The organism is Nocardioides okcheonensis (assembly GCF_020991065.1).
Classification (GTDB): Bacteria; Actinomycetota; Actinomycetes; order Propionibacteriales; family Nocardioidaceae; genus Nocardioides; species Nocardioides okcheonensis.
This window is the reverse complement of the sequence record NZ_CP087710.1, coordinates 857,740-914,121: the sequence shown is the minus strand read 5'-3', so window position 1 is coordinate 914,121 and position 56,382 is coordinate 857,740. Positions and strand designations below refer to the sequence as shown.

At 72.0% G+C, this 56,382-nt stretch carries 59 protein-coding genes (1 of these 59 only partly in view); 36 read left to right on the top strand and 23 right to left on the bottom strand.

Going from position 1 to position 56,382, the window contains the following annotated elements:
- Positions 1-113: 113 nt before the first annotated feature.
- On the bottom strand, positions 114-665 hold the full coding sequence (locus tag LN652_RS04200) for a DUF1707 SHOCT-like domain-containing protein (RefSeq protein ID WP_230443438.1): 552 nt from the start codon (positions 663-665) through the stop codon (positions 114-116).
- A 76-nt stretch (positions 666-741) separates the two neighbouring features.
- Positions 742-1,716, bottom strand: coding sequence for a choice-of-anchor J domain-containing protein (locus LN652_RS04195; protein WP_230443437.1), 975 nt, complete (start codon positions 1,714-1,716; stop codon positions 742-744).
- Between the two features lie 157 nt (positions 1,717-1,873).
- Here LN652_RS04195 and LN652_RS04190 point away from each other — a divergent pair, with 157 nt between their 5' ends.
- Both LN652_RS04190 and LN652_RS04185 read left to right on the top strand, forming a co-directional pair.
- On the top strand, positions 1,874-2,440 hold the full coding sequence (locus LN652_RS04190) for a hemerythrin domain-containing protein (RefSeq protein WP_230443436.1): 567 nt from the start codon (positions 1,874-1,876) through the stop codon (positions 2,438-2,440).
- 27 nt (positions 2,441-2,467) lie between these two features.
- Positions 2,468-2,857, top strand: a complete 390-nt coding sequence (locus LN652_RS04185; protein ID WP_230443435.1) for an MmcQ/YjbR family DNA-binding protein — start codon at positions 2,468-2,470, stop codon at positions 2,855-2,857.
- On the opposite strand, the gene LN652_RS04180 is transcribed toward LN652_RS04185, so the two are convergent.
- Positions 2,835-3,491 (bottom strand): ion channel, encoded by a 657-nt coding sequence (locus tag LN652_RS04180; protein ID WP_230443434.1) that lies wholly within the window; start codon positions 3,489-3,491, stop codon positions 2,835-2,837. The genes LN652_RS04185 and LN652_RS04180 overlap by 23 nt on opposite strands.
- A 64-nt stretch (positions 3,492-3,555) precedes the next feature.
- Here LN652_RS04180 and LN652_RS04175 point away from each other — a divergent pair, with 64 nt between their 5' ends.
- The 6 genes from LN652_RS04175 (at position 3,556) to LN652_RS04150 (ending at position 8,797) form a co-directional block, all read left to right on the top strand.
- Positions 3,556-4,047 (top strand): hypothetical protein, encoded by a 492-nt coding sequence (locus LN652_RS04175; protein WP_230443433.1) that lies wholly within the window; start codon positions 3,556-3,558, stop codon positions 4,045-4,047.
- A complete protein-coding gene (locus tag LN652_RS04170; protein ID WP_230443432.1) occupies positions 4,044-4,559 on the top strand; it encodes a hypothetical protein in 516 nt (171 codons plus the stop codon). Before LN652_RS04175 ends, LN652_RS04170 begins: the two co-directional genes overlap by 4 nt.
- 55 nt (positions 4,560-4,614) lie before the next feature.
- Positions 4,615-5,586, top strand: a complete 972-nt coding sequence (locus LN652_RS04165; RefSeq protein ID WP_230443431.1) for an NAD(P)/FAD-dependent oxidoreductase — start codon at positions 4,615-4,617, stop codon at positions 5,584-5,586.
- 67 nt (positions 5,587-5,653) lie between these two features.
- Positions 5,654-6,925, top strand: a complete 1,272-nt coding sequence (locus LN652_RS04160; RefSeq protein ID WP_230443430.1) for a glycosyltransferase family 4 protein — start codon at positions 5,654-5,656, stop codon at positions 6,923-6,925.
- On the top strand, positions 6,912-7,661 hold the full coding sequence (locus LN652_RS04155; protein WP_230443429.1) for a class I SAM-dependent methyltransferase: 750 nt from the start codon (positions 6,912-6,914) through the stop codon (positions 7,659-7,661). The genes LN652_RS04160 and LN652_RS04155 overlap by 14 nt, the downstream gene beginning before the upstream one ends.
- Complete coding sequence (locus LN652_RS04150) at positions 7,658-8,797, top strand: prenyltransferase/squalene oxidase repeat-containing protein (RefSeq protein WP_230443428.1); 1,140 nt, start codon at positions 7,658-7,660, stop codon at positions 8,795-8,797. The genes LN652_RS04155 and LN652_RS04150 overlap by 4 nt, the downstream gene beginning before the upstream one ends.
- On the opposite strand, the gene LN652_RS04145 is transcribed toward LN652_RS04150, so the two are convergent.
- Complete coding sequence (locus tag LN652_RS04145) at positions 8,753-9,403, bottom strand: class I SAM-dependent methyltransferase (RefSeq protein WP_230444683.1); 651 nt, start codon at positions 9,401-9,403, stop codon at positions 8,753-8,755. The two genes, LN652_RS04150 and LN652_RS04145, sit on opposite strands and share 45 nt — an antisense overlap.
- A 35-nt stretch (positions 9,404-9,438) precedes the next feature.
- On the bottom strand, positions 9,439-10,722 hold the full coding sequence (locus LN652_RS04140; protein WP_230443427.1) for an alpha/beta hydrolase: 1,284 nt from the start codon (positions 10,720-10,722) through the stop codon (positions 9,439-9,441).
- Positions 10,723-10,760: 38 nt separating this feature from the next.
- Here LN652_RS04140 and LN652_RS04135 point away from each other — a divergent pair, with 38 nt between their 5' ends.
- Positions 10,761-11,651 carry an aminoglycoside phosphotransferase family protein gene (locus LN652_RS04135; RefSeq protein ID WP_230443426.1) on the top strand — a complete coding sequence of 297 codons (891 nt, stop codon included), beginning with the start codon at positions 10,761-10,763 and terminating at the stop codon, positions 11,649-11,651.
- Positions 11,652-11,783: 132 nt separating this feature from the next.
- Here the strand turns inward: LN652_RS04135 and LN652_RS04130 are convergent, their stop codons facing one another.
- Positions 11,784-12,524 carry a dienelactone hydrolase family protein gene (locus LN652_RS04130; protein WP_230443425.1) on the bottom strand — a complete coding sequence of 247 codons (741 nt, stop codon included), beginning with the start codon at positions 12,522-12,524 and terminating at the stop codon, positions 11,784-11,786.
- 101 nt (positions 12,525-12,625) lie between these two features.
- Here LN652_RS04130 and LN652_RS04125 point away from each other — a divergent pair, with 101 nt between their 5' ends.
- Positions 12,626-13,567, top strand: coding sequence for a zinc metalloprotease (locus LN652_RS04125; RefSeq protein ID WP_230443424.1), 942 nt, complete (start codon positions 12,626-12,628; stop codon positions 13,565-13,567).
- 4 nt (positions 13,568-13,571) lie between these two features.
- On the opposite strand, the gene LN652_RS04120 is transcribed toward LN652_RS04125, so the two are convergent.
- Positions 13,572-14,213 (bottom strand): sulfotransferase family 2 domain-containing protein, encoded by a 642-nt coding sequence (locus LN652_RS04120; RefSeq protein WP_230443423.1) that lies wholly within the window; start codon positions 14,211-14,213, stop codon positions 13,572-13,574.
- A 70-nt stretch (positions 14,214-14,283) separates the two neighbouring features.
- Here LN652_RS04120 and LN652_RS04115 point away from each other — a divergent pair, with 70 nt between their 5' ends.
- Positions 14,284-14,928: a sulfotransferase family protein gene (locus LN652_RS04115; RefSeq protein ID WP_230443422.1), complete on the top strand. Its 645-nt coding sequence runs from the start codon at positions 14,284-14,286 to the stop codon at positions 14,926-14,928.
- A 38-nt stretch (positions 14,929-14,966) separates the two neighbouring features.
- Here the strand turns inward: LN652_RS04115 and LN652_RS04110 are convergent, their stop codons facing one another.
- The 4 genes from LN652_RS04110 to LN652_RS04090 are packed head-to-tail and all read right to left on the bottom strand — an operon-like array spanning position 14,967 to position 17,763.
- Positions 14,967-15,608 carry a sulfotransferase family 2 domain-containing protein gene (locus tag LN652_RS04110; protein WP_230443421.1) on the bottom strand — a complete coding sequence of 214 codons (642 nt, stop codon included), beginning with the start codon at positions 15,606-15,608 and terminating at the stop codon, positions 14,967-14,969.
- A 37-nt stretch (positions 15,609-15,645) separates the two neighbouring features.
- The gene (locus LN652_RS22000; protein ID WP_329958458.1) at positions 15,646-16,326 is read right to left on the bottom strand and encodes a thioredoxin domain-containing protein; all 681 of its coding nucleotides are present in this window, start codon (positions 16,324-16,326) and stop codon (positions 15,646-15,648) included.
- A gap of 46 nt (positions 16,327-16,372) precedes the next feature.
- Entirely contained in the window at positions 16,373-17,065 is a 693-nt protein-coding gene (locus LN652_RS04095; RefSeq protein WP_230443420.1) for an MBL fold metallo-hydrolase, read from the bottom strand.
- Positions 17,059-17,763, bottom strand: coding sequence for a maleylpyruvate isomerase family mycothiol-dependent enzyme (locus LN652_RS04090; RefSeq protein ID WP_230443419.1), 705 nt, complete (start codon positions 17,761-17,763; stop codon positions 17,059-17,061). Before LN652_RS04090 ends, LN652_RS04095 begins: the two co-directional genes overlap by 7 nt.
- 150 nt (positions 17,764-17,913) lie before the next feature.
- Between LN652_RS04090 and uvrA the strand changes: the two genes are divergently transcribed.
- The 12 genes from uvrA to LN652_RS04030 all read left to right on the top strand — a co-directional run bounded on the left by uvrA (position 17,914) and on the right by LN652_RS04030 (position 31,567).
- On the top strand, positions 17,914-20,934 hold the full coding sequence (uvrA, locus tag LN652_RS04085) for an excinuclease ABC subunit UvrA (protein ID WP_230443418.1): 3,021 nt from the start codon (positions 17,914-17,916) through the stop codon (positions 20,932-20,934).
- 51 nt (positions 20,935-20,985) lie between these two features.
- Positions 20,986-21,450: a QcrA and Rieske domain-containing protein gene (locus LN652_RS04080; RefSeq protein WP_230443417.1), complete on the top strand. Its 465-nt coding sequence runs from the start codon at positions 20,986-20,988 to the stop codon at positions 21,448-21,450.
- Positions 21,451-21,506: 56 nt separating this feature from the next.
- Complete coding sequence (uvrC, locus tag LN652_RS04075) at positions 21,507-23,501, top strand: excinuclease ABC subunit UvrC (protein WP_230443416.1); 1,995 nt, start codon at positions 21,507-21,509, stop codon at positions 23,499-23,501.
- A gap of 3 nt (positions 23,502-23,504) precedes the next feature.
- Positions 23,505-24,383 (top strand): RNase adapter RapZ, encoded by an 879-nt coding sequence (gene rapZ, locus LN652_RS04070; protein WP_230443415.1) that lies wholly within the window; start codon positions 23,505-23,507, stop codon positions 24,381-24,383.
- Position 24,384: 1 nt separating this feature from the next.
- A complete protein-coding gene (locus LN652_RS04065; RefSeq protein ID WP_230443414.1) occupies positions 24,385-25,353 on the top strand; it encodes a gluconeogenesis factor YvcK family protein in 969 nt (322 codons plus the stop codon).
- A gap of 69 nt (positions 25,354-25,422) precedes the next feature.
- On the top strand, positions 25,423-26,409 hold the full coding sequence (gene whiA / locus LN652_RS04060; RefSeq protein WP_230443413.1) for a DNA-binding protein WhiA: 987 nt from the start codon (positions 25,423-25,425) through the stop codon (positions 26,407-26,409).
- Positions 26,410-26,640: 231 nt separating this feature from the next.
- The gene (gene gap / locus LN652_RS04055) at positions 26,641-27,636 is read left to right on the top strand and encodes a type I glyceraldehyde-3-phosphate dehydrogenase (RefSeq protein ID WP_230443412.1); all 996 of its coding nucleotides are present in this window, start codon (positions 26,641-26,643) and stop codon (positions 27,634-27,636) included.
- Positions 27,637-27,640: 4 nt separating this feature from the next.
- Positions 27,641-28,855 (top strand): phosphoglycerate kinase, encoded by a 1,215-nt coding sequence (locus LN652_RS04050; protein WP_230443411.1) that lies wholly within the window; start codon positions 27,641-27,643, stop codon positions 28,853-28,855.
- A 36-nt stretch (positions 28,856-28,891) separates the two neighbouring features.
- A complete protein-coding gene (gene tpiA, locus LN652_RS04045; RefSeq protein ID WP_230444681.1) occupies positions 28,892-29,662 on the top strand; it encodes a triose-phosphate isomerase in 771 nt (256 codons plus the stop codon).
- A 44-nt stretch (positions 29,663-29,706) separates the two neighbouring features.
- Entirely contained in the window at positions 29,707-29,946 is a 240-nt protein-coding gene (secG, locus tag LN652_RS04040) for a preprotein translocase subunit SecG (protein ID WP_230443410.1), read from the top strand.
- Between the two features lie 92 nt (positions 29,947-30,038).
- Positions 30,039-30,347, top strand: coding sequence for an RNA polymerase-binding protein RbpA (locus tag LN652_RS04035; RefSeq protein WP_230443409.1), 309 nt, complete (start codon positions 30,039-30,041; stop codon positions 30,345-30,347).
- A gap of 230 nt (positions 30,348-30,577) precedes the next feature.
- Entirely contained in the window at positions 30,578-31,567 is a 990-nt protein-coding gene (locus LN652_RS04030; protein ID WP_230443408.1) for a hypothetical protein, read from the top strand.
- Between the two features lie 176 nt (positions 31,568-31,743).
- Here LN652_RS04030 and pgl read toward each other — a convergent pair whose 3' ends face one another.
- Genes pgl through tkt form a run of 6 tightly spaced genes read right to left on the bottom strand, consistent with a single transcriptional unit; the run spans position 31,744 to position 39,854 of the window.
- Positions 31,744-32,472, bottom strand: coding sequence for a 6-phosphogluconolactonase (gene pgl / locus LN652_RS04025; RefSeq protein ID WP_230443407.1), 729 nt, complete (start codon positions 32,470-32,472; stop codon positions 31,744-31,746).
- A complete protein-coding gene (locus LN652_RS04020) occupies positions 32,469-33,386 on the bottom strand; it encodes a glucose-6-phosphate dehydrogenase assembly protein OpcA (protein WP_230443406.1) in 918 nt (305 codons plus the stop codon). Before LN652_RS04020 ends, pgl begins: the two co-directional genes overlap by 4 nt.
- A 25-nt stretch (positions 33,387-33,411) precedes the next feature.
- Positions 33,412-34,938, bottom strand: a complete 1,527-nt coding sequence (gene zwf, locus LN652_RS04015) for a glucose-6-phosphate dehydrogenase (RefSeq protein WP_230443405.1) — start codon at positions 34,936-34,938, stop codon at positions 33,412-33,414.
- Positions 34,935-36,596 (bottom strand): glucose-6-phosphate isomerase, encoded by a 1,662-nt coding sequence (pgi, locus tag LN652_RS04010; RefSeq protein WP_230443404.1) that lies wholly within the window; start codon positions 36,594-36,596, stop codon positions 34,935-34,937. Before pgi ends, zwf begins: the two co-directional genes overlap by 4 nt.
- Positions 36,593-37,708: a transaldolase gene (gene tal / locus LN652_RS04005; RefSeq protein ID WP_230443403.1), complete on the bottom strand. Its 1,116-nt coding sequence runs from the start codon at positions 37,706-37,708 to the stop codon at positions 36,593-36,595. The genes pgi and tal overlap by 4 nt, the downstream gene beginning before the upstream one ends.
- Positions 37,709-37,757: 49 nt before the next feature.
- Positions 37,758-39,854 carry a transketolase gene (gene tkt / locus LN652_RS04000; protein WP_230444680.1) on the bottom strand — a complete coding sequence of 699 codons (2,097 nt, stop codon included), beginning with the start codon at positions 39,852-39,854 and terminating at the stop codon, positions 37,758-37,760.
- A gap of 295 nt (positions 39,855-40,149) precedes the next feature.
- Between tkt and LN652_RS03995 the strand changes: the two genes are divergently transcribed.
- The 3 genes from LN652_RS03995 to LN652_RS03985 all read left to right on the top strand — a co-directional run bounded on the left by LN652_RS03995 (position 40,150) and on the right by LN652_RS03985 (position 42,723).
- On the top strand, positions 40,150-41,055 hold the full coding sequence (locus LN652_RS03995; RefSeq protein WP_230444679.1) for a heme o synthase: 906 nt from the start codon (positions 40,150-40,152) through the stop codon (positions 41,053-41,055).
- Between the two features lie 157 nt (positions 41,056-41,212).
- Positions 41,213-42,205: a hypothetical protein gene (locus LN652_RS03990; RefSeq protein ID WP_230443402.1), complete on the top strand. Its 993-nt coding sequence runs from the start codon at positions 41,213-41,215 to the stop codon at positions 42,203-42,205.
- Positions 42,206-42,210: 5 nt separating this feature from the next.
- Positions 42,211-42,723: a class F sortase gene (locus LN652_RS03985; protein ID WP_230443401.1), complete on the top strand. Its 513-nt coding sequence runs from the start codon at positions 42,211-42,213 to the stop codon at positions 42,721-42,723.
- A gap of 5 nt (positions 42,724-42,728) precedes the next feature.
- Here the strand turns inward: LN652_RS03985 and LN652_RS03980 are convergent, their stop codons facing one another.
- Both LN652_RS03980 and LN652_RS03975 read right to left on the bottom strand, forming a co-directional pair.
- Positions 42,729-43,865, bottom strand: coding sequence for a low temperature requirement protein A (locus tag LN652_RS03980; RefSeq protein ID WP_230443400.1), 1,137 nt, complete (start codon positions 43,863-43,865; stop codon positions 42,729-42,731).
- A gap of 28 nt (positions 43,866-43,893) precedes the next feature.
- On the bottom strand, positions 43,894-44,664 hold the full coding sequence (locus tag LN652_RS03975; RefSeq protein WP_230443399.1) for a type 1 glutamine amidotransferase domain-containing protein: 771 nt from the start codon (positions 44,662-44,664) through the stop codon (positions 43,894-43,896).
- Between the two features lie 107 nt (positions 44,665-44,771).
- On the opposite strand from LN652_RS03975, the gene LN652_RS03970 reads away from it, so the two are divergent.
- The gene (locus LN652_RS03970; protein ID WP_230443398.1) at positions 44,772-45,665 is read left to right on the top strand and encodes a LysR family transcriptional regulator; all 894 of its coding nucleotides are present in this window, start codon (positions 44,772-44,774) and stop codon (positions 45,663-45,665) included.
- A gap of 21 nt (positions 45,666-45,686) precedes the next feature.
- On the opposite strand, the gene LN652_RS03965 is transcribed toward LN652_RS03970, so the two are convergent.
- The 4 genes from LN652_RS03965 to LN652_RS03950 are packed head-to-tail and all read right to left on the bottom strand — an operon-like array spanning position 45,687 to position 49,132.
- Positions 45,687-46,613 carry a COX15/CtaA family protein gene (locus LN652_RS03965; protein WP_230443397.1) on the bottom strand — a complete coding sequence of 309 codons (927 nt, stop codon included), beginning with the start codon at positions 46,611-46,613 and terminating at the stop codon, positions 45,687-45,689.
- Positions 46,613-47,392, bottom strand: a complete 780-nt coding sequence (locus LN652_RS03960; RefSeq protein ID WP_230443396.1) for an ABC transporter permease — start codon at positions 47,390-47,392, stop codon at positions 46,613-46,615. Before LN652_RS03960 ends, LN652_RS03965 begins: the two co-directional genes overlap by 1 nt.
- Complete coding sequence (locus tag LN652_RS03955; protein WP_230443395.1) at positions 47,389-48,327, bottom strand: ABC transporter ATP-binding protein; 939 nt, start codon at positions 48,325-48,327, stop codon at positions 47,389-47,391. Before LN652_RS03955 ends, LN652_RS03960 begins: the two co-directional genes overlap by 4 nt.
- Positions 48,328-48,382: 55 nt before the next feature.
- Entirely contained in the window at positions 48,383-49,132 is a 750-nt protein-coding gene (locus tag LN652_RS03950) for a laminin G domain-containing protein (protein ID WP_230443394.1), read from the bottom strand.
- A 185-nt stretch (positions 49,133-49,317) separates the two neighbouring features.
- Here LN652_RS03950 and LN652_RS03945 point away from each other — a divergent pair, with 185 nt between their 5' ends.
- The 9 genes from LN652_RS03945 to LN652_RS03905 all read left to right on the top strand — a co-directional run.
- Positions 49,318-50,016, top strand: coding sequence for a helix-turn-helix transcriptional regulator (locus LN652_RS03945; protein ID WP_230443393.1), 699 nt, complete (start codon positions 49,318-49,320; stop codon positions 50,014-50,016).
- Positions 50,013-51,431, top strand: coding sequence for a Fe-S cluster assembly protein SufB (sufB, locus tag LN652_RS03940; protein WP_230443392.1), 1,419 nt, complete (start codon positions 50,013-50,015; stop codon positions 51,429-51,431). Before LN652_RS03945 ends, sufB begins: the two co-directional genes overlap by 4 nt.
- Before the next feature lie 84 nt (positions 51,432-51,515).
- The gene (sufD, locus tag LN652_RS03935; protein ID WP_230443391.1) at positions 51,516-52,703 is read left to right on the top strand and encodes a Fe-S cluster assembly protein SufD; all 1,188 of its coding nucleotides are present in this window, start codon (positions 51,516-51,518) and stop codon (positions 52,701-52,703) included.
- Positions 52,700-53,035, top strand: a complete 336-nt coding sequence (locus LN652_RS03930; protein ID WP_230443390.1) for a non-heme iron oxygenase ferredoxin subunit — start codon at positions 52,700-52,702, stop codon at positions 53,033-53,035. The genes sufD and LN652_RS03930 overlap by 4 nt, the downstream gene beginning before the upstream one ends.
- On the top strand, positions 53,032-53,790 hold the full coding sequence (gene sufC, locus LN652_RS03925) for a Fe-S cluster assembly ATPase SufC (RefSeq protein WP_230443389.1): 759 nt from the start codon (positions 53,032-53,034) through the stop codon (positions 53,788-53,790). The genes LN652_RS03930 and sufC overlap by 4 nt, the downstream gene beginning before the upstream one ends.
- A gap of 54 nt (positions 53,791-53,844) precedes the next feature.
- Positions 53,845-55,080 (top strand): aminotransferase class V-fold PLP-dependent enzyme, encoded by a 1,236-nt coding sequence (locus LN652_RS03920; protein ID WP_407941521.1) that lies wholly within the window; start codon positions 53,845-53,847, stop codon positions 55,078-55,080.
- A 4-nt stretch (positions 55,081-55,084) separates the two neighbouring features.
- The gene (sufU, locus tag LN652_RS03915) at positions 55,085-55,546 is read left to right on the top strand and encodes a Fe-S cluster assembly sulfur transfer protein SufU (RefSeq protein ID WP_230443388.1); all 462 of its coding nucleotides are present in this window, start codon (positions 55,085-55,087) and stop codon (positions 55,544-55,546) included.
- A complete protein-coding gene (locus LN652_RS03910; protein WP_268932228.1) occupies positions 55,543-55,923 on the top strand; it encodes a metal-sulfur cluster assembly factor in 381 nt (126 codons plus the stop codon). The genes sufU and LN652_RS03910 overlap by 4 nt, the downstream gene beginning before the upstream one ends.
- A 306-nt stretch (positions 55,924-56,229) precedes the next feature.
- Positions 56,230-56,382: the 5' portion of a hypothetical protein gene (locus tag LN652_RS03905; RefSeq protein WP_230443387.1), read on the top strand. The gene runs 30 nt beyond the window's last position; only the first 153 of its 183 coding nucleotides appear in the window; its start codon is at positions 56,230-56,232; its stop codon lies off the right edge, out of view.

Below are 56,382 nucleotides of genomic sequence, written 5' to 3'. Positions count from 1 at the left end.
GCCAAACCCGGGCCAGCTTCGCTCCTCGGCCTTGCCATCGCACGCACCGGACGCCTCCTTGTGCGGGTGGACGTCCGCACGCCGGCGACCAGGTAGACGCCCGGCCCCGGCGCCTAGTCCGACGAGCCGGAGCCCAGCTCGCGCTTGCGCAGCCGCTTCTCCTCGCGGCGGACGAGCTCCTGCTCGTGCTCCTCGATGATGTCCTGCTTCTGCACCTGGGTGCGGACCAGGTTGGCGAGCGCGGCAAGGCTGGGGAAGACCGGCCACGCGAACTCGCCGAACATGACGACCGCCCAGATCGTCCAGCAGATCAGCGAGACGGTCAGGAACCCGGTGGCGGCCTCGCGGCGGCTCTTCTCCCACTTCCGCACGGCCTGCTGGTGCACGTCGGCCTGGGTGAGCGAGCCGGGCGGTCGGTGCGCGAGCGCGCCCGCCGGGACGTCGGGCACCAGGTCGTCGAGGTGGGCCGTGAGGTCACCGAGGACCTTCGCGGAGGTGACGGCGGTCGAGCGGGCGTCGTACTCCTCGTGGTCGAGGCGGCCTTCGGCGAACGCCTGGCCCAGCACCTCGAGCGCGACGTCACGGTCGCGGTCGGAGGCGCGCAGCCGGGCGGCCTGGGGAGATCGGGGGTCCTGCTCGAAGCGACCCCACACGCCGGACGACATGATCCCAGCATAGGCAGGGGCGGCCACTGCGGCGGACGGCCGAGGCCGTCCGCCGCAGTGGTTCACGTCGTCCCCGTCAGGGGCAGCTGGTGGTGGAGCTGGTCTGCGCGGTGGTCAACGCGGTCTGGGCGGCGGTCAGGACGGTCTTGGCGCTGGCGACCCGCTTCTTGGCCTGGCGCAGCGACTTCTTGGCCTTCTTGACCTTCTTCTTGGCCTTCTCCACCTTGGTCGGGTTGCCCGCCTTCGTGGCCTTCTTCAGCTTCTTGGTCGCCTTCTTGACCACCTTCGCGGCCTTGGAGGCGGCAGCGCTGGTGGATGTCAACGTCGCGGTCGCAGTGGTGACCTGGGTCTGGGCCGCCGTCACCGAGGCCTGCGCCGTCGTGCACGCGACGGACGCGTTGTCGGTGTAGACGACCGAGTCGAGGCCGATGAAGTTGCTGTTGTCACCGGACGGGCCGCCGTCGGTCACGTGGTAGCGGAAGGCGATGCACCCGGCCACGTTCGTCGTGGCCAGCCCGGTCAGCGAGACCGCGTACTTCGTCCACGCCTGCGGGTAGCCGTCGACCGTGAGCTGCGGGTTCACCGTGGTGAGCAGCGTGGTGAAGTCGCCGACGCCGTCCGCGGTCGTCCCGGGGCTGCACGACCCGTTCGTCGACATGCGCACCTCGAGCCGGTCTGGGTAGATGGTGTTCCCCGCGTCGTACTGGAGCGTGCGGGTCCAGAACTCGAGCGTGTCGGTGCTGCTCAGGCTGGTCTGCCTCGGCATGACGAGCCAGTCGCTCAGCGTGGCCGTGCTGGAGCCGCTCTCGAAGTTCGCGGCGAAGTAGGAGCCCGGGCTGCCCGCCTGCGCGGGGAAGGCGTCGGGGCTGCCCTGGCTCCAGCCCGCGTCACCGATCGGCGAGCTGAGGTTGACGGTCTGCCATCCGGCGGGTGTCGCGCCCGACTCGAATCCCTCGCTGGCGCTGACGGCCTGCGCCGGCTGGGCGGTCACGGCGAGCGCGCCGGCCAGCAGGCTGACCGCGACGGCGCGGTAGGTGTGGTGCAGCTTCATGTAGGTGTTCCCCCGTTGTCGTGTGCGTCCTGTGTCGGACGCCTCGGACGCGACCCTAGGGACGGTCCCTCCCTCCCGCAGGAGAACCTGCAGAAATTGAGCGTCACGACCTCGAGGGGTGAGGACCGCCTCGGCGCATCGTCGCTAGCGTCACCGCATGAACACCTCCATCGACCTCGGTCGCCCGGTCTCCGGCGACGTCATCGACCTGATCCTCGACGACCACCGCCGCTTCGAGGCGCTGCTGCGCGACCTGCGCGACAGCAGCTCCGACCGCGACGCCGTCCGCAAGGCGCTCGCCGCGCTGCACGTGGCGCACGCGGAGGCCGAGGAGAAGCACGTCTACCCCAAGCTCCAGCGCAAGGACGCGATCACCGACCACGAGGCGGAGCACGGCGAGGAGGAGCACGCCGAGGGCCACGAGGCGATGCTGGCGGTGCTCGAGCTCAAGGGCACCGACACGCAGGCCTTCGACGACGCCGTCGAGGAGCTCGCGAAGGTGCTCAACCACCACCTCACCGAGGAGGAGCTCACCATCCTCAACCCGGCCCGCGAGGAGGTCGGCGAGCAGGTGCGCGCCACGCTCGGCGAGGCGTTCGCCACCGAGCGCAACGCCCAGCTCGACGCCGACTGCGGGTCGATCGACAACGTCCGCCGGATCGTGCAGGCTGCCGAGAAGGAGGGCCTCCTCGACGACGAGGAGGACGAGGACTCCGACGACTGAGCGGCCTCGGCCGCCGGGAGGGGGTGCGTGGTGGACGTCGCCGCGATGCACGAGGTCTGCGCCACCTTCCCCGGCGCCTGGCCGGACAACCCGTGGGACCACGAGCACCCGGTCTTCAAGGTCGGTCCGGGGGAGCGCGGCAAGATCTTCGCGTTCCTCGCCGCCGAGACCGTCGGGGTGAAGGCCGGCGCGACCCGCGAGATCGCCGACGAGTGGCTCCAGCGCTACCCGGACGACGCCGCCGTGATGGCCTACATCGGCCGCTCGGGCTGGAACGACCTCGCCCTCGCCGGGGCGATCCCCGACGACGAGCTCGTGGAGGCGGTCGAGGAGTCCTACCGGCTGGTGGTCTCGCGGCTGCCGAAGCGGGACCGGCCCGACGGTTGGGACGCGGTCAGCGTCGCCGCATCATCGTGAGCCCGACCATCCGGGCGACCACCATCGCGACGTAGAACACGCCCACCATCATCTCGACCATCACCACCGACCTCGCCTGCTCGCCGACCGCGACGATGTCGGAGAGGCCGACGCTCGTGAGCGTCGAGAACGACAGGTAGAGCAGCTCGAACCACGAGTGCTCGAACCCGCCGGCGTTGGAGAACGAGTCGGGCCACACCACCTGCACGACCGAGAAGACGTACGCGAAGCCCCAGGCCACGACGGTGAACGCGGCGCCGGTCGCGTAGTACTCGTCGGTGGTGATCACGTCGTCGTGGAACAGGTAGCGCAGCATCGCGTAGGAGACGTAGAAGTAGAACGGTGCGTGCAGCAGGCCGGAGGTCAGGGTGATCCAGTCGGTGTCGCGGAAGACCGCGTCGAGCAGCGTGAAGACGATGGTCGGGGCACCCAGGAAGAACACCACCCGGCTCACGTTCGGCGTCCGCCGGACCGCGAGGACCGCCGATCCGACCGCCAGCATCCCGATGACGCCGAGGAACGCGCGTCCCGGCGTGGAGCCGCCCAGGAACGGCCAGGCGAGCACCTGCAGCAGCTGGGCCGCCAGCAGCATCGCGGACGGGTGCGCGGTGAGGTGCTGGAGCGGCCGGGTCACGACACGGGAGTCTAGGCAGGCGTTCCACCGGCACCGGAACGCCTCGCTGGGCTAGGTTCGCGTCGTGGGAGCACGGGGATGGAGGGCCCTGGCCGCGGCGCTGGCGGTCGTCCTCGTCGTGCTCGTCGTCGGCATCGTCCTCGCGGTCCGCGGCTCGGGGAGCGTCGACGACGACCTGACCGCCGAGCAGCAGGAGGTCGCGGCGGCCGCGCGGACGGAGGCGCTGGCCTTCCTGCGGGTCGACCACCGCGACATGGAGCCGCTGGTCGAGGCGGTGCTCGACGGCGCGACGGGCGACTTCGCCGAGCAGTACGGCTCGCAGCGCGACCGGCTGGTGCGCGAGACGGTCCGGACCCGGGCCACCTCGACCGGGGAGGTCGTCTCGCTCGGGGTCGCGGACCTGTCCGACGACGCGGCCACCGTGGTGGTCGCAGCCAACAGCTCGGTCTCCAACTCCTCGACGGAGCAGCCGCAGACCCGCTACTACCGCCTGCGCCTGCGCCTCGAGCGCGTGGACGGCCGCTGGCTCACGAGCAGCCTGGAGTTCGTCCGGTGAGGCGCGTCGTCGCCGCGCTGGCGGCCCTGGTGCTCGTCGCCGCGGCGGTGCTCGGCTGGCTGGTGGCCCGCGCGCCCGCCGACGGGTCGGCCGAGGACCTGACCGCAGCCGACTCGGGTGCCGCGTTCGTCGCCTCGGCCGGCGTCCGCGACGACGTGCTCGCGGCCGCGGAGGAGGCGGCCACCCGGGTCTACACCTACTCCTGGCGCACCCTGTCCGACGACCGGGCCGCGGCTCGACAGCTGCTCGTCGCACCGGTGGTGGACCGCTACGACCGGACGATGGCCGGCGTCGCGCCGGGTGCGCGGCGCGACCACCGGGTCGTCACCGCCACGGTCGTCGGCAGCGGCGTGGTCCACGCAGCCACGTCGTACGCCCGGGTGCTGGTGTTCGTGAACCAGCGCACGAGCGCCGACGACCTCGACCAGCCACGCACCGACCTCGACCGGGTGCTGGTCACGCTGAGCCGGGTCGACGGCCTGTGGCGGGTCAGCGAGCTCGACGCGCTGTGACCGCGCCCCGGTCGCGGCCCTTGTGGTGCGGGCCGGCGATGGGCAGGATCGCCGCGTGGACGACGTGACGACCGACCTGCTGGTGATCGGGGCCGGCCCCACGGGCCTGTACTCCACCTACTACGCGGGGTTCCGCGGCCTCGACGTGACGGTGGTCGACTCGCTGCCCGAGCTGGGGGGCCAGATCACCGCGATGTACCCCGAGAAGGCGATCCTCGACGTGGCGGGCTTCCCGAGCGTCAAGGGACGCGACCTCGTCGAGGGGCTCGTCGAGCAGGCGGCGAGCGCCGACCCGCGCTACCTCCTCGACCGCACCGCGTCGACGCTCGAGCACCGCGACGACGACGTCGTGGTCACCCTCGACGACGGCACCAGGATCACCGCCGGCGCGGTGCTGATCACCTCCGGCATCGGCAAGTTCAGCCCCCGCCCGCTGCCCGCCGGCGACGGCTGGGTGGGGCGGGGCATGGAGTTCTTCGTGCCGAGCTTCGCGCCCTACGCCGGCAAGGACGTGGTCGTCGTCGGCGGCGGCGACAGCGCCTTCGACTGGGCCCAGCACCTCGAGCCGATCGCCGCGTCCGTGACGCTGGTCCACCGGCGCGACGCGTTCCGCGCCCACGAGCGCACCGTCGCCGCCGTGCAGGCGTCGAGCGTCGAGATCGTCACCAACGCGCAGGTCACCGCGCTGCGCGGCGACCCGCTGCTCGAGGAGGTCGAGGTCACCGTCGACGGCGAGGAGCCCCGCGCGCTGAAGGCGCAGGCCCTCGTCGCGGCGCTCGGGTTCATCGCCGACCTCGGGGCGATCCAGCAGTGGGGCCTCGAGACGTCCAAGCGCCACGTCGTCGTCGACTCGGCCATGCGGACCAACCTGCCGCGGGTGTTCGCCGCCGGCGACATCACCGACTACCCGGGCAAGGTACGGCTGATCGCGGTCGGCTTCGGCGAGGCCGCGACGGCGGTCAACAACGCCGCCGTGGCGATCGACCCGACCGCCCACGTCTTCCCCGGCCACTCCAGCGAGGGGTGAGCCCGCGAGTGCCTACCGACCGGTAGGCATAATGGCCGTTCCACGAGCGCCATCGAGAGGCAACCACGTGCGCATCGCCATGCTGTCCTACCGGACCAAGCCGCACTGCGGCGGGCAGGGCATCTACGTCCGCCACCTGAGCCGGGAGCTCGTCCGCCTCGGCCACGAGGTCGAGGTGTTCTCCGGTCAGCCCTACCCGGAGCTCGACGAGGGCGTCCGGCTCACCAAGGTCCCGAGCCTCGACCTCTATCGCGAGCCCGACCCGTTCCGCGTGCCGCACCTGCGCGAGTTCCGCGACCGGATCGACGTCGAGGAGTTCCTCACCATGTGCACGGCCGGGTTCCCCGAGCCGAAGACCTTCAGCTCGCGCATCTCGCGACTGATGAAGGACCGCGCCGGCGACTTCGACGTCGCCCACGACAACCAGGTGCTCGGCACCGGGATCCTCGACCTCGAGGACTACGGCCTGCCCGTCGTCGCCACCATCCACCACCCGATCACGATGGACCGCCGGATCGACCTGCAGACCGCGCCGACGTGGCGCAAGCGGCTGACGCTGCGTCGCTGGTACGGCTTCCTGCGGATGCAGTCGCGCACGGCCAAGCGCTACCGCAGGATCCTCACGCCGTCGGAGTCCTCGCGGCGCGACGTCGCCCGCGACTTCGGCGTCGACCCGGCCCGGATGCGTACGGTCCTGCTCGGCGTCGACGACGTGTTCGCACCGCCGAGCGTCCCGCGCGTCCCCGGCCGGATCCTCGCGATGGCGAGCGCCGACGCCCCGATGAAGGGCATCGCCACGCTGCTCGAGGCGTTCGCCAAGCTCAGCGTCGAGCGCGACGTCTCGCTCGTCCTCGTCACGAAGCCGGAGCCGGGCGGTCGCACCGAGCAGCTCGTCGACCAGCTCGGCATCACCGACCGGGTGAGCTTCGTCAGCGGCGTGAGCGACGAGGAGCTCGTCGCCGTGATGGGGTCCGCCGAGGTCGCGTGCGTGCCGTCGCTCTACGAGGGCTTCTCCCTGCCGACCGCCGAGCTGATGGCGTGCGCGACCCCGCTCGTCGTCTCCCGCGCCGGCGCCATCCCCGAGGTCGTCGGTCCCGACGGCGAGTGCGCCGACCTGGTGACCCCCGGCGACGTCGGCGAGCTCGAGCAGGCCCTCGCGGCGCTGCTCGACGACCCCGAGCGGCGTACGGCCATGGGTGCGGCCGGACGCGCGCGGGTGCAGGAGCTGTTCAGCTGGCGCGCGGTGGCCGAGGCCACCGCCGCCGCCTACGAGGAGACCATCGCCGACTTCCACGCGGAGAAGCGGCAGGAGAAGGAGAACCGCCGTGCTGACCGTTGACTTCGACCGCCTCGGGCTGCGCCCGGGCGACCGCGTGCTCGACATGGGCTGCGGTGCCGGTCGGCACGCGTTCGAGATGTACAAGCGGGGCGCCGACGTGATCGCGTTCGACCAGGACGCCGACGAGCTCGCCACCGTGCGGGAGTGGTTCACCGCCATGCGCGAGGCCGGCGAGGTGCCCGAGGGCGCGGAGGCCGACGTCAAGGAGGGCGACGCGCTCGCGCTGCCCTTCGCCGACGGCGAGTTCGACCGGATCGTCGCCGCCGAGGTCCTCGAGCACATCCACGCCGACGTCGACGCGATCAAGGAGCTCGTCCGGGTGCTGCGCCCGGGCGGGACGCTCGCCGTCTCGGTGCCGCGGTGGCTGCCCGAGGTGATCAACTGGAAGCTGTCCGACGACTACCACAACGCCGAGGGCGGCCACGTCCGGATCTACACGGCCGAGGAGCTCGTCGACAAGGTCACCAAGGCCGGTCGCCACAACGACGGCACCCCCGGCGACGCGATGGAGCTCGTCGGCAAGGGCTACGCCCACGGGCTGCACGCGCCGTACTGGTGGATCAAGTGCGCGGTCGGCGTGACCAACGACGAGCACCCGCTCGCCAGGGCGTACCACAGGCTGCTGGTCTGGGAGATCATGGAGAACCCCCGTGCGCTGCGGGCGGCCGGCAAGGTCCTCGATCCGTTGATCGGCAAGAGCATGGTGCTCTACTTCCGCAAGCCCGAGGCCTCGTGAGCCACGGCCCGACGACCCCCGGCGTGCTGACCTGGGCGCAGGTCGAGCAGACCGCGGCGAGCATCGCGGCGATGCAGGAGCCGTCGGGAGCCGTGCCGTGGACGCCGGGGGAGCACACCGACGTGTGGAACCACCTCGAGTCGGCGATGGCGCTCCTGGTGGGCGGCCAGCCCGCGGCGGCGGACCGCGCGTACGCCTGGGTGCGGGAGACCCAGCGCGCCGACGGGTCGTGGCCGATGAAGGTCGTCGGCGGCGAGGTCGAGGACCACTCGGGCGAGACCAACATGTCGGCCTACGTCGCCGTGGCCACCTGGCACCACTGGCTGGTCACCCGCGACGAGGCCTTCGTCCGGCTGATGTGGCCGACGGTGCGCCGTGCGCTGGACTTCGTGGTGTCGCTCCAGCTCCCGTTCGGTGGCATCGCGTGGTCGCAGGAGTGGTACGACGGCGCGCCCGGCCGGGTCAACGAGGAGGCGCTGCTCGCCGGGTCGTCGAGCATCCACCACTCCCTGCGCGCCGGCGTCGCCCTCGCCGCGCTGCTGGGGGAGGAGCAGCCCGAGTGGGAGCTCGCGGGCGGCCGGCTCGGCCACGCGCTGCGCGAGCACCGCGACCTGTTCCTCGACAAGTCCGAGTTCTCGATGGACTGGTACTACCCCGTCCTCGGCGGTGCCGTCCGCGGCGAGGCCGCGCACGCCCTGCTCTCCGAGCGGTGGGACACCTTCGTCGAGCCCGGCCTCGGCATCCGCTGCGTCTCCACCAACCCGTGGGTGACCGGCGCGGAGACCGCCGAGCTGGTGCTCGCGCTGGAGGCCCTCGGCGACCGCGAGCGCGCCCGGCGGCTGCTGGCCGACGTGCAGCACCTGCGCACCGCCGAGGGCTCCTACTGGACGGGCTACGTGTTCTCCACGGCGCCCGGCGAGGCGGGCGTCAACTGGCCGCACGAGCACACGACCTACACCGCCGCGGCCGTCGTCCTCGCGGTCGACGCGCTGACCGACACGACGCCCGGCGCCGACGTCATGCGCGGCACGACGCTCGGGCCCGAGCTCGCGGAGATCGGCCTGGAGTGCGGCTGCCCCTCGGAGGCGGGGTCAGGCGCCGACCGGGTCGCCGGCGTCGCCGGACGTCCGGCGTAGCACCCGCATCGACCCGACCGCCTCGACCTCGGTGAATGCGCCGCTCGCGAGCGCGGGCAGGTAGATGTCCTCGTAGGGCGGACGGCCCCCGTCGGCGGGGTCGGGGAACACGTCGTGGACCAGCAGGACGCCGTCGGCGGCGACCCACCGCACCCACCCGCGGAAGTCCGCGCGTGCCGGCTCCACGCCGTGCCCGCCGTCGATGAACAGCAGGGCGAGCGGCGTACGCCACCAGCGGCTCACCGTCTCGGAGCGCCCGACGACGGCGACCACCTGGTCCTCCAGGCCCGCGTCGGCGATGGTGCGCCGGAAGGTCGGGAGGGTGTCCATCAGCCCGCGCCCGGCGTCGACCAGGGTGTCGTCGTGGTGCTCCCAGCCGGCCTGGTTCTCCTCCGAGCCCCGGTGGTGGTCGACGGTGAACACGGTCCCGCCGACCTCGCGGGCGGCCGCGCCCAGCCAGACGGCCGACTTGCCGCAGTAGGTGCCGACCTCGAGCGCAGGCCCGTGGGGGAGCCGCTCGCACGCCCAGCGGTGCAGCAGCGCACCCTCGTCCTCGGGCATGAAGCCCTTGGCGGCGCGGGCGTGCTCGAGCAGGTCCGGAGGCATCACGGGGGAACCCTAGTGCCGGCGCGGCCGGGGGCTCAGGCCGAGTCGTCCAGCGCCTCGGGCTCGACGCCGCTGTCGGCCTCCAGTCCGTGGCGCCAGGTGTTCCAGTGCCACGACAGGTAGCGGTCGACCGCCCGGACGGCGTGCTCGCTGCGGATCGAGTGGAAGACCTCGAAGGCGTGCTGGGCGCCGGGGAGCTCGGCGTAGACGACCGACCTCCGCGACGTCCGGCGCAGCTCGGCGACGAAGAGGCGCGCCTGGTCGACCGCGACGAGGCTGTCGAGCTCGCCGTGGACGACGAAGAAGTCGGGTGCGTCCGGGGTGACCCGCAGGATCGGGGACGCCGCCTCGTAGACGTCGGGGGCGTCGGTCCACGTGGTCTGCATGACCCGCGGCCCCAGGAACGCGTCGCGCATGCTGATCGCGTTCGCGAGGCCGGTCGAGCCGGCGAAGTCGTAGACGCCGTAGAACGGCACGGCCGCCTGCACGCTGGTGTCGGCGTCCTCGAAGCCGGGCTGGAACGCGGGGTCGCCGGGCGTGAGCGCGGCGAGCGCGGCGAGGTGGCCGCCCGCGGACCCGCCGGTGATGACGACGTAGTCCGGGTCGCCGCCGTGCTCCGCGATGTGCTCGCGCACCCAGGCGATGGCGCGCTTCACGTCGACGACGTGCGCGGGCCAGGGATCGCGGGGCGCGAGCCGGTAGTTGATCGCGACGCAGACCCATCCCTGCGCGGCCATCCGGTTCATCAGCGGCCGGCCCTGCTTCTCCTTGGTCCCGTAGACCCACGCCCCGCCGTGGACCTGGAGCAGCACCGGCGCTCCCTCGATGCGGTCCTCGCCGGCCGGGAGGTAGAGGTCGAGGGTGCCCCGGCGGCCCGCCTCGGTGTAGGGCACGTCGCTGATCACCCGCACCCCGTCGTCGCGGAAGTCGAACGGCCTGGCGAGGTGGCGCACCGACGTGGCGAGGTCGGCGGGGTCGGGCACCCGGTCGAGCTGCTCGACGTAGTCGACCCCGAGGCCCTCCTCCAGCGCGTCCTCGAGGACCTGCTCGGCCCGGCGGCTCTGGCGGACCATGTGGGCCAGGCCCAGCGCGCTCGCGCCGGCGAGCGCCAGCCCGGCCTTGGCGCGGACCCCGCCGCGGCGGGCACGGGTGAGGTGCACGGCCGCGTCGACGGCGGTGAGCGCCAGCACCTGCGGCGCGGTCTCGTTGAAGACGAAGCCGGCGAGGAACGACCCGAAGCCGCTGCGTCGCCCGCGTGCGGGACGCAGGCCGTTGGCGGTCAGGGCGGCGACGATGCTCTGGCGACCGAGGAAACTCACGTGCCCGAATCTACCGACCAGTACTAGCGTCGCGGGCGATGACCAGGATGCACGACGACGAGATCACGATCACCGACGAGACGGTCCGCCGGCTCGTGGCCGACCAGCTCCCGGAGTGGGCCGGTCTGCCGGTGCGGCGGCTGCCCCCGGTGGGCACCGACAACCAGCTGTTCCGGCTCGGCGACGAGCTCCTGGTGCGGATGCCGCGGATCCCCGGACCGGCGGAGGGCGTGGCCTTCGAGCACGCCTGGCTGCCCCGGATCGCGCCGCACCTGCCGGTGGTGGTCCCGGCGCCGCTGGCGCTCGGGGAGCCCGGCCACGAGTATCCCTTCGCGTGGACGGTCGTGCCGTGGGTCGAGGGGAGCACGCCGACGCCGGCCACGTTCGACCCCGAGGAGTGGGCGGCGTCGCTGGGGGCGTTCGTCCGCGCCTGCCGCGACGTGCCCGGGATGGACGGCCCGGTCGCCACCGACGGGCGCGGCGCGCCCCTGGCGTCGATGGACGAGTGGGTACGCCGCTGGACCGCGCGTGCCGACCCGGCTGAGGTGTCGCACGCCGCGGTGCTGGCGGTCTGGGAGGACGCGCTCGCGGCGCCGGCGTACGACGGCGAGCCCCGCTGGTTCCACGGCGACCTGCACGAGGGCAACCTGCTGGTGCGCGACGGCCGGCTCGCCGCGGTCATCGACTGGGGCTGCGCCGGGCGTGGCGACCCGGCCATCGAGCTCAACGCGATGTGGGGTGACCTGCCCCGGGCCGCCGCCGAGCCCTACCGCGAGGCGACCGGCCTCGACGAGGCCGCCTACCGGCGAGGCCGCGGGTTCGCGCTCGCCCCGGCGATCAGCGGCTTCACCTACTACCGGGAGACCTCCCCGCGGATGTCGGGGCTCGGCCTGCGGACCGTCCGCCAGCTCGTCGCCTCGCTGGACTGACCCTCCTCGACCACCGGTGGTCGGGCGATCCGCTGGTCGAGGAGGTCGCGCAGCGACCGTCACGAGACCCGGGTGGGCGGGTCTCGTGACGGGACTCCGTCCCTCCTCGACCACCGGTGGCCGGGCGGCGGGTCAGGCGCGCAGCCGCTCGCCGAAGAACTCCAGCACCGCGTCGACGGCGACCTGCGAGCGCTGCTCGGTGACGGTGGAGTGGCCCTTGCCGGGCAGCTCGACGCGGACGAAGTCGTCGCCGATCAGCGACGTCAGGGTGTCGAAGCGGGTGCCGACGGCGGGGTCGGCGGCGTAGCGGATGCCGAGGACCTGGCAGCCGGACGCGCGGCGGCGCACGGCCTCGGTGTCGGCGGGCGACAGGTTGAGGTCGGCTGCGCGCCTGCCCCCGACCGGGAAGGGGACGCTCGGCTGGCACACGACCGGTGCGACCACCGACTCGTCGACCATCATGGCCAGCGCGAAGCCGCCGGTGAAGCACATGCCGAGGGCGCCGACGCCCGGACCGCCGAGCTCGGCGTGGAGCTCGCGCGCGAGCGACCGGAGCCAGCCGGCGACCGGCGTGGTGACGCCGGTCGCGAGCATGGTGAACTCGCGGCTCACGCAGAGGCGGGGCAGGGTGCGCAGCACGTCGCCGCCGCCGAACGGGCGCCCGACGGGGCCGAAGAGGTGGGGGAGGAGCACGGTGTAGCCGGCCTCGACCAGCTCCTCGCCGAAGGCGATGACCCCGGTCGTCAGCCCCGGGACCTCGTGGACGACCACCACGCCCGGGCCGGAGCCCTTGCGCCAGACCGGGTGCGTCGTCGGCGAGCCGTCGACGTCGGCGGTGTGCTCGGATCGGGTCCAGGTCTCGAGTGCGTCCACCTGCGCAGGCTCGCAGGCCTGTCAAGGCCTGTTCAGTGTCCGAACGCCGGTCTAGGTTGCTGTCCGTTGCCCGACCCCCCCACAGACAAGGTGATTCTCGGATGTCCCACCACCGTCCCCTCCGCACCCTCGCCCTCGCCGCCAGCCTCGCGATCGTCGGCACCGCGACGACCGCCACCGCCGCGGTCCCGGCCTCCGCCCAGGCGCCGTCGCCCGGGGTCGCCGCCTGCGCCGACGACCACGGCCACGCTGCCGCGGCGCGGGTCCGCAAGGGTTCCAAGCAGCTCGAGCCCGCCCTCTTCCAGGGCTCGGCGTCGCAGTACTCCGCGCTCGAGCCCGCCGGGCTGCTCCCGGCCGGGTCGGTCACCGTCCCGACGTACTTCCACGTGGTCGTCCCCGTCGGCACCACGCAGGCCGCCAAGGATCGCCTCGGCCAGCTGGTGCAGGCGCAGGTCGGCGTCCTCAACGAGGCGTACGCCGGGCGCACCGGCGCCGAGGCCTCCACGGCGACGCCGTTCCGCTTCTCGCTGGCGAAGGTCGACTTCTTCGAGAACGACACGTGGTCCACGGTCACGCCCGGACCGGTCGAGAAGGAGATGAAGGCAGCCACCCGCGTCGGGGGCAAGAACACCCTCAACGTCTGGACCGCCGACATCGGCGACGACCTGCTCGGCTGGGCGACGTTCCCGACGAAGAGGCTCAGCAGCAACGACGGCGTCGTGATCCTCGACGAGTCGATGCCCGGCGGCACGGCCGGCAAGTACGCGTTCGGCGACACCCTCACCCACGAGGTCGGTCACTGGCTCGCGCTGTTCCACACGTTCCAGGGCGGCTGCAAGGGTCAGGGCGACCAGGTCGCCGACACCGCGGCGGAGGCCACCGCCCAGTTCGACTGCCCGGTCGGGGCCGACACCTGCGCCGCGCCCGGCCTGGACCCGATCCACAACTACATGGACTACACGCAGGACTCCTGCATGTACCAGTTCACGCCCGGTCAGGTCACGCGGATGAGTGACGCCTGGCAGCAGTACCGGGCCCGCTGACGGCTCAGAACGTGTAGCCGAAGGCCTCGAGGTCGTCGGCGTACACCTCGGCCACCCGGTCCCGGGTGGCCGGGGTGTAGTAGTCGCGGTAGCTGCCGTGCGGCGACCGGTTGCGGTGCGGCACGCGCGTCGGGTCGCCGCCGAGGCGGCGCTCCACCTCCGCGAGGTCCTCGGCGAACGTCTCGGTCCGGCCGACGAAGTCGACCTCCCGCCCGGGGGCGCGCAGGTAGTGCACCTGCGGCCGCCCGAGCCGGGGGAGCTCCTCGGTGCCGCGCAGCACGAACTCCTCGAACCCGGAGTACGTCGCGGCCGCGCGCCACAGGTCGTTGCCGCGCATCCGGGTCGCGCCCTCCTGCGGCCGTCCGCTGGCCGGGCCCCACTCGCGGTTCCAGTCGTCGATCATCGACCACCACGACACCATCCGCGCCCACGGGTTGCGGACGAAGGCGAACGACCAGTAGTCGGAGACGTGCGGCTCGGCGCGCAGGATCCGGGCGTACGGGGCGTGCCGTCCCAGCGGCGGAGTGACCCCCGGCGCCTTGCTGCGCGCGTCCGGGCAGGTGCGCGTGAAGGTGACCCCGACCGAGACGCCGCCGGTCTTCGGCACGTGCACGAAGAGCGCGCGGCGGGCGTCGGAGATCAGCACGGGCGCGAGGCTAGCCCACGCACCGGTGGCAGGTGGGGCCGACCGCCCCCCGGTGCGCGATGATCGGGGGGTGATGACGTTCCTCGGTCTCGGGCCCGGTCGCGACTTCGTGCTCCTGGCCCTCCCGAAGACCGCCAGCACCACCCTCGAGCGGTCGCTGGCGCCGTACGCCACCGAGGTGGTCGGCGCTCCGCCCGCCCAGAAGCACCTCCCCGCGCGGGGCTTCGTGCACACCCGGGCCCACGAGCTCGCCGCGCAGGGACACCCGCGCGACTCCTACGAGCTCGTCACGATGTTCCGCGAGCCGCTCGCGTGGCTCGAGTCGTGGTGGCGCTACCGCGCCCGCGACGACAGCCGGCGCTCGACGGCCGACATGACGTTCGAGGAGTTCGCGCAGCGCTACCTGGCCGGCGACGACGACGCGCCCGTCCCGCGGGGGCGTCCGGCGAAGTTCATCCGGGCCCAGGGCGGGATCGCGGTCGACCGGATCTTCGCGGTCGACCGCCCGGACGTCTGGGAGCCGTGGTTCAGCGCGCGCGTCGGCGCACCGCTGGAGTTCGAGCGGCGCAACGCCTCGGGCGCCGAGCGCGGCGAGCTGTCCGACGCCACCCGGTCCGCGCTCGTCGTCCACTTCGCCCCGGAGTACGCCGTGTGGAGCCGGCTGCAGGACACGGGCGAGTGGGCGGGCGCACGCGGGACCCGCCTCGAGCCGTAGGCCCGACCGGTTGTGCGCGCGGTCGGCCGCGGGCCGGGTCAGTACGTGTAGCCGAAGAGGTCGATGTCCTCGGCGTAGACCTCGGCGACCTTCGCGCGCGTCTCGTCGGTGTAGTAGTCGTGGTAGGTGCCGTGCTTCGACTTGTTCTTGTGCACCGGCGTCGACGGCTCGAGGCCGAGCTGGACCTGCACGCGCTGGAGGTCGGCGACGAAGTTCTCGGTGCGGCCGATGAAGTCGACCTCGCGGCCGTGCTTCGGGGCACGCAGGTAGCGGATCTGCGGGGTGCCGACGCGGGGCAGCTCCTCGGTGCCGCGCAGGACGAACTCGTCGAAGCCGGAGTAGGCCGCCGCGGCGCGCCACATCTCGTTGCCGTCGCGCATCGACCCGTGCTTGACGTCCTGCGGCTTGCCGCTGGCCGGCCCGTGGCGGCGGTCCCACTGCGAGATCATCGAGTACCACGACACCATCCGGGCCCACGGGTTCCGGACGAACCCGAAGGTCCAGTAGTCGGCGACCTGCGGCTCGTGCTTGAGGATCTTGCCCAGGGTCGCGTGCCGGCCCAGCGCGGGACGGGCCTTGCGGGCGTCCGGGCAGGCCTCCCGCACGGTGTCCTCGACCGACACGCCACCCGTCTTGGGGACGTGGACGAAGAGCACCTGCTTGGAGTCGCTGATCAGCACGCGCCGAGGCTATCCCAACGGTCGGGACGGGCCGGGCTCAGGACTCCAGCGGCCAGCCGCGCTGCGCCCAGCCGCCGGTGCCGCCGGCCACGTTGATGGCGGGGAGGCCCTGCGCGCGCAGGTGGTCGACCACCTGGCGGCTGCGGCCCCCGGCGGCGCAGATGACGAAGAAGGGGGTGTCCTGCGGCAGCTCGGCGACGCGGCCGGGCACCTCGTTCATCGGGATGTGCACGGCGCCGGGCACCCGGCCGCCGGCGACCTCGTCGGCCTCGCGGACGTCGACGACGTACGCGCCCTGGCTGTGCGCGGCGGCGAACTGGTCGAGGTCGACCTCGTCCTGCGGCCCGTTGGCGGCGGCCTCCTGGGCGGCCTGCACCTCCTGGTGCACGGCGTCCATGTCGAGCTCGCGGGCCTGCTCGATGACCCCGGCCAGCGCCTGCGGCGGCAGCGCGCCGGCCTGGTTGAACAGCAGGACCCCGTCGCGGAAGAGCATCAGCGTCGGGATCGAGGTGATCGCCGCCATCTGGCTCAGCTGCTGCTCGGCCTCGGTGTCGACCTTGCCGAAGACGATGTCCGGGTTGTCCTGCGACGCCTTCTCGTAGACCGGGGCGAACTGGCGGCACGGACCGCACCAGGAGGCCCAGAAGTCGACCAGGACGATGCCCTCGCCGCTCACGGTCTGCTCGAAGTCGGCCAGGGTCAGGTCACGCGTGCTCATGCACCCAGCCTGCCACGCCGGCCGTGGACCCCGGTGCGGCCGGGCGTCACCAGCCCCGCTCGCGCCACTCCGCGAGGTGCGGGCGCTCGTCGCCGATGCGCCCGTCGTTGCCGTGGCCGGGGTAGAACCAGGTCTCGTCGGGCAGCCGGTCGAAGAGCTTGGTCTCGACCTCCCCGAGCAGCTGCACGAAGGCGTCGGCGTCGCCGAAGGTGTTGCCGACGCCGCCCGGGAAGAGCGAGTCGCCGGTGAACAGGTGCGGCGTGGGTGCGACCTGCCCGTCGTCGAGCAGCAGGCAGATCGAGCCCGGCGTGTGCCCGGCGATCGCCACGACCTGCAGGTCGCAGGTGCCGACCGCGACCTTGTCGCCGTCGCCGACCCGGCGACCGACCCGGACCCCGGTCTGCTCCTCGATCGCGTCGGCGTCGGGCGCACCGGCGACGACGGTCGCGCCGGGGTGCGCGGCCACCACTGCGGCGAGGCCGCGGTGGTGGTCCCAGTGCTGGTGGGTCGTGACGACCGAGGTGAGCGAGCGGTCGCCGATCAGCCCGAGCAGCCGCTCCGGCTCGGCGGCGGCGTCGACGAGGACCAGCTCGTCGGTCTCCCCGCAGTGCAGGAGGTAGCAGTTGTTGGACATCTCCGGGTCCACGGCCACCTTGGTGATCGTGAGCGACCCCAGCGTGCGTACGTCGGGGGTGCCGCCGGGGGACACGTCCCCCGTGTAGGTGTGGTCGTTCACCATGCCTCCATCTCCGGGAGCTCGTGCGTGCTGGACGTGAGGCCCTCGCCCGACCCGCGGCCGGTGAGCCACCAGGCGGCCGCGCCGGCGGGGCCGGACACGACGGGGCCGTCGCCCTCCGGACCGTAGCGCCACTCGCCGTCGAGGTCGGTGGGACGGACGGTGATCGGCGTCGGGGTGTCGAACTTCGTGAGCGAGTCGAGCAGGACCCGGTCGAAGTCGGCGCTCCAGTCGGCGTGGGTGTAGCCGCTGCCGAGGTCGGCGTGGTGGATCTCCACCTCGCGCAGCCGCATCAGCGGCACCGCCGCCACCCGGATCACCCGCGCGCCCGGGGTGCGCTCGAAGCTGCCGTCCCAGTCCGCGTCGCCCATCGACCGGAGGGCCTCGGCGAAGGCGCCGGTGCCGGCGAGGAGACGCTGGCGGAGCTCCGCGGGGGCGGCGACGGCGAGGTCGTCGATGTCGGTGTCGCGGCGCTCCTGCGAGGGGTACATGGGCTGCGGCCGGCCGACGTGGGCGCCGTGCAGGACGCCGGCCAGCGCCTCGGCGTTGAGCGCCAGGTGGGCGACCACGTGCCCGCGGGTCCACCCCGGGAGCAGGGACGGATCGGCGAGCGCGGTCGCGTCGAGCCCGTCGACCGTGCGGACGAGGGCGCCGTCGGCCGCGTGCAGCAGGTCGCCGACGGTGGGCGTGGTCTCGGTCACGCGGCCATCGTGCCACCCACCCTGCCGGGTGGACGATGGGTGCGCTGTCGGAGGTGCGTGAGAAAGTGTCACGGTCTGTCGGCTTGACCCGACCGGGACACTGGGACGAACATCTGTTCGACCCCGACTCACGCCAGAACGAGGACCACTGTGGCCGACCAGCTCATCATCCGGGGCGCCCGCGAGCACAACCTCAAGGACGTGTCGATCGACCTTCCTCGCGACTCCCTGATCGTCTTCACCGGGCTCTCCGGCTCCGGGAAGTCCAGCCTCGCCTTCGACACGATCTTCGCCGAGGGCCAGCGCCGCTACGTCGAGTCGCTCTCGGCCTACGCGCGGCAGTTCCTCGGCCAGATGGACAAGCCCGACGTCGACTTCATCGAGGGCCTGAGCCCGGCGGTCAGCATCGACCAGAAGTCGACCTCGAAGAACCCGCGCTCGACGGTCGGCACCATCACCGAGGTCTACGACTACCTCCGCCTGCTCTACGCCCGGGCCGGCCGGGCCCACTGCCCGACCTGCGGCGCCCCGATCGAGCGGCAGACGCCGCAGCAGATCGTCGACCGGGTCCTCGCGCTCGAGGAGGGCCGCCGCTTCCAGGTGCTGGCGCCGGTCATCCGTGGCCGCAAGGGCGAGTACGTCGAGCTCTTCCGCCAGCTCCAGCAGCAGGGCTTCAGCCGCGCCCGCGTCGACGGGCAGACCCACACCCTCGACGAGCCGCCGGTCCTCGACAAGAAGCTCAAGCACACCATCGAGGTGGTCGTCGACCGGCTCGCGGTCAAGGAGTCCTCCAAGCGCCGCCTCACCGACTCGGTCGAGACCGCGCTCGGCCTCGCCGGCGGCCTCGTCGTGTTCGACTTCGTCGACCTCGACGCCAAGGACCCGGGCCGGGAGATGAAGTTCTCCGAGAAGATGGCGTGCCCCAACGACCACACCATCGACACCGACGACCTCGAGCCCCGCTCGTTCTCCTTCAACTCACCGTTCGGCGCCTGCCCGGCGTGCTCCGGCCTCGGCACCCGGATGGAGGTCGACCCCGAGCTCGTCGTCCCCGACCCGGGCGCCACCCTCGGCGAGGGCGCGATCGCGCCGTGGAGCGGCGCGCACGTCGCCGACTACTTCCTCCGCCTGGTCAACGCGCTCGGCGAGGAGCTCGGCTTCGACCTCAACACGCCGTGGGAGCAGCTGCCGCCCAAGGCGCGCACCTCGCTCCTCGAGGGGCACAAGACCAAGGTCCACGTCGTCACCCGCAACCGCTACGGCCGCGAGCGGGCCTACTACGCCGCGTTCGAGGGCGTCCGCCCGTACGTCGAGCGCCGCCACCGCGAGGCCGAGTCCGACACCAGCCGCGAGCGCTTCGAGGGCTTCATGCGGGAGGTGCCGTGCCCGACCTGCCAGGGCTCGCGCCTCAAGCCGGTCTCCGTCTCGGTGACCCTCGGCGCCCGCGACCAGGGCGGGCTCAACATCGCCCAGCTCTGCGCGCTGCCGATCAACGAGACCGCCCACTACCTGCGCACCGTCGACCTCTCCGTGCGCGAGCGCCAGATCGGCGAGCGGGTGCTCAAGGAGATCCAGGAGCGCCTGCAGTTCCTGCTCGACGTCGGCCTCGACTACCTCTCCCTCGACCGGCCCAGCGGGTCGCTCTCGGGCGGCGAGGCGCAGCGGATCCGGCTCGCCACCCAGATCGGCGCCGGCCTCGTCGGCGTGCTCTACGTCCTCGACGAGCCGTCCATCGGCCTGCACCAGCGCGACAACCAGCGGCTGATCGAGACCCTCGTCCGGCTCAAGGACCTCGGCAACACCCTCATCGTGGTCGAGCACGACGAGGACACCGTGCGGGTGGCCGACTGGGTCGTCGACATCGGTCCCGGCGCCGGCGAGCACGGCGGCCAGGTCGTCCACTCCGGCACGGTCGAGGACCTGCTGACCCACCCCGACTCGATGACCGGCCAGTACCTCTCCGGCCGGCGCGAGATCCCGGTCCCGGCGGTGCGTCGGCCCCGCACGGTCGGGCGCGAGCTCACCGTCCACGGCGCCCGCGAGCACAACCTGCAGGACGTCGACGTCAGCTTCCCGCTCGGCGTCTTCTGCGCGGTCACCGGCGTCTCGGGCTCGGGCAAGTCGACCCTGGTCAACGACATCCTCTACACGTCGCTGGCCAAGCAGATCTACAACGCCCGCACCGTGCCGGGCCGGCACACCAAGATCACCGGCCTCGAGCACGTCGACAAGGTCATCCACGTCGACCAGTCGCCGATCGGCCGCACCCCGCGGTCCAACCCGGCCACCTACACCGGCGTCTTCGACCACATCCGCAAGCTCTTCGCCTCCACGCCGGAGGCCAAGATGCGCGGCTACCTCCAGGGCCGGTTCTCGTTCAACGTCAAGGGTGGGCGCTGCGAGGCGTGCTCCGGCGACGGCACCATCAAGATCGAGATGAACTTCCTGCCCGACGTCTACGTCCCGTGCGAGGTCTGCCACGGTGCCCGCTACAACCGCGAGACGCTCGAGGTCCACTACAAGGGCAAGACCATCGCCGAGGTCCTCGACATGCCGATCGAGGAGGCCGCGGAGTTCTTCGCGGCCGTCCCGGCGATCGCGCGGCATATGACGACGCTGGAGGAGGTCGGCCTCGGCTACGTCCGCCTCGGCCAGCCCGCGACCACGCTCTCCGGCGGTGAGGCGCAGCGCGTCAAGCTCGCCAGCGAGCTGCAGAAGCGCTCCACGGGCCGCACCGTCTACGTCCTCGACGAGCCCACCACCGGCCTCCACTTCGAGGACATCCGCAAGCTCCTCGGGGTGTTGTCCAGCCTGGTCGACAAGGGCAACACGGTCCTGGTGATCGAGCACAACCTCGACGTGATCAAGACCGCCGACTGGCTCGTCGACATGGGTCCCGAGGGCGGCTCGCGCGGTGGCACGGTCGTCGCCGAGGGCACCCCGGAGGAGGTCGCCGAGGTCGAGGCGAGCCACACCGGCGCCTTCCTTAAGCCGATCCTCGAGGGCCGCGGCGCGAAGCAGCCCGGCAAGCCGCGTCGTGCGGCGGCCGCGGAGGGCCCGGGCCGGACGACGACGAAGGCGACCGCCAAGAAGACTGCCGCGAAGAAGGCGCCTGCCAGGAAGGCGGCCGCGAAGAAGGCGCCGGCGAGGAAGTCAGCCGCGAAGAAGTAGCTCGGCGGCATCTCACAGGGTTTTCACAGGGCTGCTGGCTAGTCTCGCGCCATGACAGCCATCAACCGACGTCGTGCCCTCGCCGGATCCGCTGCCGTCGCCGTGGGCGTGCCCCTGCTGGCCGCCTGCGGCTCGGACGACACCGCGAGCGACTCCTCCCCGTCCGACTCCTCGTCCGGCTCCAGCGAGCCGAGCGACTCCGGCTCGAGCAGCAGCGACGGTGCGACGGCCGAGGCGCTCGCGACCACGGCCGACGTGCCGGTGGGCGGCTGCTTCGTGGTCGCGGCCGCCAAGGTCGTCGTCACCCAGCCGACCGAGGGCGACTTCAAGGCGTTCTCCGCGACGTGCACCCACCAGGGCTGCTCGGTCGAGTCGAGCACCGACGGGGAGATCCCGTGCCCCTGCCACGGCAGCACCTTCTCGATCGAGGACGGCTCGGTCATCCAGGGCCCGGCGACGTCGGGGCTGGCCGAGGTCCAGATCGCGGTCGACGGCGACTCCATCACCCGCGCCTGACCCTCACCCGCCACCACGCGGCGGGCGCTGTCGGGGGTCGCCCGTAGGGTTGTCCGGTGGCCACGCCGAGCTCCTACCGACCTGCGCCGGGGTCGATCCCGACCAAGCCGGGGGTCTACCGGTTCCGTGACGCCAAGGGCCGCGTGATCTACGTCGGCAAGGCCAAGAGCCTGCGTCCGCGGTTGTCGTCGTACTTCCAGGACATCGGCAACCTGCACCCGCGCACGGCCACCATGGTGACCACCGGCGCGAGCGTGGAGTGGACGGTCGTCGACACGGAGGTCGAGGCCCTCCAGCTGGAGTACAGCTGGATCAAGGAGTTCGACCCGCGCTTCAACGTCAAGTACCGCGACGACAAGTCGTACCCCTGGCTCGCGGTCACGGTCGGCGAGGAGTTCCCCCGCGTGATGGTGGGGCGCGGCGCGAAGCGCCGGGGGACGCGCTACTTCGGCCCCTACAGCCACGCGTGGGCGATCCGCGAGACGGTCGACCTGCTCCTGCGGGTCTTCCCGATGCGCTCGTGCAGCAACGGCGTGTTCAAGCGCTCGGCCCAGATCGGCCGCCCCTGCCTGCTGGGCTACATCGACAAGTGCTCGGCGCCCTGCGTCGGCACGGTCAGCGCCGAGCAGCACCGCGAGATCGTCGACGACTTCTGCGACTTCATGGCCGGCAACACCTCGGCCTTCACGCGTCGCATCGAGAAGGAGATGTACGCCGCCTCCGAGGCGCTCGACTTCGAGAAGGCGGCCCGGCTGCGCGACGACCTCGGGGCGCTGACCAAGGCGCTGGAGAAGCAGGCGGTCGTGCTCGGCGACGGCACCGACGCCGACGTGATCGCGCTGGCGGAGGACCCGCTCGAGGTGGCGGTGCAGATCTTCTACGTCCGCGGCGGCCGGATCCGCGGCCAGCGCGGCTGGGTCGCCGACCGCACCGATGAGGGCGGCACCGCCGAGCTCGTCCAGGACTTCCTGCTCCAGCTCTACGGCGGGGTCACCAGCGACGAGGGCCGCGACGCGATCCCGCGGGAGGTGCTGGTCCCGGCGCTGCCGCCGGACCACCAGGTCCTCGAGGAGCTGCTGGGGGAGCGGCGCGGCAGCAGGGTCGCGATCCGGGTCCCGCAGCGCGGCGACAAGCGCGACCTGCAGGAGACCGTCGCCTCGAACGCCGCCCAGGCGCTCGCGCTCCACAAGACCAAGCGGGCCAGCGACCTCACCACCCGCAACCGCGCGCTCGAGGAGATCCAGCAGGCGCTGTCGCTCGACGAGGTGCCGCTGCGCATCGAGTGCTACGACGTGTCCAACCTCCAGGGCACCGAGGTCGTCGCCTCGATGGTCGTCTTCGAGGACGGCCTGGCCCGCAAGTCGGAGTACCGCCGGTTCGTGATCCGCGGCGTCGACGGGCAGAACGACGTCGCCTCGATGCACGAGGTGATCACCCGGCGCTTCAAGCGGCTCCAGGACGAGCAGGGCAGGAGCGAGACGGTCAGCACCGACGCGGGTCCGATGCTCGTCGATCCGGAGACGGGCCGCCCGCGCAAGTTCGCGTACGCCCCCTCCCTGGTGGTCGTCGACGGCGGCCCGCCGCAGGTCGCGGCGGCCCAGCAGGCGCTCGCCGAGCTCGGCATGGACGACATCCCCGTCTGCGGGCTCGCCAAGCGGCTCGAGGAGGTGTGGCTGCCCGACGAGGAGGACCCGGTGATCATGGCCCGCACCAGCGAGGGCCTCTACCTCCTCCAGCGGATCCGCGACGAGGCCCACCGCTTCGCGATCACCCACCACCGCAACCGCCGCTCCAAGTCGATGGTGGAGAGCCTGCTCGACGACGTCCCCGGGCTCGGCGAGGTGCGGCGTCGGACGCTTCTCAAGCACTTCGGCTCGCTGAAGAAGCTCCGCGAGGCCGAGGTCGACGACATCGCGCTGGTGCCCGGCATCGGGCCCCGCACCGCCGCCGCCATCAAGGACGCGGTCGCGAAGGGCGACGCGAGCCGCAAGACTGCAGCCACCGCACCGGTGGTCAACACCGCCACCGGCGAGATCCTGGAGGAGGACTAGGTCATGTCCCACGTGAGCGAGCCGACCCCCGGCGAGCTGGTGATCGTCACCGGCATGACCGGCGCCGGGCGCAGCACCGCGGCCAAGGAGCTCGAGGACCTCGGCTACTTCGTCGTCGACAACCTGCCGCCGACGCTGGTGCGCGACGTCGTGCGCCTCGTCGACGACAGCCGCGGCATCACCCAGCCGATCGCGGTCGTGGTCGACGTGCGCTCCGGCTCGTTCTTCGACTCCCTCCAGGCCAACCGGCACCAGCAGGTCACCGGTCGCCCCACGACGCTGCTCTTCCTCGAGGCCACCGACGACGTGCTGGTCCGGCGCCAGGAGGCCGCGCGCCGTCCCCACCCGCTGCAGGCGGGCGGGCGGCTGCTCCACGGGCTGCGCCGCGAGCGCGAGGTGATGGCCGAGCTCCGCGGCGACGCCGACGTGCTCCTCGACACCTCCAACTTCAACGTCCACCAGCTCCAGGACCGGATCGCCGGGCTCTTCGGCACCGAGGCCTCCACCCGGCTCAAGGTGACCGTCATCAGCTTCGGCTTCAAGTACGGCATCCCCGTCGACGCGGACTGGGTGGCCGACATGCGGTTCCTCCCGAACCCCCACTGGATCCCCGAGCTGCGCCCGCAGAACGGTCGCGACCCCGACGTCTCGGCGTACGTCCTCTCCCAGCCCGGAGCGGGACAGTTCCTCGACCAGTACCTCCCCGTGCTGCGGACCGTCGCCGAGGGCTACCTCGTCGAGGGCAAGCGCTTCATGCAGGTGGCGGTCGGCTGCACCGGCGGCAAGCACCGCAGCGTCGCGATGACCGAGGCGATCGCGGGCCTGCTCCGCGAGTCCGGCCACGACGTCAGCACCGCGCACCGCGACCTCGGCAGGGAGTGACGTGGCCCGCGAGACCGCGCAGGCCGCGGTCGCGCTCGGCGGCGGGCACGGGCTGGCCGCGACCCTGTCGGCGCTGCGACGCCTCCACGACGACCTCACCATCGACGACCTCACCGCGATCGTGACCGTCGCCGACAACGGCGGGTCCTCCGGTCGGCTCCGGGGCGAGTTCGGCGTGCTCCCGCCCGGCGACCTCCGGATGGCGCTGGCCGCGCTCTGCGGCGACGACGAGTGGGGCCGGACCTGGGCCGACGTCGTCCAGCACCGCTTCGCCGGCGACGGCGAGATGAACGGCCACGTCGTCGGCAACCTGCTGATCGTGTCGCTCTGGGAGCTGATGGGCGACCACGTGCGCGCGCTCGACTGGGTCGGACGCCTCCTCGGCGCCCACGGACGGGTGCTGCCGATGGCGACCACGCCGATGGACATCACCGGTCGCGTCCGCGGCGGCGACCCCGACGACCCCACCCGGGTGCAGGTCGTGCAGGGCCAGGTCGAGGTCGCGACCGCGCCCGGTCAGATCGAGTCCGTCTCCCTCGTCCCCGAGGACCCGCAGGCCTGCCCGGAGGCGGTCGAGGCGATCCTCGCGGCCGAGTGGGTGGTGCTCGGGCCCGGGTCGTGGTTCACCTCGGTGATCCCGCACCTCATGGTCCCCGGCCTGCGCCGCGCGCTCGCCGAGACCGACGCCCGGCTGGTGGTCGTCCTCAACCTGGAGGCCCAGGCGGGGGAGACCACCGGCTTCGGCGCCGAGGACCACCTGGCCGCGCTCTGGGAGCACGCGCCCGACCTCACCGTCCACACCGTGCTCGCCGACGCGGCGTCGGTCGGGGAGGACCGCGAGCAGCTGGAGAAGGTGGTCGCCGACCGCGGCGGGCGCCTGGTCGTGGCCGACGTCTGCGTGCCGGGGGAGCCGCGTCACGACCCCGACCGGCTCGCCGAGGCCTTCCGGCGGATCGTCGACGAGGCCTGAGTCACGTCCGCGCGGGGGTCCTCGACGAGCCCGCCGAGGGTCGTTGACCTCCATGGCAGGATTCGGGCCATGGCAATGACGGCACAGGTGAAGGCCGAGCTCGCCTCCACCCAGATCACCAAGACCTGCTGCCGCAAGGCCGAGGTCGCCTCGATGCTCCGCTTCGCGGGCGGTCTCCACATCGTGAGCGGACGGATCGTGGTCGAGGCCGAGCTCGACACCGGGGCGGCCGCGCGCCGGCTCCGCAAGGACATCTCCGAGGTCTACGGGCACACCTCCGACGTCGTCATGGTGCAGGGCAACGGCATCCGCAAGGGCAGCCGCTACATCGTCCGGGTGACCAAGGACGGCGAGGCGCTGGCGCGCCAGACCGGCCTGCTCGACCAGCGCGGGCGCCCGGTGCGTGGCCTGCCGCCGGCCGTCGTCAGCGGCGGTGGCTGCGACGCCGTCGCCGCGTGGCGCGGCGCGTTCCTGGCCCACGGCTCGCTCACCGAGCCCGGCCGGTCCTCCTCCCTGGAGATCACCTGCCCCGGCCCGGAGGCCGCCCTCGCCATCGTCGGCGTGGCCCGCCGCCTCGGGATCTCGGCCAAGGCGCGCGAGGTGCGCGGCGTCGACCGGGTCGTCATCCGCGACGGCGACGCGATCGGCGCGCTGCTGACCCGTCTCGGGGCCCACGAGTCGCTGATGGCCTGGGAGGAGCGGCGGATGCGGCGCGAGGTGCGCGCGACCGCCAACCGGCTCGCCAACTTCGACGACGCCAACCTGCGCCGCTCGGCCCGTGCGGCGGTGGCCGCGGGGGCTCGGGTCGAGCGCGCCCTGGAGATCCTCGGCGAGGAGATCCCCGACCACCTGCGCCAGGCCGGCCACCTGCGCCTCGAGCACAAGCAGGCGTCGCTCGAGGAGCTCGGGCAGCTGCACGACCCGGTGCTCACCAAGGACGCGATCGCCGGCCGGATCCGCCGGCTGCTCGCGATGGCCGACAAGCGCGCCGAGGAGCTCGGCATCCCCGACACCGAGGCCTCGCTGACGCCGGAGATGCTCGTCGACGAGGGTTGAGGCCGGCTCCCCGGCGCCCTCCGGGGCGGCGGGACGTTCGGCCCTTGCGCCCGGGACCACCGGGCGCGAGGCTGTGCCCGGCTTTGGATCGTTCCAAAGTTACCTGTCCGTACCGCGGGAGACCGCGCTCGGGCACGTCGCCGCCACCCGATAGGGTCGGTGATGCTGGTCACCGAAGGCCAGGCTGTCCACGGGGTCACCGAAGGCCCCCATCCCAGGAGGCACACAGACATGACTGTTCGCGTCGGCATCAACGGCTTCGGCCGCATCGGCCGCAACTTCTTCCGCGCCGTGCGCGCCTCGGGCGCCGACATCGAGATCGTCGGTGTCAACGACCTGACCGACAACGCCTCGCTCGCCCACCTGCTGAAGTACGACTCGATCCTCGGCCGCCTCGACGCCGACGTCTCGAGCGACGACACCTCGATCATGGTCGGCGACCAGAAGATCGCGGTCTCGGCCGAGCGCGACCCGGCCAACCTGTCGTGGGGCGACCTGGGCGTCGACGTCGTCGTCGAGTCCACCGGCTTCTTCACCGACGCGACCAAGGCCAGGGCCCACGTCGACGCGGGCGCCAAGAAGGTCATCATCTCCGCGCCCGCCTCCAACGAGGACATCACCATCGTGATGGGCGTCAACCACGAGCTCTACGACCCGGCCCAGCACACGGTCATCTCCAACGCGTCCTGCACGACCAACTGCCTGGCGCCGATGGCCAAGGCCCTCAACGACGGCCTCGGCATCACCAAGGGCCTGATGACGACCATCCACGCCTACACCGCCGACCAGAACCTCCAGGACAACATCCACAAGGACCCGCGCCGCGCCCGTGCGGCCGCGCTCAACATGGTCCCGACCTCGACCGGTGCCGCGAAGGCGATCGGCCTGGTGCTCCCGGAGCTCAAGGGCAAGCTCGACGGCTACGCCATGCGCGTCCCGGTCCCGACCGGCTCGGCCACCGACCTCACCTTCGAGGCCTCGCGCGAGACGTCGGTCGAGGAGGTCAACGAGATCGTCAAGGCGGCCGCCGACGGCCGGTTCCTGAAGTTCTCCACCGACCCGATCGTGTCCACCGACATCGTGACCGACCCCGCGTCGTGCATCTTCGACGCGCCGCTGACCAAGGTCATCGGCAACCAGGTCAAGGTGCTCGGCTGGTACGACAACGAGTGGGGCTACTCCAACCGCCTCGCCGACCTGATCACGCACGTCGGCTCGTCGCTCTGAATCGATGACCGACCACACTGCAGGCATCGAGTCGCTGGGTGACCTGAGGGGCAAGCGCGTCCTGGTCCGCTCGGACCTCAACGTGCCCCTCGACGGCACCACCATCACCGACGACGGCCGGATCCGCGCGAGCGTCCCGACCATCGACCGGCTCGCCGAGGCGGGCGCCCGGGTGGTCGTCACCGCCCACCTGGGCCGGCCCAAGGGAGCGCCCGACCCGGCGTACTCGCTGCGTCCGGTCGCCGAGCGGCTCTCCGAGCTGCTCGGCCGGCCGGTCGCCTTCGCCACCGACACGGTCGGGGCGAGCGCCACCGAGACGGTCGAGGGCCTCGGCGACGGCGACGTCGCGCTGCTGGAGAACGTTCGCTTCAACGACGGCGAGACCAGCAAGGACGACGCCGTCCGCGCGTCCTTCGCCGACCAGCTCGCCCAGCTCGCCGACGCCTTCGTCTCCGACGGCTTCGGCGTCGTGCACCGCAAGCAGGCCAGCGTCTACGACGTCGCGCTCCGGCTGCCGTCCGCGATGGGCGGGCTGGTCGCGGCGGAGGTCGACGTGCTGCGTCGCCTCACCGAGCACCCGGACCGGCCCTACGTGGTCGTGCTGGGCGGGTCGAAGGTCTCCGACAAGCTCGGCGTCATCGACAACCTGATCGACAAGGCCGACAAGCTGCTCATCGGCGGCGGGATGGTGTTCACCTTCCTCAAGGCGCAGGGGCACGAGGTCGGCAAGAGCCTGCTCGAGGCCGACCAGCTCGACACCTGCACCCGTTACCTCCGCGAGGCGGAGGACCGCGGCGTCGAGATCCTGCTCCCCACCGACGTCGTGGTCGACACGGCGTTCCCGTCGGGCGACCGCGAGCCCGAGCCCCGGGTCGTGGCCGCCGGCGAGATCCCGGCGGACGCCCTGGGCCTCGACATCGGCCCCGACTCGTCGGCGGCCTTCGCGGCCGCCCTGGCCGACGCCCGCACGGTCTTCTGGAACGGGCCGATGGGCGTCTTCGAGGTCGACGCGTTCGCCGACGGCACCCGCGCCGTCGCCGAGGCGCTGACCAAGGTCGACGGCCTGTCGGTGGTCGGCGGCGGCGACTCCGCCGCCGCGGTCCGCACGCTCGGCTTCGACGAGGCCGCGTTCGGTCACATCTCCACCGGCGGTGGCGCGTCGCTGGAGTTCCTGGAGGGCAAGGAGCTCCCGGGCATCGCCGTACTCGAGAGGGACTGATCCGTGGCTGCCACGAAGAACACCCGCACCCCGCTGATGGCGGGCAACTGGAAGATGAACCTCAACCACCAGGAAGCGGTGGTGCTGGTCCAGAAGCTCGCGTGGACGCTGTCGGACAAGCGGCACGACTTCAGTGCCGTCGAGGTCGTCGTGGTGCCGCCGTTCACCGACCTGCGGTCGGTGCAGACGCTCGTCGACGGCGACCGCCTGTCGCTGGGCTACGGCGCGCAGGACGTCTCGGTGCACGACAGCGGCGCCTACACCGGTGAGATCTCCGCCGGCATGCTCGCCAAGCTCGGCTGCTCCTACGTCGTCGTGGGCCACTCCGAGCGACGGATGTACCACCAGGAGAGCGACGAGCTGGTCAACGCCAAGGCCCACAAGACGCTGCAGGCCGGCATGACGCCGATCGTCTGCGTCGGCGAGGGCCTCGACGTGCGCCAGGCGGGGGAGCACGTCCCCTTCACCCTGACGCAGGTCGACGGCTCCCTGGACGGCTTCACCGCCGAGCAGGTGGCCGGGCTCGTGGTGGCCTACGAGCCGGTCTGGGCGATCGGCACGGGCGAGGTCGCCACCCCGGACGACGCGCAGGAGGTCTGCGCGGCGATCCGCGAGCGGGTGCGCGAGGTGCACGGTGACGGGGCCGCCGATGGCCTGCGGATCCTCTACGGCGGCTCGGTGAAGGCGGCCAACGTGGCCGGCATCATGGAGAAGCCGGACGTCGACGGGTGCCTCGTCGGTGGCGCCAGCCTGCAGGTCGAGGAGTTCGGCGGAATCTGCCGTTTCCGCGACATGCCGGTGCTGTGAGGCCCCTCACCGGTCGCCCCAGGTCGTGACGTAGGCTTCGCATCGTGATTCTGCTCTTCACCATCCTGCTCGTTGCGACGAGCGCGATCATGATCCTGCTGGTGCTCCTCCACAAGGGGCGTGGCGGCGGCCTGTCCGACATGTTCGGCGGCGGCGTCTCCAGCAGCCTGGGGGGATCGTCGGTGGCCGAGCGCAACCTCGACCGGTTCACGATCGGGACCGGCATCATCTGGTTTGCCTGCATCATCGCCCTGGGCCTGCTCAAGGCCTACCAGGGCAACTGAACAACTCCCCCCTTGTGAAGTGAGCCGAAGGAGTCCTCGTGGCCGGTGGTGGTGGAAACGCGATCCGCGGTAGTCGGGTCGGAGCGGGGCCGATGGGTGAGGCCGAGCGTGGCGAGGCCGCGCCCCGGCAGACGGTCACCTACTTCTGCAGTCATGACCACCGCTCGGTGGTGACCTTCGCGATCGAGGCCGCCGTGCCGGAGTCGTGGGACTGCCCCAAGTGCGGCCTGCCGGCCAGCCTCGACAGCGAGAACCCGCCGCCGGCGCCGAAGATCGAGCCCTACAAGACGCACCTCGCCTACGTGAAGGAGCGTCGCAGCGAGACGGAGGCGGCCGACATCCTCGACGAGGCCGTCGCCCTCCTGCGCAGCCGCCGCAAGGCCGGCGAGATCATCTTCTGACCGGGCACTTCCTCGCGCTGGAACCTGCTGACCGGGCAGTTCCTCGCGCTGGATCGTGCTGACCGGGCAGTTCCTCGCGCTGGATCGTGCTGACCGGGCAGTTCCTCGCGCTGGATCGTGCTGACCGGGCAGTTCCTCGCGCTGGATCGTGCTGACCGGGCAGTTCCTCGCGCTGCGTGGCTGTGGACAGCGCTGCGCACGATCGGTCGGGACCGGGCATGGTCGGGACCATGCCGAAGCTGCCCACGTGGTGCCGCGACGTCGCCCTGCTCGACGGGTCCGCACCGATCCCGATCGACCGCGTGTTCTCGTCCGCCGAGGCCGACCTCCTCGGCGTACCAGCCAGCCTGCGCGCGAAGCTGGTCGCACGAGGACTGGTCCGGCCCCTGGTCCGAGGGGTGTTCGTGGCCGCGCAGGTCCAGGACTCGTTCCGACTCCGGGTGTCTGCCGTCAGGCTCGTCGCTCCGCCGCACGTGGTGGTCGTCGACCGCACCGCAGCCTGGATCCACGGGGTCGACGCGTTGCCGCGCAGCGCGATCCACCAGATGCCGTCGCTCGACCTGTTCAGTTCGTCGGGCAGCCGGATCCGCCGTGCGGGCATCAGCAGCGGCGTCCGCGGCCTGCTCGCTCGTGACATCGAGGAGATCGATGGCGTGCGCCTGACGACGCGCCTCCGGACGGCGTGCGATCTCGGGCGGCTGCTCTGGAGGTACGACGCCCTGGGTGCGATCGACGGCTTCCTGCGACTCGGGGTCGATCAGCAGCGGCTCGTCGCCGAGGTCGACAGGTTCAAGGGTTTTCGAGGAGTCGTCCAGCTGCGCCACCTCGCGCCACTGGGCGACACCGGTGCCGAGTCACAGCCGGAGAGCGCGCTGAGGTTGCACTGGCACGAGTCGGGCATCCCCGTCCCACCCCAGACGCAGATCTGGGTCCACGACGACCTGGGCACGCCCAGGTTCCGCATCGACGTCGGATGTGTCGACGTGAAGTACGGCGCCGAGTACTTCGGCGAGGAGTTCCACGGCGATGACGAGCGGGAGGATGACGAGACCCGGCTCGAGTGGCTGAGCAGCCGACGTGCCTGGGACATGGACGTGTTCACGAAGATCGACGTGTACGGACCGGAACTCCTCGCCGGCGACCGTCTGGGCCGCGGCTTCGAGCGGGCACGCGCGACGTACGCCACCCGCATGGCGACAGTCATCGACCTGGCTCGCTAGCGCGAGGAAGTGCCCGGTCGGCGTGTTCCAGCGCGAGGAAGTGCCCGGTCGGCGTGTTCCAGCGCGAGGAAGTGCCCGCTCAGCGCGTTCCAGCGCGAGGAAGTGCCCGCTCAGCGCGTTCCAGCGCGAGGAAGTGCCCGCTCGGCGTGTTCCAGCGCGAGGAAGTGCCCGGTCGGTCAGAGGGCGGAGGCGGCGTCCTCGTCGAGCCACCAGATCGTCTCCTCGCCGCGCACGCCGCGGGCGGGGGTCTCCTCGACCGACCCGTCGTCGGCGAGCGCGCGGGCGACGGCGTCGGCCTTGCCCTCGCCGCTGGCGAGGAACCAGACCGCGCGGCAGCGCTCCATCGCCTCGAAGGTCAGGCTGACCCGGTCGGGCGGCGGCTTGGGGGAGTCGTGGACCGCGACCGCGATGGCGTCGGTCGCTCGCAGGGCGGGGTGGCCGGGGAAGAGCGAGGCGCAGTGGCCGTCGGGGCCGATGCCGAGCATCAGCACCTCGAAGAAGCCCGCGCCGTGGTCGCGCAGCGCCTCGGAGTACGCCGTGGCGGCGTCCTCCGCGGTCGCCACCTCGTCGCTGGCGGGAACCTCGTGGACGTGGGCGGGGTCGACGTCGACGTGGTCGAGCAGTGCCTCGCGTGCCTGGCGTGCGTTGCGGTCGGGGGAGCCGGCCTCGACGAAGCGCTCGTCGCCCCACCAGAAGACCACCCGCGACCAGTCGACGGCCGAGTCCTGGGCGCGGCGGGCGAGCTCGCGGTGCAGCGCGTCGGCGATGGTGCCGCCGGTCAGCCCGACCTGCGGCACCTCGCCGCGGGCCTGCGCGGCCTCGAGCCGGTCGAGCAGGGCGGAGGCGACGTCGCCGACGAGCAGGTCGGCGTCGTCGTGGCGGCGGATCTCCACGGGGCCGCTCACTTCTTCGCCCCGTCGTGCAGCCGCACCAGCTTGGCGGCGGTCGCGGCGTAGGTGTCGTCCTCGTCGAGGCGGCGCAGCTCCTCGGACAGCAGTGCGGGGATCTCGCGCCGCTTGAGCGCGACGGGTCGGTCGGGGCGGTTCGGCGAGGTGAAGGTCGCCAGCCGGCCGTCGTTGCGGGCGATCCGGATCGGCCCCTCCTTGGTCTCCAGGGTGACCTCGGTGATGCCCGGTCCCGCGGAGGTGGCGCGGTCGACGACGACCTTGAGCCGGTCGCACAGCCAGGCGACGAGCAGGTCGGCGCTGGGGCTGATCTTCTCGGCCGTGACCTTGGCGTGGGTCACCTTGAGCGGGTGCTGGTCGAGCGCGGCGGCCAGCAGCGCCCGCCACGGCGTCAGCCGGGTCCAGGCCAGGTCGGTGTTGCCGGGCGCGTAGGACCGGCACTGGTTCAGCATCGCCGTCGACTTGCCGCGGGAGACGGCGGCGGCGTCGGTGATCCGGCGCTGGGCCAGGGCGCCGAGCGGGTCGGCGGCGGGGTCGTGCGGGGCCTGCGTGGGCCACCAGATCGCGACCGGGGAGTCGGGCAGCAGCAGCGGCAGCACCACGGACTCGGCGTGCTTGACCACCTCGCCCTTGAGCCGGATGAGCGCGGTCTCGCCGCCCCACCCGTCACCGCTGCCGACCTGCGCGTTGACGTGGCCGGCGCCCCGGACGTCGCCGAGGATCACGCCGAGCACCCGCGACGGGTGCTCGCGCGAGGCACGCTTGGCCGCCTGCATCGCCTCGGCCGCGTCCTCCTCGGGGGCGACGATCACGAGGGTCATCACCATGCCCATCGCCGGGCTGCCGGCGCGGGTGCGGGCGCGGACGAACTCCGCGGCGATCCGGGCCGACGTGGTGTCGGTGAGCTCGATCATCGGAGCACTCCTTCGCGGGTGGTCGTCATGGCCGCCTCCACGTGCGGCCCTCGCGCGCGAGCATCGCGTCGGCGGAGGCCGGTCCCCAGGTGCCCGAGTCGTACGCCTCGGGCTTGCCCTTCCTCGCCCAGTGCTCGAGCACCGGGTCGAGGATCTTCCACGACAGCTCGACCTCCTCGTGGCGGGGGAAGAGCGGCGGGTCGCCGAGCAGGACGTCGAGGATGAGTCGCTCGTAGGCCTCGGCGCTGGCCTCCGTGAAGGACCCGCCGTAGGCGAAGTCCATGTTGACGTCGCGGATCTCCATCGCGGTGCCCGGGACCTTCGAGCCGAACCGCATCGTCATGCCCTCGTCGGGCTGGACGCGGATCACCAGCGCGTTGTGGGTCAGGTCCTCGGTCGCGGTCTGGGTGAACGGCAGGTGCGGGGCGCGCTTGAACACCACCGCGACCTCCGTCACCCGGCGGCCCAGCCGCTTGCCGGTGCGCAGGTAGAACGGCACGCCCGCCCAGCGCCGGGTCTCGACGTTGACGGTGATCGCGGCGAAGGTCTCGGTGGTGGAGGTGGCCTTGATGCCCTCCTCCTCGAGGAAGCCCTTGACCTTCTCGCCGCCTGCCCAGCCGGGGGAGTACTGCCCCCGTGCGGTCGTCAGGTCGAGCCGGGCCGGCAGCTGGGCCGAGGCCAGCACCTTCTGCTTCTCGATGCGCAGGCTCTCGGCGTCGAAGGCGATCGGTTCCTCCATCGCCACCAGCGCCATCAGCTGGAGCAGGTGGTTCTGGATCACGTCGCGGGCGGCGCCGATGCCGTCGTAGTAGCCCGCGCGGCCACCGATGCCGATGTCCTCGGCCATCGTGATCTGCACGTGGTCGACGTAGTTGGCGTTCCAGATCGGCTCGAACATGTTGTTGGCGAAGCGCATCGCCAGGATGTTCTGGACCGTCTCCTTGCCGAGGTAGTGGTCGATCCGGAAGATCGACCCCGACGGGAAGACGTCGCCGAGGATGTCGTTGAGCTCGCGCGCCGACTCGAGGTCGTGGCCGAACGGCTTCTCGACGACCACGCGTCGCCACTGGTCCGGGCGGTGGTCGGTGAGGCCGTGCTCCTTGAGCTGGCCGACGACCGTCCCGAAGAAGCCGGGCGGGATCGCGAGGTAGAACGCCATGTTGCCGCCGGTGCCGCGGAGCTGGTCGAGCTCCTCGACGGTGCGGCGGAGGTGGTCGAAGGCGACGTCGTCGTCGAAGTCGCCCGGGACGAACCGGAAGCCCTCGGACAGCTGGTTCCAGACCTCCTCGCGAAACGGCGTACGCGCGTGCTCGCGGACCGCGTCGTGGACGATCTGGGCGAAGTCCTGGTCCGCCCAGTCGCGCCTGGCGAAGCCGACCAGGCTGAAGCCGGGCGGCAGCAGGCCGCGGTTCGCCAGGTCGTAGATCGCCGGCATGATCTTCTTGCGCGACAGGTCGCCGGTGACGCCGAAGAGCACCATGCCGCAGGGGCCCGCGATGCGGGGGAGTCGGCGGTCCTCGGGGTCGCGGAGCGGGTTCGTGGAGGGCGTCATCGGCTGCGGTGCTCCCGGTAGTAGGCGATGAGGGATCGGGTGGCGGGGTCCTGCTCGTCGAGCGCGGACGGGTCGCCGGCGACGGCGGGTGTGACCTGCTGGGCGAGCTGCTTGCCGAGCTCGACGCCCCACTGGTCGAAGCTGTCGATGCCCCACACGGCGCCCTGCACGAAGGTGATGTGCTCGTAGAGGGCGACCAGCTGGCCGAGGACCGACGGCGTCAGGGCGGGCGCCATGATCGACGTGGTGGGGCGGTTGCCCGGGAAGGTACGGGCGCTGACCAGCGCCTCGTCGACGCCCTCCGCACGCACCTCGTCGGCGGTCTTGCCGAACGCCAGCGCGCGGGTCTGGGCCAGGAAGTTCGCCAGGAACAGCTCGTGCACGTCGGTGTCGCCATCCCTCAACGCGTAGGCCGGCTGCGCGAAGGCGATGAAGTCGGCCGGGATCAGCCGGGTGCCCTGGTGGATCAGCTGGTAGAAGGCGTGCTGGCCGTTGGTGCCGGGCTCGCCCCAGAACACCTCGCCGGTGTCGGTGGTGACCGGGGAGCCGTCCCAGCGCACGCCCTTGCCGTTGGACTCCATGGTCAGCTGCTGGAGGTAGGCCGGGAAGCGGTGCAGCTGCTGGGCGTAGGGGAGGACCGCGTGGGTCTGGGCACCGAGGAACGTGGTGTACCAGACGTTGAGCAGGCCCATCACCAGCGGCACGTTGGTGGCCGGCGCCGCCGTCCGGAAGTGCTCGTCCATGGCGTGGAAGCCGTCGAGCATCTCGGCGAAGCGCTCCGGCCCGATGGCCACGACGAGCGACAGCCCGATCGCCGAGTCCATCGAGTAGCGACCGCCGACCCAGTCCCAGAAGCCGAACGCGTTGTCGGGGTCGATGCCGAAGTCGGCGACCTTGTCGAGCGCCGTCGACACCGCGACGAAGTGCTGCGCGACCGCGGCCTCCCGGTCGGTGCCGGCGGGCAGGTGGTCGAGCAGCCACGCCCGGCACAGCCGGGCGTTGGTCAGGGTCTCCAGGGTGCCGAAGGTCTTGCTCGAGACGATGAACAGCGTGGTCTCGGGGTCGATCCCCTCGAGCGACTGCGCCGCGTCGGTCGGGTCGATGTTGCTGATGAACCGGCAGGACAGGCCGTCCTGGCGGTAGGGCGCGAGCGCCTCGTAGGCCATGACCGGCCCGAGGTCCGAGCCGCCGATGCCGATGTTGACCACGGTCTCGATCCGGCGCCCGGTGACGCCGGTCCACTCGCCCGAGCGCACCTTCGAGGCGAACGCGTAGACCCGCTCGAGCACCTCGTGGACGTCGGCGACGACGTCCTGGCCGTCCACCTCGAGGGTGGCGTCGGCCGGGAGGCGGAGCGCGGTGTGGAGCACCGCGCGGTCCTCGGTCGGGTTGACGTGCTCGCCGGCGAACATCGCGTCGCGGCGCTCGAGCACGCGGGTCTGCTCGGCCAGCGCGAGCAGGCGCTCGAGCAGGTCGCCGTGCAGGAAGGTGCGGGACAGGTCGACGTGGAGGTCGCCGGCCTCGCGGGCCAGCGCCGTCGCGCGCTCGGGATCGGCGTCGAACCAGCCGCGCAGGTCCGGGGCGAAGCCGTCCGCGGTCGCGGACAGCTCCGCCCAGGCCGGCGTGGACGTGGGATCCACCGGCCCGCCGGTGCTCACGAGCGGGCAGCCTCGAGCGACGCGCCGAGCGTTGTCTGGAGCTCGTCCCAGGCGACGACGAACTTCTCGACGCCCTCCTGGAGCAGCACCTCGATGACGTCGTCGTAGTCGATGCCGGCCTCGGCCAGCGCGGCCATGTGGGCCTCGGCGTCGTCGTAGAACGGGCGGACCCGGTCACCGCGGACCTCGCCGTGGTCGGCGACGGCCTCGAGCGTGGCCTCGGGCATGGTGTTGACGGTGTTCTCGACGACGAGGTCGACGACGTACATGGTGTCGTCGTAGTCGGGGTTCTTGACGCCGGTCGAGGCCCACAGCGGGCGCTGCCTGCGCGCGCCCTTGGCCTCGAGGGCCTCCCAGCGGGGGCCGGAGAAGAACTCCTCGTACATCTTGAACGCCAGGCGGGCGTTGGCGACGCCGGCCTTGCCCTTGAGCGCCGCGTCGGTGCCGGGGCCCTCGGTGGTGGCGTCGAGCCGCTTGTCGATCTCGGTGTCGACGCGCGAGACGAAGAACGACGCGACGGAGTGGATGTCGGCGAGCTCGTGGCCGTTGTCGGCCGCCTGCTCGAGCCCCGCGACGTAGGCCTCCATGACGTTGCGGTACTGCTCGAGGCCGAAGATCAGCGTCACGTTGACCGAGATGCCGGCGGCGATCGTCTCGGTGATCGCGGGCCAGCCCTCCTTCGTGCCGGGGATCTTGATCATCACGTTGGGCTCGCCCACGGTCTTGTAGAGCTCCGCGGCCTCGGCCACGGTCTGCTCGGTGTCGTGGGCCAGGCCGGGGGAGACCTCGATCGAGACGCGCCCGTCGACGCCGTCGGTGGCGTCGAAGACCGGACGCATGACCTTGCACGCCTCGCGCACGTCGTCGGTCGTGATGACGAGCGTGGCCCGGTCGACGTCGGCGCCCTGGCCGGCGAGCTCACGCACCTGGGCGTCGTAGCGCTCGCCCTTGGCCAGCGCGCTCTGGAAGATCGCCGGGTTCGACGTCACGCCGACCACGTTGCTGGTCTGCACGAGGTCGGCGAGGTTGCCGGTCTCGAGCCGCTCGCGCGAGAGGTCGTCGAGCCAGATGGACACCCCGGCGTCGGCCAGGGCCTTGAGACGGTCGTTCATGTGCTGCCTCCTGAGATGGGGCTGGGTTGGGGTGCTCGGGGTCCGGAGGTCAGGCCCGCACGACGGCGACGGTGTCGCGCGCCGCGTCGGCCACGGCCTGCGCGGTGATGCCGAACTCGGAGTAGATCCGGGCGTAGTCGGCCGACGCGCCGTAGTGGTCGATCGAGATGATCCGGCCCTGGTCGCCGACGACCTCGCGCCAGCCCTGCTTGACCCCGGCCTCGACCGAGACGCGGGCCTTGACGGTGGGCGGCAGGACGGTGTCGCGGTAGGCCTGGTCCTGGTCGTCGAACCACTCCATGCACGGCATCGACACCACCCGGGCGTCGATCCCGTCGGCGGCCAGCATCGTGCGGGCCTCCACGGCGAGCTGCACCTCGGACCCGGTGCCGATGAGGATCACGTCGGGCGTGCCCTTGTCGGCCTCGACGAGGACGTAGGCGCCTCGCTCGACACCCTCCACCGGGGCGAAGCCGTCCTCGCCGCGCGGGAAGACCGGGACGTTCTGACGGGTCAGCGCGAGCGCGGCCGGGCGGTCGGTGTGGCTGAGGATCGCCTGCCAGGCGGCCGCGGTCTCGTTGGCGTCTGCGGGGCGTACGACGTCGAGGCCGGGCATGGCGCGCAGCGCGGCGAGGTGCTCGATGGGCTGGTGGGTCGGCCCGTCCTCGCCGAGGCCGATCGAGTCGTGGGTCCACACGTAGGTGACCGGCAGCTTGCTGAGCGCCGCCACGCGCACGGAGCCGCGCATGTAGTCGGAGAACGTGAGGAAGGTGCCGCCGAAGACGCGGGTCAGCCGGTCGGCGGCGATCCCGTTCATGATCGCGCCCATGCCGTGCTCGCGGATGCCGAAGTGCAGCACGCGCCCGGCGTGCGGATCGGTGCTCCAGTCGCCGACCTCGGCGACCTCGGGGCCGACGGACGGTGCGCTGGTGATGGTGGTGTTGTTGGAGCCGGCGAGGTCGGCCGAGCCGCCCCACAGCTCGGGCAGCAGCGGCGCGAGGGCGTTGATGACCTTGCCGGAGGCCGACCGGGTCGCGACGCCCTTCTCGTCGGCGGGGAACGTCGGGATCGTCGCGGCCAGCTCGGTGGGCATCTCGCGACGCTTGAGCCGGTGGAGCAGCTCGGCCGACTCCGGGTGGGCCTCGGCCCAGGTGGCGTACTTCTCGTCCCACTCCGCACCCCAGGCGGCGCCACGCTCGCGCAGCCCGCGCGTGCGCTCGAGGACCGAGGGCGGCACCTCGAAGGTCTGGTCGGGGTCGAACCCGAGGACCTTCTTGGTCGCGGCGACCTCGTCGGCGCCGAGGGCGCTGCCGTGGGCGGCCTCGGTGCCCTGGGCGTTGGGGGCGGGCCAGGCGATGACGGTGTCGAGGACGATCAGTGAGGGCTGGTCGGTGACGCCGTGGGCCTTGCGGACCGCGGCGTAGAGCGCCGGCACGTCCTCGACGTAGTCGGTGCCTCCGTTGGTCCAGTCGACGGTCTGGACGTGCCAGCCGTAGGCCTCGTAGCGCTTCGCGACGTCCTCGGTGAAGGCGATGTCGGTGTCGCCCTCGATCGAGATCCGGTTGCGGTCGTAGACGACCGTCAGGTTGCCGAGCTTCTGCGTGCCGGCGATCGAGCTGGCCTCGGAGCTGACGCCCTCCTGGAGGTCGCCGTCGGAGGCGAGGACGTAGACCTGGTGGTCGAAGAGCCCCTCGCCGGGGGCGGCGTCGGTGTCGAGCATGCCGTGCACCCGGCGGGCCGAGAGCGCCATGCCGACCGCGTTGCCGACGCCCTGTCCGAGCGGTCCGGTGGTGACCTCGACGCCGGCGGTGTGGCCGAGCTCGGGGTGACCGGGGGTCTTCGAGCCCCAGGTGCGCAGCGCCTTGAGGTCGTCGAGCTCGAGGCCGAAGCCGCCGAGGAAGAGCTGGGTGTAGAGCGTGATGCTGGAGTGGCCGCACGACAGCACGAAGCGGTCGCGCGCCGCCCACTCGGGGTCGGCGGGGTCGTGGCGCATCACCTTCTGGAACAGCAGGTACGCGACCGGGGCGAGGCTCATCGCGGTGCCGGGGTGGCCGTTGCCGACCTTCTGCACCGAGTCCATCGCCAGCACGCGGGCGGTGTCGACGGCCAAGGCATCGATCTCGTCCCACTCGAGGGTGGCGGGCAGGGCGGACTTTCGGGTCAACGCAGTTCCTCTCGTGGGGTGCAGCCTGGCGGCGGCCGGGGTGCGGTCGGGATCACAGCGCCCCGGGGGTGGCCTCGACTGCGAGCCTATCGCCGTGGCCGAGTAGACTCGACCCCGCCTGAGGGTGGTGGCGGACGCTGGTGCCGACCGCGGTTCGTCCCCTCCGGTTCCCCGACGTCCGCGTCCCACCCACTCCCGTTCCCCCGAGGTTCCCACCGTGTCCCACGCCGGCCCGCACGCTGCTGCGTCCGACCGGCAGCCGACCGGTGACGACGGCCTGGCCGACGGCCCCAAGACCTGGCGCGACGTCGTCGCTGCCTACGTCGGCCTCACCAAGCCGCGGGTCATCGAGCTGCTGCTGCTGACCACCGTGCCGGTGATGTTCTTCGCCGAGCGCGGCATCCCGGCGCTCGGGCTCGTCGCCGCGACCGTGGTCGGTGGCGCGCTGTCCGCGGGCTCCGCGTCGGCCTACAACTGCGTCTACGACCGCGACATCGACGAGCAGATGCGTCGGACGCGACGACGGGCCCTGCCGCGCCACATCGTCTCGCCGGTCTCGGCGCTCGTCTTCGCGACCGTGCTCGCCGTGCTGTCGACGGTGGTGCTGGCCCTGTGGGTCAACTACCTCTCGGCGGCCCTGTCCGTGCTCGCGAACGCGTTCTACGTGTTCGTCTACACGATGCTGCTCAAGCGCCGCACGACCCAGAACATCGTCTGGGGCGGGCTGGCCGGCTGCTTCCCGGCCCTGATCGGCTGGACGGCGGTCACCGGCGAGCTGGCCTGGACCCCCGTCGTGCTGTTCCTCGTGGTGTTCTTCTGGACGCCGCCGCACACCTGGGCGCTGGCGCTGCGCTATCGCGAGGACTACCGCAACGTCGACGTCCCGATGCTCCCGGTCGTGAAGCCTGCCGCCGAGGTGGGCCGTCAGGTCGTCGTCTACAGCTGGGTGATGGTGGCGACGTCGCTGCTGCTCTGGCCGGTCGCGGGGACCAGCGTGGTCTACCCGGTCGCGGCCGCTGTGCTCGGTGCGGTCTTCCTCGTCGAGGCACACCGCATGTGGGCCCGTGCGCGGAGCTCCGAGGTGCTCGCCGAGATCAACCCGATGCGGTTGTTCCACGCCTCCAACCTCTACCTCTCGCTGCTCTTCGTCGCGGTCGCGCTGGACCCCCTGCTGGTGCGCTGAGCGATTCGGTAGCCCAATCAGTCCGAAACGTCTCGGACTTGAGAATTACTAGATGAATGCTTGAGATTCCCTGCCGGGTCTTTCGCGCCGCGGTCCCGTTGAATCGTGCGTGAGGGGGCGATCAGCGTCCCCGTTCGTCTTGGGGGTTTGTCTCACCATGCCTGCACAGCACACCGACCAGAGCCGTGGGGGCTCGGTCACCCGGACCATCGCGCGGGCCGTGGCGCTCGCCGTCGCCGTCGGCCTCGCGGTCATCGGCTTCGCCGCGCCGTCGAGCGCGCACCACAACACGATCACCGGCGCCGTCTCCTGCCGCGAGGGTGGAGGCTGGCTCGTCACCTGGCGCGTCGTCAACAGCGAGCAGCGCACCGAGACGGTGACGTCGTCCAACCGCCCCGTCGTCCCGGCCGGCACCGTCTTCGGCCCCGCCCAGGCGCGGTCCTTCGAGGAGACGGTCACCACCAAGCCCGGCTCGCCGCTCACGCTCACCCTCGCCGCCCGCTGGAGCAACGGCACCACGGCGACCAACTCGGGCAGCATCGCCGTCGCGGCGTTCTCCGACTCCTGCAACGTGACCAAGGTCGACGCCCCGACCATCCCGGTCGTCGACGAGTGCGGCCCGGGCAACGCCCACTACGGCACGGTCCCGACCGGTCCCTGGACCTCGGTGACCAACCCGGACGGCAGCGTCACGGTCACCGCCCAGCAGGGCTACGTCTTCACCAACGGCCAGACCGTCGTCACCTACCCGGTGCCGGCCGACTCCAACGTGGCCTGCCCGACGCCGCCCACCACCCCGCCCACCACCCCGCCCACGACCCCGCCGACGACGACGCCGCCCGTCGTGACGCCGCCGGAGGTGCTGCCGGCCGAGGTCCGCATCGTGCGCGCCGCTGCCCGCCACATCGACAAGTGCGGCCGCCGCAGCGACCTGTTCAAGGTCGGCAAGCGGTCCGGGATCACCTACACCGCCAACGGCAAGGTCGTGCGCCAGGGCGTCTGGATCAAGGCCCGCACCCCGAAGGTCACGATCCGTGCGGCCTCCTCCGAGACCGGTGTCGAGCTGCGCGGACGCCAGGTGTGGAAGATCCGCTTCTCGGCGAAGTCCTGCTCGCGGGCTCCCGAGGTCGCGCCCGCCACGGGCCAGTGACCCCGGTGCGCCGCACCGCCCTCGCGGTGGCGGCCGCACTGCTCGCGATACCGGTGACCGGTGCGGGGGCGGCGCACGCCGCCCCCGACCGGCTCCGGATCGCTCGCACCGGCACCAACGCCACCGTCGTGGAGGTGCCCTCGCGCGGCAACACGCTCGCGGTGGGCAACCAGCTCCGCGGGACCGTCTACACCTGGTCGCAGGGCGACCCGCCGTGCGACCCGACCGGCAGCACCGTCTACGCCGGTCACGCCTGGCGGGCCGGCAACGGCGTCGCCGACCGCTGGGGGCGCCTGCGCAAGGGCGACCGGATCAGCGTCGGCGGCTGCCGCTTCGAGGTGACCCGCCGCGAGTTCTGGTCGGCGGACCGACGGATGGGCTCGCTCTACTCGGTCTCCGGCCCGCCGCGGATCGTGCTGGTGGCCTGCAAGGCCGACGACTACTCGCGCCGCACGGTCGTCTTCGCGCGCAAGCTCGGCCCGCGCCACGTCGCGGCGGCACGGGTCGCCGGTCCCTAGGGCGGTCAGGTCCTCGCGCGCAGGTCGTGGCGCAGCTCCCGTTCGCGGACGGTCTCATGGGCGACCAGCGCGACGAGGACGGACGCCACGACCGCCAGCGCCGCCGTGGCGTCGACGCGGGTGGCGAGGGGGGCCGCGAGCACCAGCACCGCGGCCGCACCCACGCGTGCTGCCGGCAGCGTCCCGGTGCCGCGGCGCCGGAACGCAGCGAGCGAGACCAGGTAGAGCGCGACCCCTCCGCAGAGCGCGGCCGCCGCGACGACGCTGAGCGGCTCGTCCACGTGGGCGAGGGTCTTCTTCACGCCGAGCGCGAACAGGATGATGCCCAGCACCGTGAGGGTGTGGAGGTACATGTAGCAGTCCCGCGCCACCCGCACCTGCTCGGACGGGGAGGCCGACGCGAAACGCCGCTCGACGGCGAGGGCGGTGACGTCGAAGTACGCCCACCACAGGGCCGCCGCCGCGACGGCGGCCACCACCGCGGCCGTGACGAGCCCGAGGTCCAGGGGCGCGCCGTCCGCGCCGACACCGATGGACACGATCGACTCGCCGAGCGCGACGATGACGATCAGGCCGAACCGCTCGGCGAAGTGGCCGGGCGCGACCCGTGAGCCCTCGCCGGCGCTGCGGACGGGGCCGGTGTAGTCGACGGCCAGGGCGGCGACCCACGCGGTCGCACGCAGGGGACCGTCGAGCAGGGCGCCCGCGACCAGCAGCGCCGGGCCGACCGACAACGGCACCGCCAGGCGACGCAGGACGGCGCGCAGCCCCGCGTCGTGGCGCCCGAGGATCCAGTAGAGCGACAGGTGCAGCAACCGGACCACGAGGAGGCCACCCGCGAACCACACGGCGCTGGCGCCGAACGCGTCCGGCACCGCCAGCGAGACCACCAGCATCGCCGCCACGGCGGCGAGGAGCGCCACGCGAGCTGGACCGTCCTCCGACCCGGCCGCGTTGGCCACCCACGCGTAGGCCACCCACGCCCACCACAGGGCGAGGAGGATCCCGATGCCCTGCAGGACGTTGCCCCACGACTCACCGGCACCGAGGTAGCCGGTGACCTGCGTGAGGGCGAACACGAACACGAGGTCGAAGAACAGCTCGAGGGGAGTGACCCGCTGCTCGTCCCGCGTGCCGCTCATGGAGGCGGTCGGAGGCGGTCCGCGGCGGTCATCGACCGACAGCCTCGATGACGAGCCGTGCGGTCTCGGCGCCGGAGAAGTTCTGCTGGCCGGTCACGAGGTTGCCGTCGCGCACGGCGAAGGAGCGGAACGGTCCGGCCTGGATGTAGTTGGCGCCCAGGTCCTTGAGCGAGTCCTCGATGCGCCACGGCATGATCGTGCGTCCCTCCGGCAGCAGGCCCGCCTCCCACGTCATCCGGTCCGCTGCGTCCTCCTCGACGTTGGGGAAGCCGGTCACGGTCCTCCCGGCGACGAGGGGCGAGCCGTCCGGGGCCTTGGCGAAGGCGAGGATCGCCGTCCCGTGGCACAGCGCGGCGGTGACCTTGCCGGTGGCGTGGAAGGCGCTGAACACCTCGTGCAGGTCGGTCGCGGCCTCGAAGGTGAACATGGGCGACTGGCCGCCGGCGACGACGAGCGTGTCGTAGGCATCCACGTCGAGGTCCCGGACGGCGCGCGTCGACGCCACCTGCGCGGTGAACCGGGGGTCGAACTTGTAGCCCCGCGAGATCTGGTCCTCGGCCTGCCACTGCGACGGATCGTCCGGATCACTCATCGCGTCCGGGACGCACGGCCCGCCGTCGGGCGAGTACAGGTCGACCTCCCAGCCTGCCTCGCGGAACAGGTAGTGCGGGTGGGTCAGCTCGGACCACCAGAAGCCGACCGGCCAACCGATCGAGGTGGACACCGCACCGTTGGCGATGACGAGGGCGGCTCGTCGGGGACGCCCGGGATCGACGGGGTTGAGGTCGCTGTGGGTCATGCCCGTGACGCTAGGCACGCCTCGGGTCGGGACCTAGAGGTCCTGCGTTGTGCCGCTACACGAATCGGGTGTGGGACCACGCCCGCCCGAGGGCTACATTCCCCCTCGTGAGCACCCTGGACCTGAGGCAGCTGCGCTCGGTGGTCGAGGTGGCCCAGCAGCGCAGCTTCACCCGGGCGGCGCAGCGGATGCACGTGGCGCAGCAGGCCCTGTCGCAACAGGTCCGCAACGTCGAGGACCAGGTCGGGGTCCAGCTCTTCCTGCGCACCGCCCGCGGCGTCGAGCCCACGGCCGCCGGCGAGGTCTTCGTCGAGGAGGCGCGGCGGGTGCTCACCGGGGTCGACCGACTGGTGCAGCGCACCCGGGCGGCCGCCGAGGGCCTGAGCGGGACCCTGCGCGTCGCGTACTCGCTCGCCACCGTGTACGAGACGCTGCCCCGCCTGCTGGAGGCGCTGCGGGACGCGACGCCCGACGTGCGGGTCGAGGAGCGGGAGATGGTCGCCAGCGAGATGGAGCAGGCCCTGCTCGACGGACGGGCCGACGTCGCGCTGTGCCCCCGCGCGGTCGTCGGTGCGGGGATCGACCGCGTCGAGGTCCGGCGCGAGGAGCTGGTGTTCGCCGTCGGCGCCGACCACCCCTGGGCCACCAGGGAGGTGGTGCCGCTGGCCGAGCTGGCGGACGAGAGGCTGGTCGTGTGGGGGCGGGACACGGCTCCGGGCTACCACGACGCCGTCCTGGCCAGCTGCCGGCAGGCGGGGTTCGAGCCGCACGTCGGCGAGCCGTCCAGCGGGGCGACCGTGTGGGGCGCCATCGCCAACGGCGCAGGCGTCGGGCTCGTCGTCACCTCGATCGCGGTCGGCCTGCCGCGCGGACTGGCGCTCGTGCGGATCGAGCCGCCCGTCCCTCGGCTCACCATCGACCTGCTGTGGGCGCACGAGGACGCCACCCCGCTCGTGGCGCGGGTCCGCACGATCGCGGAGCAGCTGGCCCACCGCTGGTAGGCCCGGCAGGGGGCGGTCCCGCTACGGGAGCCGGGTTGCCGGGTCGGCCTGGTGCTCAGCGTCGGGGCGTGCCTCGCGCGCGGCGTGGTGCGGCAGCACCGCGAGGGCCGCGCGGGCGAGCCCGGCCGCGAGCAGCCCCGCGCCGAGCATGTGCAGCGCGACGAGCAGGACCGGCAGGTCCAGCCAGTACTGCACCCAGCCCAGCACGCCCTGCAGCACCTCGACCAGCAGCACGAGCGCGGTGACGGTCGCCAGCCACCGGTGGCCGCCGCGCAGCGCGACGACGAGCAGCGCCACGGTGAGCGCGACGAGGACGTAGACGGCGTAGGCGTGCAGGTGAGACACGGTCGAGGGGTCGAGCCCGTTGCGCGGGGAGTCCGTGTCGCCGGCGTGGGGGCCGGCACCCGTGACGACGGTGCCGAGGTAGAGGACGACCCACCCGGCGGCCAGCGTGGACCAGGCGAGGGCGCGGGGGAGCGGCGGGGCCGCCGGGCGGTCCGGGCTGCGGAGCTCGTCGAGGAGCGCCACGCAGACCATGATCATCGCCATCGACAGCAGGAAGTGCCCCGACACGATCCACGGGTTCAGGTCGGTCAGCACCGTGATGCCGCCGATCACCGCCTGGAGCGGGATGCCGAGCCCGATCACGAACGACAGCCGGGTCGCGCGCCGGTGACGGGCGCCCAGCGCGGCGAGGAAGCACGCGATCGCGACCGCGGTCAGGGCGAAGGTGAGCATCCGGTTGCCGAACTCGATGGCGCCGTGGACGCCCAGCTCGCCGTGCGGGACGTACGAGGAGTCGGTGCAGCGCGGCCAGGTCGGGCAGCCGAGCCCCGAGCCGGTGAGGCGGACGGCGCCGCCGGTCACGACGATGCCGATGTTGGCGATCAGGTTGGCCACCGCGAGCGGCCAGAGGAACCGGGAGAGCCGGCGGAGCAGGTCAGTCATCATTCCCACTTGAAGGTACGGGCCGTGAGGAGCGTGCCGACGAGCGCCCAGGCGGCCAGCACGAGCAGGGAGCGGACGTCCACCGCGGCGTGCAGCCCGGCCTCGCGCATCGCCTCGCCCAGGGCCGAGGACGGGAGCCACGCGATCAGCGGGGCGGCCGCGCCGTAGGAGCTCGTCGGCAGCACCACGCCGCCTCCCGCCATGAGGAGGAGGTAGACCAGGTTCGCGAGCGCGAGGGTGGCCTCGGCGCGCAGCAGCCCGGCGACGAACAGGCCGAGGGCGGCGAAGGCGGCGGTGCCCAGCGCGACGGCGAGGACCAGTGCCGCCAGTGAGGTCAGCGGGTGGGTCAGGTCCGGGTCCCACCCGAGCAGGAGCCCGACCGCGACCAGCACGACGAGCTGGAGGGCCACCACGCTGAGCAGCGCGAGGACCTTGCCGAGGAGCAGCCCGTGGCGGGGGAGCGGTGACGAGCCGAGCAGCTTGATGACGCCGTAGCGGCGCTCGAAGCCGGTGGCGATCGCGACCGAGGTGAAGGCGGTCGACATCACCGCGAGGGCGAGGACGCCGGGGGTCAGCACGTCGACGGGGCGGTGACCCTCGAGGTCGATCCCGATCCGCCCCGCGCCGGCGACGCCGGCCACCAGCACGATCACCGGGATGACCACGGCGAGCAGGAGCTGCTCACCGTTGCGCAGCATCAGCCGCGCCTCCATCCGGGCCTGCGCCCGCACCATGCGGGCCAGGGGAGCCCCTCCCGGGGCGGGGGTGAAGGTGCTCACGGGGCGAGCTCCCGTCCGGTGAGGTCGAGGAAGACGTCCTCGAGGTTGCGCTGGCCGAGGTGCAGCGACTCGGGCAGCACGTCGTGGTCCTCGCACCAGCGTGACACGCGGCCGAGCGTCATCGAGTCGGCGGGACCGTGGATGAGCATGCTCACCTCGTCGAGCTGTCGGACCTCCGTGTCGGGACCGAGCTCGGCGCGCAGCGACTCGGGGGCGCCGTCGGGGAAGGGCCGGTTGACGACGAGGCGGATCGTGGCGGAGCGGCCGCCGCGGGTCAGCTCGGAGGGCGTCCCGGTGGCGATCACCCGGCCGTGGTCGATGATGTGGATCCGGTCGGCGAGGCGCTCGGCCTCGTCCATGTGGTGGGTGGTCAGCACGACCGTGACGCCGTCGCCGCGCAGCTCCTCGAGGAGCTCCCACGTCGTGCGTCGGGCCTGCGGGTCCATGCCGGCGGTGGGCTCGTCCACGAAGACCAGCTCCGGGCGACCGACCAGCGCGATCGCCAGGCCGAGGCGCTGCTGCTGGCCACCGGAGAGCCGGCGGTAGGGCGTACGGCCGCAGTCGGCGAGGCCGAGGCGGTCGCTGAGCAGCCCGGTGTCGAGCGGGCGGGCATGGAGCGACGCCATGTGGTCGAGCATCTCGCGGGCCCGGACGCCGCTCCACGCACCACCGGCCTGCAGCATCACGCCGATGCGGGGCAGCAGGGCGGCGCGGTCGCGCTGCGGGTCGAGGCCGAGCACGCGCACGGTGCCCTGCTGCGGGGCGCGGTAGCCCTCACAGGTCTCGAGCGTCGTGGTCTTGCCGGCACCGTTGGGGCCCAGGACGGCGGTGATCGTGCCGCGGTCCACGGTGAGGCCCAGCCCGTCGACGGCGACCTTGTCGCCGTACGTCATCACCAGGCCGTCGATCTCGACGGCGGGGGACGCGGATGGCACGCCTGAAGTCTAGGTGCGTGCCACCCACGGTCCTCGCGCGGTCCCGCTTCGGGCGTCAGCCCTTGACGAGCCGGACGTAGTCGACGTCACCCGCGAAGTAGTCGCAGCTGTCGGCGCCCACGGTCGGGTCGCTGGTGTCGCAGTCGAGCTTGCCGCCGATGGTCCACGGCTTGTTGTTGTCGATGGTGCCGGTGTTCTTGCGGATCCGGTTGCGGAACTCGCCGTCCACGTACATCGTCACCTGGGTGGACGTGCGCTCACAGCGCACGACGTGCCACTGGCCGTCGTTGAGCGGGGTCTTGGACCCGATCGCGGCCTGTCCGCTGGGCGACTTGAACATGCAGCTGATGACGCCCTTCGGCTGCTGGAACTTCACCTGGCCGCCAGCGGTCTTGGCCTGGCCCTTCTGGATCACGTTGCCGAACTTCACCGTCGAGCGGTAGCGGATCTCGACCGTGAAGCTCCCGGCGCCGGGATCCAGCGAGCCGTCGGCGGCGTCGGGGACCGTGATCAGGTGGTCCGTGCCGTAGTAGATGCCCTCGTCCGGCGAGTGCCGGTCGATGGTGGCGTAGCCGCCCCGCATCCGCACGTGGCTGCCGATCGCCGCGTCGTGCCCCAGCCCGGACGAGTCCGCCGCGACCGTGGACCCGGCCGGCTCGTCGAGCTCGAGCGCGAGGGTGGTGACGGGCGCCAGCCGCGCCGAGACGGCCCTGGCGTCCTGTCCGTTGGCGGTCGGTGCCGCCAGCACGAGGCCGCACAGCGCCGCTGCTCCCAGCGCCGCGAGCGCCGGTCCTGCTCTCCTCATCTCCCCGTCTCCCTTCGTGGGTGCACGGGATGGGTCCACCCCGTCCTCGACCCAGACAACCCCCGCCGCGGATGCCGTCGCGCTGGTGCGGCGGACGTACCCAGAACTGGGGGCGAGGGCCCCCAGCCGGTGACTTAGGCGACCCTTCCTTGAAGCGGGCGGTGCATTAACGTCACACTGTCGTTGTGGAATTCACCAGGACGGCTGCGACCCCCGACGGGGACGCACCCACGCGCGACCGCGTGGCGCGCACGATCCTGGAGAACGGTCCGTCGACCGCCGCGGAGCTCGCCGCCCGGCTCGACCTCACCCCGGCCGCCGTGCGCCGCCACCTCGACCAGCTCGCCGACGACGGCGTCGTCGAGGCCCGCGACCAGAAGGTCTACGGCACCCGCGGTCGCGGCCGCCCGGCCAAGGTGTTCGCGCTGACCGAGTCGGGGCGCGACAGCTTCGACCAGCAGTACGACGACCTCGCCGCCCAGGCGCTGCGCTTCCTCGCCGAGTCCCAGGGCGAGGACGCGGTGGCCGAGTTCGCGCGCCGCCGGGTCGCGTTCATCGAGCGCGACTACGCCGCGGTGGTCGAGGCCGACCCGGACCTCTCGCCGGCCGAGGCGCTGGCGCGGGTGTTCAGCCAGCAGGGCTACGCCGCGTCGGTGCGGCACCTGCCGGTCGTGGGGGAGCAGCTGTGCCAGCAGCACTGCCCGGTCTCCCACGTCGCCCACGAGTTCCCCCAGCTCTGCGAGGCCGAGACCGCCGCCATCGGCGCGGTCCTCGGCACCCACGTCCAGCGGCTGGCGACCATCGCCCACGGCGACGGCGTCTGCACGACCTGCATCCCCCAGACCCCCCGGTCCCAGAAGACCACCGAGAAGGAGAAGGCATGACCTCCATCGAAGAACTCAACCCGGAGCTCAAGGGCATCGGCACCTACGAGTTCGGCTGGTCCGACTCCGACGCCGCGGGCGCTGCCGCCACGCGCGGCCTCAGCGAGGAGGTCGTGCGCGACATCTCGGGCAAGAAGTCCGAGCCGCAGTGGATGCTCGACCTGCGGCTGAAGGGCCTCAAGCTCTTCCACCGCAAGCCGATGCCGACGTGGGGCTCCGACCTGTCGACGATCGACTTCGACAACATCAAGTACTTCGTGCGCTCCTCGGAGAAGCAGGCCACCTCGTGGGAGGACCTGCCCGAGGACATCAAGAACACCTACGACAAGCTCGGCATCCCGGAGGCGGAGAAGCAGCGCCTCGTCGCCGGTGTCGCGGCGCAGTACGAGTCCGAGGTCGTCTACCACTCGATCCGCGAGGACCTCGAGGAGAAGGGCGTCATCTTCGTCGACACCGACACCGCGCTGAAGGAGCACGAGGACCTCTTCAAGGAGTACTTCGGCACCGTCATCCCGGTCGGCGACAACAAGTTCGCCGCGCTCAACACCTCGGTGTGGTCGGGCGGGTCGTTCATCTACGTCCCCAAGGGCGTCCACGTCGACATCCCGCTGCAGGCGTACTTCCGGATCAACACCGAGAACATGGGCCAGTTCGAGCGGACGCTGATCATCGCGGACGAGGACTCCTACGTGCACTACGTCGAGGGCTGCACCGCGCCGATCTACTCCTCCGACTCGCTGCACTCGGCCGTCGTGGAGATCGTGGTCAAGAAGGGCGCCCGCGTGCGCTACACGACCATCCAGAACTGGTCGAACAACGTCTACAACCTCGTCACCAAGCGCGCGACCTGCGAGGCCGGCGCGACGATGGAGTGGGTCGACGGCAACATCGGCTCCAAGGTCACCATGAAGTACCCCGCGGTCTACCTGATGGGTGAGCACGCCAAGGGCGAGACGCTCTCGATCGCGTTCGCCGGCGAGGGCCAGCACCAGGACGCGGGCGCCAAGATGGTGCACGCCGCCCCCCACACGTCGAGCTCGATCCTGAGCAAGTCGGTGGCCCGCGGTGGCGGCCGGACGTCCTACCGCGGCCTGATCCAGGTCAACGAGGGCGCCTACGGCTCGAAGTCCAACGTGCTGTGCGACGCGCTGCTCGTCGACCAGATCTCGCGCTCGGACACCTACCCCTACGTCGACATCCGCGAGGACGACGTGTCGATGGGCCACGAGGCCAGCGTCTCGAAGGTCTCCGACGACCAGCTCTTCTACCTCATGTCGCGCGGCATGGAGGAGGACGAGGCGATGGCGATGATCGTGCGCGGCTTCGTCGAGCCGATCGCCAAGGAGCTGCCGATGGAGTACGCCCTCGAGCTCAACCGCCTGATCGAGCTGCAGATGGAGGGCGCGGTCGGCTGATCGCGCCGCCCCGCCCAGTGACCCGCTGGTCGAGGACGCCGCGCAGCGGCCGTCACGAGACCGAGCAACGAAGAAAGTAGAGCCTTGACCGTCACCACCGACTCCGTCCGTTCTGCCCTGGAACAGGACAAGATCGAGAGCCACCTCAACCCGGTGGGCTCGTTCGACGTCGCCGACCACCCCGTGCCCACCGGGCGCGAGGAGATCTGGCGCTTCACCCCGCTCAAGCGGCTGCGCGAGCTGCACGCCGACGCCGGCCTCGACGGCCGTACGTCGAAGCTCACCTGGAACGAGCCTGCGGGCGTGTCCGTCACCGCCGTCACCGGTGACGAGGCACGCGCGCTGCGCGGGATCAGCGGCCTCGTGCCCAACACCCGCTTCGCGGCCCGTGTCCTCGACGAGGTGCCCACGACCGTCCTGGTCGACGTGCCCGCCGACACCGAGGTCAGCGAGCCGCTGGTCCTCGACGTGCACGGCCTCGGCGTCGACGAGACCACCGGCGGCCACCTCGCGTTCCGCTTCGGCGCCCACAGCAAGGCGGTCGTGGTGGTCAACCACACCGGCTCCGCCTCGGTCGCCGCGGTCGTGGAGATCGTGGTGGGCGACGGGGCCGACGTCACGGTCGTGTCGATCCAGGACTGGGCCGACGACGCCGTGCACCTGGCCCACCACCAGGCGCTCGTGGGTCGCGACGCCTCCTACAAGCACGCCGCGATCTCCTTCGGCGGCGACGTCGTGCGGATGGACGCCAACGTCACCTACGCCGGTCCCGGCGGCTCCGCGGAGCTGCTCGGCCTCTACTTCGCCGACGCCGGCCAGCACCTCGAGCACCGCCTCTTCGCCGACCACGACGCGCCCCACACCAAGAGCCACGTGGTCTACAAGGGTGCGCTCCAGGGCGACGGCGCCCACACCGTGTGGATCGGCAACGTCCTGATCCGCAAGGTCGCCGAGGGCATCGAGACCTACGAGGAGAACCGCAACCTCGTCCTCACCGACGGCTGCCGCGCCGACTCGGTCCCCAACCTGGAGATCGAGACGGGCGAGATCGAGGGCGCGGGCCACGCGTCCACGACCGCGCGCTTCGACGACGAGCAACTGTTCTACCTGCAGTCGCGCGGCGTCTCCGAGGCCGAGGCCCAGCGCCTGGTCGTGCACGGGTTCTTCAACGACCTGATCCGCAAGGTCGGCGTGCCGTCGATCGAGGAGCGCCTGCTCACCACGGTCGAGGCCGAGCTCGCCAAGAACGTGCTCAAGGAGATCGCCGGATGACCTTCGAGCGCGCCTGCGCCCTCGACGAGGTGCCCGCCGACCAGGCGTTGGCGGTCACCCTCGGCCGGTTCGACGTCGCGGTCGCCCGCGACGGCGACGAGGTGTTCGCGATCGAGAACACCTGCAGCCACGCCGAGGTCGCCCTCAGCGAGGGCGAGGTCGCGAACTGCCAGATCGAGTGCTGGCTGCACGGGTCGATGTTCGACCTGCGCAGCGGCAAGCCCACCAACCTCCCGGCGACCGAGCCGGTCGCCACCTTCCCGGTCGACGTACGCGACGGCGTCGTCTACGTCGACACCGAGACCACCCTGAACGGAGTCACCCCCGCATGAGCAAGCTCGAGATCACCGACCTCCACGTCACCGTCGAGACCGAGGACGGTCCCAAGGAGATCCTCAAGGGCGTCACCCTCACCATCAACGAGGGCGAGACGCACGCGATCATGGGTCCGAACGGCTCCGGCAAGTCGACCCTGGCGTACTCCATCGCCGGCCACCCGAAGTACACCATCACCGGCGGCTCGGTGACCCTCGACGGCCAGGACGTGCTGTCCCTGTCGGTCGACGAGCGTGCCCGCGCCGGCATGTTCCTCGCCATGCAGTACCCCGTCGAGGTGCCCGGCGTCTCGGTCGCGAACTTCCTGCGCACCGCCAAGACCGCCATCGACGGCGAGGCCCCCAAGCTCCGCACCTGGGTCAAGGACGTCAACGGCGCCCTCGAGCGGCTCAACCTCGACTCGACCTTCTCCCAGCGCTCGGTCAACGAGGGCTTCTCGGGTGGCGAGAAGAAGCGCCACGAGATCGCCCAGCTCGAGCTGCTCGACCCCAAGGTCGCGATCCTCGACGAGACCGACTCGGGCCTCGACATCGACGCGCTCAAGATCGTCTCCGAGGGCGTCAACCGGTTCCGTCGCCAGGACGGCAAGGGCGTCCTGCTGATCACCCACTACACCCGCATCCTGCGCTACATCGAGCCCGACGTCGTCCACGTCTTCGTCGACGGCAAGGTCGCCGCGTCCGGCGGCAAGGAGCTCGCCGACGAGCTCGAGGCCGAGGGCTACGACAAGTACCTCAAGGCCAACGCCTGAGGCTCGTCCGCCCGACCAGCACCACTTCCCACACCGCCGAAACGAGGTAACGCCATGGAGGGACTGCTCCCGGATCTCGACGTGATCCGCAAGGACTTCCCGATCCTCGAGCGCACGCTCGCGGGCGGGCAGCCGCTGGTCTACCTCGACAGCGCGAACACCTCGCAGAAGCCGCAGGTCGTCATCGACACGATGGTCGACCACCTCGAGCGGCACAACGCCAACATCGCCCGCGCCATGCACCAGCTCGGCGCGGAGTCGACCGAGGCCTACGAGGGCGCGCGCGACAAGGTGGCCTCCTTCCTCAACGCCCGCACGCGCGAGGAGGTGGTGTTCACCAAGAACGCCACCGAGGCGCTCAACCTGCTCGCCCGCACGATCGAGCTCGGCCCCGGCGACAACGTCGTGATCACCGAGATGGAGCACCACTCCAACATCGTGTCGTGGCAGCTGGCGTGCGAGCGCTCGGGCGCCGAGCTGCGCTGGTTCGGCCTCACCGACGGCGGCGAGCTCGACCTGACCGACGCCGACCGGCTGGTCGACGAGCACACCAAGGTCGTCGCGTTCACCTGGGTGTCGAACATGCTCGGCACCATCAACCCGGTCGCCGACCTGGCGGCGCGGGCCCGGTCGGTCGGTGCGGTGTCGGTCGTCGACGCCTCCCAGGCGGCGCCGCAGCTGCCGGTGGACGTGCAGGAGGTCGACTGCGACTTCCTGGTCTTCACCGGCCACAAGGTGTGCGGCCCGACCGGCATCGGCGTGCTGTGGGGCCGCGAGGAGCTGCTCAACGAGCTCCCGCCCTTCCACGGCGGCGGCGAGATGATCGAGACCGTCACGATGGCGCGCTCGACCTACGCCCGCTCGCCGCACCGCTTCGAGGCCGGCACGCCGCCGATCGTGGAGGCGGTCGGGCTCGGTGCCGCGGTCGACTACCTCGCCCACGTCGGGCTGGACGCGATCCACCGCCACGAGCAGGCGATCACGGCGTACGCCCTCGAGGGCCTGCAGTCGGTCCCCGGGCTCACCGTGCTGGGGCCGCTCGACGCCACGCGGCGCGGCGGCGCGATCTCGTTCGAGCTCGACGGGGTGCACCCGCACGACATCGCCCAGGTGCTCGACTCGCGCGGCGTGGCCGTGCGGGCCGGTCACCACTGCGCCAAGCCGGCCCACGCGCGGTTCGGCGTGCAGAGCTCGACGCGGATGTCGTCGTACCTCTACACGACGCCGGGCGAGATCGACGCGCTGGTGGAGTCGCTCCACGCGACCCGCAGCTACTTCAAGGTGGATTGAACGGATGAGCACGGACCTCGACAGCCTGTACCAGGAGATCATCCTGGACCACTACAAGAACCCGCACCACAAGGGCCTGCGCGACCCGTTCGAGTCCGAGGTGCACCACGTCAACCCGACCTGCGGTGACGAGATCACCCTGCGGGTCCACCTCGCCGACGGTGTCGTCGACGACGTGTCCTACGACAGCGTCGGCTGCTCGATCTCCCAGGCCTCGGCGTCGGTGATGACCGACCTGGTGATCGGCAAGCCGCTCGACGAGGCGATGTCGATCCACCAGACCTTCCTCGAGCTCATGCAGGGCAAGGGGCAGGTCGAGCCCGACGAGGACGTCCTCGAGGACGGCATCGCGTTCGCCGGTGTCGCCAAGTTCCCCGCGCGCGTGAAGTGCGCGCTGCTCTCCTGGATGGCGTGGAAGGACGCGACCACCCAGGCACAGGCCACAGACGAAGGAGACCCCGCATGAGCGAGTCCCAGCAGACCGACCACTCCGACCTGCCCGAGGTCCCCGAGGCCACCGGTGGCGGCACCGCGACGGTCACCGTCGACGACGTCACCGAGGCGATGAAGGACGTCGTCGACCCCGAGCTCGGCATCAACGTGGTCGACCTCGGCCTGGTCTACGGCGTGCACCTCGACGAGCACAGCAACGCGGTGCTCGACATGACCCTCACCTCGGCCGCGTGCCCGCTGACCGACGTGATCACCGACCAGACCGAGTCCGCTCTCGAGGGCCTCGTCGGCGACGTCGCCATCAACTGGGTCTGGATGCCGCCGTGGGGCCCGGACAAGATCACCGAGGACGGCCGCGAGCAGCTGCGGGCGCTGGGCTTCAACGTCTGAGGCACGTCCCCACGAGCGAAGCGAGTGGGGGCGTGACCCGAAGAGGTCGAGGAAGCCCCACGGGCGAGCTCGCGAGGCCGTGACGGGCGGCTCGAGACCTGCCTCCGGCAGGACCCACGAGCGAAGCGAGTGGGGGCGTGACCCGAAGAGGTCGAGGGAGCCCCACGGGCGAGCTCGCGAGGCCGTGACGGGCGGCTCGAGACCTGCCTCCGGCAGGACCTCGCCGCCGAGCCATGACCGATGTCATGCCGGGGACGTGTGAGGCGGCACGGGCGTCGCCCTCACGAGGACGGCAGAGTCGTCCTCATGAACCGGAACACGCTGTCCTTCCTCGCCCTGGCCGTCTCGATGCTCTTCGGCGCGGGCTTCGTCGCCGTCCCGGACGCCGCCCGCAGCGGGTACGCCGCGATCGGCGGCGTCGTGGTGGCCCTGGCGTGGATCGCCTCGGGGCGGTTCGGG

Bases quoted from the DNA above. Each gene is read 5' to 3' on its own strand.
- LN652_RS04200 (WP_230443438.1), bottom strand. From the start codon at position 665: ATGTCGTCCGGCGTGTGGGGTCGCTTCGAGCAGGACCCCCGATCTCCC.
- LN652_RS04195 (WP_230443437.1), bottom strand. From the start codon at position 1,716: ATGAAGCTGCACCACACCTACCGCGCCGTCGCGGTCAGCCTGCTGGCC.
- LN652_RS04190 (WP_230443436.1), top strand. From the start codon at position 1,874: ATGAACACCTCCATCGACCTCGGTCGCCCGGTCTCCGGCGACGTCATC.
- LN652_RS04145 (WP_230444683.1), bottom strand. From the start codon at position 9,403: ATGCCTCCGGACCTGCTCGAGCACGCCCGCGCCGCCAAGGGCTTCATG.
- LN652_RS04135 (WP_230443426.1), top strand. From the start codon at position 10,761: ATGACCAGGATGCACGACGACGAGATCACGATCACCGACGAGACGGTC.
- LN652_RS04125 (WP_230443424.1), top strand. From the start codon at position 12,626: ATGTCCCACCACCGTCCCCTCCGCACCCTCGCCCTCGCCGCCAGCCTC.
- LN652_RS22000 (WP_329958458.1), bottom strand. From the start codon at position 16,326: ATGAGCACGCGTGACCTGACCCTGGCCGACTTCGAGCAGACCGTGAGC.
- LN652_RS04095 (WP_230443420.1), bottom strand. From the start codon at position 17,065: ATGGTGAACGACCACACCTACACGGGGGACGTGTCCCCCGGCGGCACC.
- LN652_RS04080 (WP_230443417.1), top strand. From the start codon at position 20,986: ATGACAGCCATCAACCGACGTCGTGCCCTCGCCGGATCCGCTGCCGTC.
- rapZ (WP_230443415.1), top strand. From the start codon at position 23,505: ATGTCCCACGTGAGCGAGCCGACCCCCGGCGAGCTGGTGATCGTCACC.
- whiA (WP_230443413.1), top strand. From the start codon at position 25,423: ATGGCAATGACGGCACAGGTGAAGGCCGAGCTCGCCTCCACCCAGATC.
- gap (WP_230443412.1), top strand. From the start codon at position 26,641: ATGACTGTTCGCGTCGGCATCAACGGCTTCGGCCGCATCGGCCGCAAC.
- LN652_RS04050 (WP_230443411.1), top strand. From the start codon at position 27,641: ATGACCGACCACACTGCAGGCATCGAGTCGCTGGGTGACCTGAGGGGC.
- tpiA (WP_230444681.1), top strand. From the start codon at position 28,892: ATGGCGGGCAACTGGAAGATGAACCTCAACCACCAGGAAGCGGTGGTG.
- LN652_RS04035 (WP_230443409.1), top strand. From the start codon at position 30,039: ATGGGTGAGGCCGAGCGTGGCGAGGCCGCGCCCCGGCAGACGGTCACC.
- LN652_RS04030 (WP_230443408.1), top strand. From the start codon at position 30,578: ATGCCGAAGCTGCCCACGTGGTGCCGCGACGTCGCCCTGCTCGACGGG.
- LN652_RS04020 (WP_230443406.1), bottom strand. From the start codon at position 33,386: ATGATCGAGCTCACCGACACCACGTCGGCCCGGATCGCCGCGGAGTTC.
- zwf (WP_230443405.1), bottom strand. From the start codon at position 34,938: ATGACGCCCTCCACGAACCCGCTCCGCGACCCCGAGGACCGCCGACTC.
- tal (WP_230443403.1), bottom strand. From the start codon at position 37,708: ATGAACGACCGTCTCAAGGCCCTGGCCGACGCCGGGGTGTCCATCTGG.
- LN652_RS03990 (WP_230443402.1), top strand. From the start codon at position 41,213: ATGCCTGCACAGCACACCGACCAGAGCCGTGGGGGCTCGGTCACCCGG.
- LN652_RS03980 (WP_230443400.1), bottom strand. From the start codon at position 43,865: ATGAGCGGCACGCGGGACGAGCAGCGGGTCACTCCCCTCGAGCTGTTC.
- LN652_RS03975 (WP_230443399.1), bottom strand. From the start codon at position 44,664: ATGACCCACAGCGACCTCAACCCCGTCGATCCCGGGCGTCCCCGACGA.
- LN652_RS03965 (WP_230443397.1), bottom strand. From the start codon at position 46,613: ATGACTGACCTGCTCCGCCGGCTCTCCCGGTTCCTCTGGCCGCTCGCG.
- LN652_RS03950 (WP_230443394.1), bottom strand. From the start codon at position 49,132: ATGAGGAGAGCAGGACCGGCGCTCGCGGCGCTGGGAGCAGCGGCGCTG.
- sufB (WP_230443392.1), top strand. From the start codon at position 50,013: ATGACCTCCATCGAAGAACTCAACCCGGAGCTCAAGGGCATCGGCACC.
- LN652_RS03930 (WP_230443390.1), top strand. From the start codon at position 52,700: ATGACCTTCGAGCGCGCCTGCGCCCTCGACGAGGTGCCCGCCGACCAG.
- sufC (WP_230443389.1), top strand. From the start codon at position 53,032: ATGAGCAAGCTCGAGATCACCGACCTCCACGTCACCGTCGAGACCGAG.
- LN652_RS03920 (WP_407941521.1), top strand. From the start codon at position 53,845: ATGGAGGGACTGCTCCCGGATCTCGACGTGATCCGCAAGGACTTCCCG.
- sufU (WP_230443388.1), top strand. From the start codon at position 55,085: ATGAGCACGGACCTCGACAGCCTGTACCAGGAGATCATCCTGGACCAC.
- LN652_RS03910 (WP_268932228.1), top strand. From the start codon at position 55,543: ATGAGCGAGTCCCAGCAGACCGACCACTCCGACCTGCCCGAGGTCCCC.